The organism is Streptomyces sp. NPDC088254 (genome assembly GCF_044740925.1).
Classification (GTDB): domain Bacteria; phylum Actinomycetota; class Actinomycetes; order Streptomycetales; family Streptomycetaceae; genus Streptomyces.
The window spans coordinates 171,955-227,277 of sequence record NZ_JBIURQ010000006.1; the positions used below are offsets into that span (position 1 = coordinate 171,955).

Sequence of the window (55,323 nt, forward strand, 5' to 3'; positions counted from 1 at the left end):
TCAATCCGCTTCACAGGGTTTCATTCTCCCTATCGTGATCCTGCCTTGCGCCCCCGATCATGTCAACTAAAGTACACAGCAACGAACCCAGCCCCGACTGAGCGAGAGATCGATACGTGGTGGTGTGCAGTCTTCAGCCGGACAGCTCCCGGGCCCTGTCCGGCAACTCCGGCCTGTGCTGAGGCGCAACCGCCGTCCACTGGCGGAGAGACTCAGCGCCCTGATGGCCTCCCGCCGGGATGCCAAGGGCCGCGCGTTCTCGTCGCGCACCTTGTCTGCTGCCGTGGACGCACTGCCCGGCGATCACCCGTCGGTGTCACACGCTGCCATCGCCAAGCTGGCCAAGGGAGCCCAGGACAACCCGACCGTGGGAACCATCCTGGCGCTGTGCGAAGCTCTGGGCGGTGTTCCACCCGCGCACCTTCTGCCGCACGACAGCTACGGCGATCTCAAAGCCCTGGAGGCCTTCGAGGATCCTCTGCTACGCCGCGTACTGGCACTACTGAACGGCATTCCTCCTGACGAGGTGCAGAACGTCATCGCGGACCTGGAACGCCGCCGCGGTGACCTCGGCCTGGAGCCGGTGCCTGACGAGACGGCCCAGACGCCGGGCAGGCGCCAACGACGCCGGAGTATGGACGACGCCGCACGGTATGCGGCAGATTCACTGGAGGGGCTGTAAGTGGTCGACGGCATAGTCTTCGGAACGTGCACCGTAGCCGGATTGGTGGTCACGGTGCTCTGCACGCGGAGGGCCGTGGGCAATCCGCGGGTCTCCACCTGGGCGATCGCCCTCGCCTTCGGGGTGTGCACACTGGGCGTCCTGTGCGCCGTCCCCGCGGTGGCCGATGCGTTGCAGGACATCACGGGCGTGCACAACGTCGGCAAGCTGGTGGCTCACATTTGCGCGGTCCTGTGGTGCGCCTTCCTCCAGATCACGATGGTGGACCTGGCCTACCGACCCGAGTATCTGAAAGCCGCGATGTTCCAGCGCGGCTTCGCCGCCGCGGTAGAACTGATGATCCTGGTGCCGCTCTTCCTGGCGACGAACCGACCCGATGTCGAATTCACAACCGAGTACGTTGACGACCCGAAGGTCGCCGCCTACCTGCTGATCTACCTCTCCTACGTCCTGGTCACCTGCGCTGAACTCGCATTCATGTGCGGCAGGACGGCACGCCGTAACTGGGGCATCAGACCGTGGAGTGGCGTCGGCTTCGCCTTGTCCTCCGTGTCGGCGGCCCTCGGCCTGGCGTACGCGTTCTCCAAGGGCTCGTACATCATCTTCCATACCCTCGACAATCCCTGGCCGCTGAAAGCCGAGGAGGTCGTGAGCCCCACGCTGAGCGGACTGGCGGTGCTGTTCCTCTTCGGCGGCCTAACACTCCCCATGATCGGTGCCCTGCGTGAGCGCCTTCGCGACAAGAAGGCACTCGCCGGAGACTAGCTGCCCTGCCCTCGCCGGGAAGGGCAGCGGCGTCTTCAGCGAGTGGCCTGGTCAGGACGAGGCCTGGGTGCCTGCGTAGCGCACCGGCAGATCGAGAAGTCCGCGGGCACGCAGCGACGGCCGCCACCGAGGTTCCTTCTCGGTGAGTTCGAGATCCACGAACCGCTCCAGGAGCGCGGCCAGGGCGATCTCGGTCTCGGCTCGGGCCAGGGGTGCGCCCAGGCAGTAGTGGATGCCGTGGCCGAGCGCCAGGTGGCCGACGGCGTCGCGGCCGAGGTCCAGGCGGTCCGGGTCCGGGAAGCGGTCCGGGTCGCGGTTGGCTGCGGACAAGGACAGCAGGACCGTCTCGCCCGCCGGAATCCGGACGCCGCCGATCGTCACGTCCTCGATCGCGAAGCGCCGGATCGCAAGCAAGGCCGGGCCCTCGAATCGGGCGAACTCCTCGACGGCGGCAGTAATTCGGGACGGGTCCTGCCTCAGCAGCGCCATCTGGTCCGGATGCTGCAGCAGGGCCAGGATCGCGTTGCCGATCAGCTGGACGGTGTTCTCGTAGCCGGCGAAGAGGATGAGGAAGGCCAAGGACATCAGCTCGTCCTCGGTGAGCCGGTCGCCCTCCGCATCCCGTACGGCGATCAGGTCGCAAAGGAGATCGTCGGCCGGCTCGCGCCGCTTGTGAGCCATGAGCTCTGTAAAGAAGCCCAGCATGGCCACGATGGCTTCCTTGGCTTCGTGGGGGCGGGCCGGATCCGGGGCGATCAGCGCTGTCGTCCAGGAGCGGAAGTCCCTGCGGTGGCTTGCCGGGACGCCGAGGAGATCGCAGATCACGGTGATCGGCAGCGGGGCCGCATAGGCGGTGATCAGGTCTGCGGTGCCGTCTGCGCCCAGAGCGTCCAAGAGTTGGTCGGCGGTGGCGCGGATCGGCGCGCGCAGCTGCTCGACCCGACGCTGGGTAAACGCCCGTCCGACCAGGCGACGCAGACGCGTGTGGTCAGGAGGATCCATGTTCAGGAGATTGGCGTCCAGAGCCGGCGGCAGGGACAGACCGCGATAACTGCCCTCGCGGGCATGCGCCTTGTCCAACGACAGGAGCGGATCGGCAAGGGCGGCGCGAACGTCGTCGAACCGGGTGACGAGCCACGCAGGTTGTCCATCCGTTCCTGTGATCCGGTGCACCGGAGAGGTAGTCCGCAGCCTCTGGTAGACGTCGTATGGGCGGGTCATCAAATCGTCGGCAGCATCCATATGTCCACCCTAGGATGCTGTTCCCGCTCGGCTATTCCCGGCTCGGACCTGGTGGCCGGGCCGGTGTCCGAGACCCGCCTCGGGCGAGTTGGACGATGCCGTCCTCCATCGTGACTAGCAGCCCGGTAACGTCGGGCTGGGTGCGTCCGGGCATGGCAGGCAAGGGGTGCGGCGACCGGGGGTCAGGGCCTGCGGTCGAGGTTCACCGTCATCGTCGGCGTCCACTTCTCGATGGGGCGGCGTACAGCCCTCCGCTCCCTGACGGCCCCCTGCGCCAGGCGGTTGGCCTCCTGCGCGTCCGACGCGTCCACCTCGACCTCGGCACCGGCGTGAGCATGAAGAAAGACTTTGTACCGGGGCATGCGTTCCTCCAACTGGTCACAGACTGAGCGGGAATACGGCGCGTGGCCACAATCGGCGCGACAGTGATCTGTAACGGCGCTGTGCAGCACGGGACTTGCTGCTGCCCTGGCCGCCTGCCGCGCTGTGCCGCACTCAGAAAGCTACGGTCCTGCTCCCCCTGCTGGCAGAGCGGTGACCAGGCACAACACCGCCGCACCGCTGCGCGCTGGTGGCCGTGGCGGACCCGGCAGCCAGACCGCGGGAGTGTCGACGGTTCGGCTCGGGCTCGGCAACTGCGATTGGTGCGCCCGGACGGCTGGGCGGGCGGTGCCCGGAGACAGCAGCACATGGGGCCCGAACCCGGGTTGCCGGGTACGGGCCCCACCACGAACGCGTGGTTGCCGCTCAGCGGTCCCGGCTGCCGGGAGTGTCACCGGCGTCGGGGTGGGCTGGTGATCCGTTAGGCCGCCCACTTTCCGGACCGTTCGAACTCGCCGGTAGTGAGGTCCACGATCAGGTGATCGCCGGGCTGCGGCGGGGTGTCGGCGGCGATGTCTGTCAGCAGATCCCGGAACATGTCGTCCAGGTCGGCGTACAGCTCCTTCTCGTCACCGTCCTCGGTGAAGTCCTCGAACTCGTCCACCGACCCGTCCGGGTGGTGGAGGTAAACCCTCGACTCGTTCCAGAATACGCCGTTCTCCGCCGGGGAGTCGGTCACGAACTCGACCCGGGCGACGGGCTCGCCTGCGCTCGGGGGGATGTAGAACAGGGCGCGCAGCACGTCCACGAACATGGACTCGCGGCGCCGGATGCTGGCGGCCGTGAGGGCGCTGGCGGCTGCCGTGAGCTGTTCCAGCGGCCAGTGGGCGGTCGCCTGCTCAAGGGCAGCATGGTCGGCCAAGAACGAGGCGCTGAGACGGCCCACGCGCCCGGGCCGGGCCGAGGTGGCGGCCAGGTGCGCCGCATCGCCGGTGGTGACGAAGCCGTTCGGAGCCAACTCGGTGGTGCTGCCGTGCTGCTCCTCGTACAGCTTGATCAGGGTCGAGCAGACCTTGCAGTCCGTTGCCGGGAATTCCTCCAGCTCCGAGTGGATGCGGCAGTTGCCAGCCGCGTCGACCGGCCAGCCATGGCGGTGCTCCAGCCAGTCGTTGTAGTCCATGCCGGTCAGCCCGACGAACTCGTACTGCTCAGTCGGCTGCTTCTCCCACTGCTCGCGCAGCCTGTCCATGAACGCCTGACGATTCACTGAGCTGGTGTCCTGAGACACATGTTCTCCTCTCGTTTACTTGCGGACATCACGTCCGCATGGAGCCCTGGCCGGGAGGCGAGTCCGGCTGTGGTCGGTGTGTGGTGGCCCGGCCCCGGCCCGGCCCCGGTGGAGGGGGATTTGGGGGCCTGGGGGCCGGGCCGGGGTGGGCGCGGACGGGTCCTGGGGGCCGGTCCGTCCTGCCCTGGTCTGGGTGTCCCCGGGGCTCTGCGGCGCGGAGGCCGGGGCACGAGGGGCGCGGGACCGGAGCCCTGCGGGGGTGCCGGCCGGGCGGGGCCCGGTGCGCGCCGCCGGGGCCCGGGGTGGGCCCGGGGCGGGACGTGGGGCCCGGCGGGGTCAGTTCAGTACGCGGAACGTGCGCCAGTCGGCCCACTCGATCCAGGTCGGCCATTGCGGAACGGACCCGTCAAGGATGCGCGTGGCGCCGTTCTGCTGCTGGTAGTCGAGGAGTCGCACGCGTCGGGTGGCGGCGATGAGCACGGTTCGGGAGTCGACCATGACCGAATCGTCGACCTCGATCAGCTTTCCGATGTGCTCTGCCGACAGGTCGGCGAGAGTTGTGCCCATATCAGGTGCTGCTCCTTGGTGACGGGTGGAGGGGCTAGGCGGCCTTGTAGCTGTTCAGCTTCTCGGTCAGTTCGGCGCGGGTGAGCTTGAGGGCCTGGATCTTGCCGTTGATCTTGTCGATGGCATCCTGGACGGCTTCGGCGTGCTTGGTGTCGAGGAACTGGGCGCAGGCGGCCTCCCGCGCCGGGGTGGCTGTCGGCCTGGTAGGTGGTGACCAGCCCGGTGACAAGGTCCTGGACCTTCTCGAAGGTCCCCTTGCTCGCCCGCTCGGCGGAGGCATTGGTCGGGTAGGCCGCCGCCGAGCATGGTCCGGCAGAACTTGATCAGCGGCGCGGCCCCGTTGTCCGCCGCGGCGGTCAGGTCGGCCGGGTTGACCAGGTGGTGACCGACCACGTACGGCTGATTGCCGTCGCCCAGCATCGGGGCGTCGGTGCGCTCACGGCGGTCGATGCTGCCCTTGCCGAACTGGATGTTCCGCAGGCCCGCCACGGCCGGGGCCAGCTCGTAGTTCGGGTGGACCCCACGCAGCTGCCCCTTCCCGACACGGCGCAAGCGCGGGGTCGTCCGAGTCGACGCCGTTGGTGATGGCCATAACCCGATACGACTCATACAGCGGCACATCGGAGTGGACCAGCAACAAGTCCACTCCCCACATCCTGACCTTGAGGTTGTGGGCCACGGTTCGCGGCAGCACGGCGTAGGCGCCCTGCTCGTCGACATCGTCAACACCCCGGGGGTTCATCACTCGCCGGAGGGGCGGCTGACGAAGCTCACTGAACCGGGGCCTCATACCGTCGGAGCATGAAGAAGTAGACCGGCTCCGACAGCTCACCTGTCGAGGCCAGCCGGCTCACGGGTGACCACGCACACCTTGTCGTAGCAGAGCGGGTCTCGGCTGCCGTCCTCGAAGACGAGCGCGTAGCCGGTCACCGGTGAGTTCGGCACTACTGTGGCGAGCCGCTTGAAGGCGAAGTTGTACGTGTGCGCGGGCTGGAGAACTCCTCGGGCCTCGTCCACCCCGTGCGGGTCGTGGCGCCAGTACGCACGGCAGACCAGCTTGCCGATCAGTTCCCTGTTACGGCAGTACACCTCGTAAGAGGTGTTGATGTACTCGTACGCCCAGCCCTCGGCCGCCGCCTTCGCCTCGATCTCCGCGTGCCGCCTACGCACACGGTCGTAATGCCGATTGTCGCTGCACCGTCGGCAGCAGCTCTCCCCGTTCTCCGGGTCGGTGAAGACACCCGGCTCCTGGAAGGAGAACAGCTCGTCCGGCTTGTGTCCGCAGCCAAGTATCTGGTGGTGGTTGATGAGTTCCATGCCGCTCCTAGAACGTGACCCGGTTGCGGAGCATCTGCAGACCGTCGTTCGGGTCGACCGTCGACATCTGGTGGCTGTTCAGCAGCGGGGTTCGAGTCGTCGTGCTGGACGTCGCGCCGACCGCGAACGCCTCGGGGTCGACGTTGCGTTCGCGCCGTACTCGGCGAACCGGTCCGCACGGTCTTCCGCCTTCTCGTGCCGCTCGGCCTCCGCCTCCGCGAAGCTGTGCCGCGTGGCGTTGTCGATGACCCGGCATATCTTCAGGCCGAGTTCCGAGCGAAGGGCGAGGGTTCGGGTCGTTGGCGAAGCCGCCCCCGGCGGGCGCGATAGTCATGGTGGTCATGGCGAGGTCCGTTCTGGTGTCAGGCGCACCTGTTGCAGCTGGCGCAGGTGTCGGTGAGCAGGGGCAGCGAGGTCCGGGGGCAGCCAGCCAGCCTGGTTTCCTTGCGGGGCGGCTTGGAAAGGGCGTCCATGACGGACGCCTTCATGGCCTGGAACTCGGGGGTCTCGTCGGGGATGACCACGCCGCCCTTGGGCGCGCCGGGCTGGCGGGACAGGGCGATGAGTTCGTGCATGGAGATGTCGGGGCGGAAGGTGTCGCCGCGGACGGTCTCCACGTGGGCGATCAGCTCGGCGAGGCGCGGGCGGCGCTGTACGGAGATCAGCAGGTCCCGCTTGGAGCCGAGGATGCAGAAGGAGCAGGAGCAGCGGGAGGTACCTGCCCAGTTGCCTGCGCCGGGGTAGGAGTCGTACGTCCAGTGGTGCGGGAAGCCGGTCTCCGCGTGGAAGTCCTTGACCTGCTGCGTGGTCCAGTCCTTGGCCGGGCACCACTCGTCCAGGTGACGGACGCCGTTGGTCATGACGTTTCGGTAGGCGGGGCGGGCGGCGCGATCGCGAGATTCGTCGCTGCGGAGTCCGAGCGACTTCAGGCGGCGAACGCGCCGGGTCAACTTGACCGCGTTGGGCTTGGCCGCCAGACCCAGCTTCACCTTCAGGCCGTTGATGATCGGGGTGAACGAGGCATCCTCGACCTGCTCCTTGAAGGCCTTCGTGCAGTACCTGGTGCCCAACCGGGGAAAACAGCCGTACGCGGCGATGTACGTCAGCAGGTCGTACGGCTCCGGATCGTCGTCCAGAGTGAGCTTGGTGGCCTCGATGTGCCGCTCGGCTGGCACACCTGATGCTGCGCTCTGCTGGGCAGCGAGCTCGGACACGCTCGGGTAGTACTGGCCGCCGTACTCGATGCCGGGCCATTCCAGCGGGCCCAGGGTGGCGTGGAACGTCCACACGCGATCGGCGACACCAGCCGCACGGGCAGCGTCCATCAGGACGCTCTGCATCAGCCAGCTGTCCTTGCCGCCGGACAGGTTCCCAACGATCAGGTCGTAGTCCGCCAAATTCGGCAACTGGTCACGAGTGACTGTGTTGTCGGGCACGACCAGCGCGGTGGGCTCGATGTCGAACAGGGTGCTCACGGTGGGCCCTTCAGGCGTCGGGGTCGGTGATGGCGGCGGGGACCAGCTCGGTCGTCATGGCGAGCGCGTGCACCAGGACCGGGGTCCGGGAGTCGTCCCGGCGGGGCTCGGTGTGGGTGTGAAGGGTCCAGAGGGTGACGCCGTCGCCGGCCGCCTGGTGGGTGACGTGGCCGCCGAGTACACGCAGCCAGGCGAGCAGCTCGTGCATGTCGGCGAAGATGTACGCGGTGTCTTCGCGGGCAGCGAGGCGCCTGGTGGGGAGGCTGTGGAGGCCGGCGGTGACCAGGGCGGCCTCGTCCGCGTCGCTGCCCTCGGCGCTCTCGCCGGCTGCCTCCTCGGGGGGGAGCGACGGCATCGGCGGCCCGCTCGGAGTCAGCGGGGGAAACAGGGAACGGGCTTGCCGTCGGCGTGCGTCCTGACAATGTCGCGGATGTCGTCGGTAAACGGCTCGTCGTTGATCACGGACGGGTGGGCGATGCGCTCACCGTCGGGAGACACCACGATCCACGGCCATTCGCGGCCGTCCTCCTTCACGATCGTGTACACCTGCCCGCGCGTGGTCGCGTGCCACAGAAACCCCGTGATCCGCTTCACCGTGATACACCGCTTAGCCGCCATGTCCGTGTCTCCCTCCGTGTCGTTGTCGTGGTCCTGCCTTGTCCTGCTGTCGCCCGGAGGGAGGGCGGGGAAGTCCTCGATGCCTCGCGCTGCCAGTTCCCGGCACTCCCCGCACCGCCAGTCCAGCGGCCACACCCCCCGGCAGCACCGGCGCGGGGCGGTGCGCTCGGCCTCCCGTGCTGCCTTCTGGCGGGCCTCCCGGCGGTCCCGGATCCGCGCCCGCCGCCTCAGGGCCTCGATGCGCTTGCGGGTCTTCTCCGCCTCGACGGCCGCCCGCTCCGCGCCCTTGCGGGCGACGGCCAGGCGGCGGCGTTCCTCACCGCCCCCGGGGAGCACCGGCAAGGCGTGCGCGTCCTGCCCGGCGTGGCTGTCCCACTGGCGGGCGCGGCGGGTCTTGCGAACCGACGCCATGACGTCGGCCTCATCGCGCAGCACGCCCGGCCCGGCAGCCTCGGCGAGCCTGAGCGCCTCGTGTCCGTCCTCCGTCGCCACGACCAGGCCCGAGGCGTGACGCGCCAGGTATCCGCAGCGGGCGAGTAGCCTCACCCGCTCACCCTTGACCCGCCGCCCTGTACGACCGTCCGCGTCGACCGCGCGGAACCCGGAAGCGTCGGCTATCAGGCCACCGGCGACAGCCAGCCGCACCGTGTCCACGAACGCGGCGCACCAGCCGAGAGCGGCCATAATCCGGGCGGCGTCGCTATCCGGGCCCTGCGAGCCGGCCGTGACCTGGGGGCCAGCGACCAGCGCCAGCCGGGGGCTGGGGGCCGCCCCGAAGAGGGCGGCCGTCGTCTTGCTGCTCATCAGGCCACCTCCACACAACGCGAGCGGAGATCGTCAAGCGACGCCGTCAGTGCGTCGAACGGATCCGCCGACAGCAGCGGGCCTCAGCCGGGGGCGCCGGGGCAGGGACGACCGGGTCTCGTCGTACGGGACGGTGCGGTCGTCCTCGGTGACGAGGGGCGGGGCAACAGTGGTGTAGGTCATGGTCTGTTCTCCTGGGTCGCGGTGAGGCTACGGATAGCGCTCAGCCGTTGGTTGATGGTTTGTTCGAAGCCGTTGGCAGTCGGCGCGTAGTACTGCGTGCCGAGCGCTCGGTCAGGTAGGTACTGCTGGCTGACGACGCCGTGCTCGAAGTCGTGCGGGTACAGATATCCCTGGCCGTAGCCGAGGGCCCTCGCTCCCGGGAAGTGCGCATCGCGCAGATGCACCGGGACCTCCCCGGTGCGGCCACGCCGCACATCTGCGAGCGCCTGGTCGATACCGCGGACGATGGCCGGCGACTTGGGAGCCGTGGCGATCGCGACCGTCGCCTGGGCAAGGTTGATCCGGGCTTCGGGCATGCCGATCAGCTGGACCGCCTGCGCGGCGGCCACTGCGATGGCGAGCACCGACGGATCAGCCATGCCGACGTCCTCGCTGGCATGCACGATCAGCCGGCGAGCGATGAACCGCGGGTCCTCCCCCGCCTCGAGCATCCGGGCCAGCCAGTGCAGGGCAGCGTCGGGATCCGAGCCGCGAAGCGACTTGATGAACGCCGAGACGACGTCGTAGTACTGGTCGCGGTCGTAGCGCTGGAGTGCTGCGCCGGTGACGCGCTCGATGGTCCGGGCGGTGACCTCCGTCTCGCCGGCAGCCATAGCCGTGGCGGCAGCCGTCTCAAGGCGGCTGAGCGCCTGGCGCACGTCGCCGGCGGACAGGTTCGCGATCAGTTCGAGCACTTGAGACTCTGCGCTGACGTGGCCATCGAGGTCAGGGTCCTCATTGAGCGCGCGGGCGAGGAGCTTCACGATGTCGGCGGTGCTGATCGGCTTGAGCACCATGAGGATCGAACGCGACACCAGCGCAGCGTTCACGCTGAAGCTCGGGTTCTCGGTCGTCGCGCCGATCAGCGAGATGACGCCGTCCTCCACGGCAGGCAGGAGCACGTCCTGCTGAGCCTTGGAGAAGCGGTGGATCTCGTCGATGAACACGAGCGTCCGGGTGCCGTCGGCGTCGAGCTCCTTCTGGGCCGCGGCAAGCACCTTGCGCACCTCGGCGACGCCCGCCGAGGTGGCAGAGAGTTCGACGAAGCGGCGGCTCGCCTGGTGTGCGACGACGCTGGCGATGGTGGTCTTGCCGCATCCGGGCGGGCCGTACAGGAGTACTGAGGTCGCGCCGCGGCCGGACACGAGCAGTTCGAGCGGCGAGCCGGGGAAGACGAGGTGCGCCTGTCCGACGATCTGGTCGAGCGATGTCGGCCGCATGCGGGCGGCCAGGGGCTGATGGGTGGTGGTTGGCACTGGTCAGCCCTCTTTCTCGGGGTTGTCGCGTTTCTTTCGGGCGCGCCGCTCGGCGCCCCATTCGGGGGTGTTCGGGGCAGTATTGGCTGCCGTTCTGCTGGAATAATCAGCCGGACTTGATGTAGCCCCATGCACGTAGGGAGGTGAATCCGGGCATAGAAAACCCCCACCGAAAGGGGATTTCGACGGGGGTTTCAATACTTCGCCCAGAGTTATAGCGCGCCCTGCCTGCGGACGTATCAGACCAGAGGATCCTGCACTGCATCCACAGACCACGTCAGCAGGTAGGCCCGGAACGTCAGCCCCTCAGCCCGGGTGCTGGGTTCCTCGTTCGCCCACGCGGCCCGCTGGATTGCCTCCTGGGGTTCCGGAAACGTCCAGTACCCATCGAACCGCTTGGCGTCCGGGAACGGGCTGTAGCAGTTGGTCTTGGACCACACGTTGTGGCGTCTCTCGGTGCTCCAGACGAACACCCAGTCGTCCTCCTGGGGCGCGGGCGTGCTCTCGTCGGCGAGCATGCTCGTCCTCGTCACGCGGTACAGCGTCGTGCCGATGAGATCGGCTTCCTGGCGCTCCGCGTCTTCCCGGGCGGCGTGGACGTGTCCCGCGAGCCACTCGCCGTCATCGGCCTCACGGAGGTTCACCAGTCCCCATGCGAGGTCGAGTGAGGGCGCCCACACGTAGTGGATCAGCGTCTCCGGCGCTCTCATGTCATCACCTTGATCCCCGACAGCGAGCACTCCTTGCCGCGGACGAAGTGCCGCTCGATCTCGCCGCCGATGATGCTGACGATCTCTCCGCAGTCGACCGATGGGCACCGCACAGCCATAGGCGTGCCCTGGTCGTCTACGAGGGGGGCTTCTTCGGTGAACCCCATGGCCTCCTGCTCGCCAAGCTGACGCGCGGCAGCGACAAAGGTGATGGCGCCCGTTTCCTCCTGCTCTTTCATGCAGGAGGAGCAGACGGCGTGCCGGCGGGACCGCTTCATGGCCTCTGCGGTAGGCACCCTGGACGCGCCCGTTGTCGGGTCGATATTCGGCGGCAGACCTGTCTCCGGATCTATGAGGAGACTCTTCGCGGTGTGGCGCTCCAGTTGGTGCAGCAATACGGGGTTACCACAGCACGGGCATTGCATCAGGTAGTACATGTCTTAATCCGCCGCATCTCGACGACAGCATCGTCGTTTCCGTCAACGAGATCTTCGGTGGCGTCGGCCAGGCGTTCTTTGCAGGCCGTCGCAGGATAGGTGTCCCAGTCGCCCGTAGTGCCCTGCTGGCGCACGTTTCCGATGGAAGGATCTGGGCAGTTGCCGATAGGGCCGATGTCATGACAGTAGATGTGTTCGCTCACGACCTCATCTCCCTCACGAGCTGGGCGCTCGATCCGTCGCGGTAGACGGCCTCCCAGGTAAGCGACTCGTGATCGTACTCAACCCAGAACTGCTCGTCATTCTCATGGTCGCGGTCACAGTTGGAGCCGAGCACGTGTCCTATGTCCGGAGTATGAAGGATCGTCGGATTCTCGCCGGCTTTGTCGAGCTCATTGAGCACCGCGGCGAGCAGATTCCAGAGTGGCGCTGAACGCTCGGCCATCACTGTCGCCCCATCAGATTCGATATCAGCGTCGACTCGAAGACCAGATCACGCTCGACTGGCAGCTTCAGTGGGAGCGCGAGGACGGCGTCAAGCTCCTCCAGGCCGATATAGCCCCACTCGGGATGACCCTGACTGAGGTCCTGGAAGCCGTATGCCCGGTGCGACGGAGGATCCATTTCCGTGAGGTACCAGTCGCAGCCGCCGATGAGGTAGTGGACGTAGATCACCATGGCTTCGCCCCTGCCCTCCTGAGCGCCGATCGGGGGCGGGATGCCGCCCTTGATGTTCGGGTAGAACGCATGACTCTTGCCCCATGCGCGTCCGGGAATGGTGGCGTCGCAGCCATCTTGCGAGCAGTGTTCGACAGTTGATCGCCGGTTTTCGCGTCGACGGTCGACGGGCATGATTCCTCCTTGGTTCATGGTCTTGTGTAGTTCAGTAGTGCCGTAGCCCGGAGCCGAACCGGGCCGAGAAGCATCTAGGGCTGCTCTACTTGAGCCACGACAAGCCGTACAGAACACGCAGAGTCGGCCGGTTCACGTTGGTGTACATACCGGGCATATCGAGTTTCACCCAGTAACGCTCCTGAAGGACGGCAGCGCAGGACTCCAGCCCCTTACGCTGTGCATCCCGATCATCATCCGGGTCGAACGTGTGACAGATGATCCACGTCTCGCCTTCGCGATGCTCCGCATGCCAGACCTCGAAACCAGCGCGCTGCTCCTTCCAGGAATACCCCGGGATACCTGCACGCTTCAGGTGAGTGCCAAGGTTCTGCTGCATGTTCTTGAGGGTCTGAACCTCTACAGCAATAATCGGCATTTCTGTTTCCTCTTTTCAATCGAGTAAGGAACTAGATGACCTCACCTATGTAGTGGGTGGAGTAGCGGCCTCCGTAAGGAACGATATCCAGAGCAATGCGGCACGCCGCGGCCATAACGGAATCCTTGCTTTCTCCCCAAACGGTGTGCCGCAGCTCCTCAGGAAGTTTCACGTCGCAGTCAACGACAACGTCTGTGTCCTCGGATTTTTCCGCGCACCGCTTGTGTGCGTGATCTGCGGTTACCGTGACCTCGTGGACGCCTTCTGCTTCCGGGGTCCACCGAATGTAGGCCCAATGCATTTCGCGCCCTCCAGGGCTAATATCAGTAGACGTAAAGCTCTATGCCGTCGCCAGTGTTCTGGTTCGTAATCCAGACCTCATCATTGCTGACGGTCCAGACGTCGCCGAAGGCCCACATGCGTACCTGGTCAATGCGGGACTCGGGCGTCCTGTGGTCGTCGAGGACTGCGGCGAATATGTCGAGCCAGTCACCCTGCGAGCAGTCGCAGATCGTCTGGATGGCGACCGCGTACTTCTTCTCGGGCTGGAGATGGCGAGCCAACGGCCCGCCCTGCCTCATCGGCTCCCGGGGTTGTGGTCAACCCTCCTTGGTGTCTTCGTAGATGGGCTGAACGGTGTCCAGGTCGACGAGCTGGCCCACGCGGAGGGTGTTCAGCCCGCGGAGCATCGCGATCTCCTGCTTGTGATGGGGATCTTTGAAAACGGCCGGGGCCGCTCCTCACCCCACTTGCTTGGTCTTTGAACTGAGTGGGGAGGATGGGGATCGAAGAGCGGTCCTTGATCGCCAGAATGTAGGTTTTGGCCATGACTGGTGACTGGCGGATGGACCGGATCGGGACTGCGCTGAGGGGCGAGAACCCGACCGTCCTGCAGCGGCTGACGTCGGGGTTCGCGGTGATCGGGGACGTTCAGTTCCTGCCTGGCTACTCGGTTCTGCTTGTGGACGAGCCGGATGTGCAGCGGCTGTCGGACCTGCCGAGGGCGAAGCGGCTGTCGTTCCTGTCTGACATGGACCAGCTCGGCGAAGCGGTCGAGCGTGCCTGTCGGCGGCTGGACCCGGCTTTCCGCCGGGTCAATCTGGAGATCCTGGGGAATACGGACCCGTTTTTGCATGCGCATGTCTGGCCGCGGTTCGATTGGGAGCCGGCCGATGTGGTGGGCAAGCCAGTGTGGCTCTATCCGCGTGAACGGTGGAGTGACGACCAGTTCAGGCTCGGTCCGCAGCACGACGCGCTGCGGGATGCGATCAGCAGCGAACTGGACCAACTGCGCTCGGTAACGTGAGTGTTGCGGGCCCGCCGACCGTCAGGTCGGCGGGCCCGCAGATCGGTGACGGTCAGCCGAAGCTCACTGGAGGCGTCTGAGCGGGACGATGTCGGTGACGCGGTTGGTGATCGTGGGGCGGGCGGCTTCCTGGGTGGCGAGCAGGGCGACGATCGTGACGGGCTGGTCGCAGTGAGGACAGTTCCGGACTGCCGTCGGTGCCAGAGGGTCGATGGTCCCGGGGGCTGTCGGCTGCGGAGCGGGCGGAAGGGCTCGGGGATGTTCGCCGAGACGGCGTGCTCGTTCTTCGTCGCGGGTCCGGTTGCGTTGCCTTTCTGACTCGCGACGGCATTCGGGCGAGCAGTAGATCTGGCGGAGTCGGGGGTTGGCGGTGAAGATGCCGTCGCAGACCGGGCACGTGTGTGCGGCCAGGCTGGCGGGAGCGCGTCGGTGGGCGGCGCTCTTGCAGCGGGGAGAGCAGTAGATCTGTCTCGGGCTCGGCATGAACTCGCCTGCACAGACTGGGCAGTTGATCGGTCTGGGGGTGAGCTGTTCGTCGTTGTGGGTGGGGTCAGGAGACACGTGCGTTGACTCCCTTGCGCATGGCGTCGGCCTGGTTCTGGTGGCCGCGAAGCCGGTAGGAGGGTCCGTCGATGCCTGCGACGGCAGCTCGGTGCAGGAGCCGGTCGAGCATGGCGGCGGCGACGGTGGCGTCGCCGAAGGCTCCGGCCCAGTCGGCGATCCCGACGTTGGTCGTGAGGATCGTGCTGGACTTGAGATACCTCTGGTTGATCACCTGGAACAGGGCCGAGGCGCCGTCCTCGGGCAACGGCAGGTAGCCGAGCTCGTCGATGATCAAAAGCTTTGGACCTGCGAAGAAGCGCATGCAGGTCTTCCAGCGGCCTTCGAGGGCAGCCTTGTGGCACTTGGCTGCGAGTTCGGCGGCGGTTGTGAAGTAGACGCGGTGGCCGGCGTCGACGGCCGCTCGTCCGAGGGCGACGGACAGCATGGTCTTGCCCACTCCGGGAGGGCCGACGAACAGTACGTTGGAGGCGTCGTCGAGGAAGCGGAGGGTGGCCAGGTCGCGGATCAGCTTCTCGTCGACGCCGGGTTGGGCGGCGAAGTCGAAGTCGGCCAGGGTCCAGGGCTCGGGCAGGCAGGCGAACCGTTCCCGGGCGGCGAGCTTGCGGGCTTCGGTGGCTTCGACCTCGATCTCCAGGAGCCGTTCCAGGGCTGCGGTCAGTGACATCCGCTCGGTGCGGGCCTGGTCCAGGACCCGGTTCAATGCCTCAGCTGCGTCGTTGAGTTTGAGGTAGGACAGGTGGCCTCTGAGCTGCTGGAATCGGCGGGCTTCGCTCACCTGCATCGGTGACGTACTCACTCCGGACTCTCCTCCTGCTTCGGTGAGGGGACACTCCGCAGCCGGTCGGCCACGGCGGCATAGTGGGTCAGGTCGATCACGACCCGTTCGGCGGAACTGCCGGCGGTCGGCCCTTCGCGCAGCCGCTCGGCTTCAGCCAGGGCTGCGGCTGACGGCGGTTTGCGGATCTTGCTCTTGCAGGGAGCCCGGTCGGAGAACGAGGACAGCACCGCCCGCTCCAGCGCGATGACATGTCCGTCGTCCCGGACGGTCTGCCCGGCACCTCGCGGGGCCCGGCGGTGACAGGCGACGACGGCCCGGCCGGCGGTAACGATCCGCAGGTCGTCCTCGCCGAGCCGGTGCAGGACCTTGACCGTGACGCCGGGCAAGCCGGGCGGGACGGAGTAGAAGTTGCCGTCGAAGGCGACCAGGCTCTGCGGGCTGACGGTCCGCTCGACCTCCAGCTCGGCCGGGAACGGCCGCACCGGGATGTCGAGCAAGGGCTCGGCCGCGGCGAGCTCGCCGACGGTGGTGACCGCTCCGTCGATCCGCCGGCGCCGGTCGTCCATCCGGACCGAGAGCTTGTCGACCCCGGACTGGGCCTGCACGACCGTGAGCCCGTCGGGAACCGTGCGCCACCAGCGTTGCGCGGCCGAGTGGTTGGCCTTCTCAACCACTCCCTTGCGGTTGCCGCGGCGAGGTGGGCAGATGTCCACCCCGACCCCGTAGTACTTGGCGACGGCGGCGAACGCTGCAGTGACCTGGCCGCTTGAGGGGTAGCAGACGGTGGCCATCCGGTCGAAGCGCCACCGGCGGGCGGTTCCGCCCAGCTTGCGCACGACATCGTCCAGGGCCTGGACCAGGTGGGGGAAGTCCTCCGATTCCGCCAGCACCGCCCTCCATCGGCCCGAGTGCGCGAGGGCCCCGACCAGCAGATGCGCGTGCTCACCCGACCCCCACCCGTCGGGCGGATCGGGCAGCTCCAGCCAGTCGAACTGGATCTCCTCACCCGGCGGATGCGCGATCACCGCGACGTTGCGGCCGGTCGAGGCATGACAGGGCTCGCAGTGCGGCCGGACGCGATAGCGGCGAAGGGCGCGGGTGAACGTCGAGTACGCACCCTGATAGCCGAGCCCCACCACCTCGTCGAACAGCGTGGACGCCCACAGGTGCGGGTCGTCAGCAAGGCGCTGGCGGCAGTACGGAAGGAACGGCACGAACGCATCAGGCGGCTGACGCCGCTGGCCGGCGGTCCGTTCACCGTTCAGATAGGCCCGGATCGTCTTGCGGTCCCGGCCCAGATGCCGGGCGATCGCCGAGATCGTCCATCCCTGCCGACGCAGTGCATGAGCATCCACGTCTTCCTCCCGCGTGAGCATCCAGGCCCCCGGACAGGCCGAACTTGCGCACGCAGGCTTTCCGAACTAACCGTCAGATACGACGACACACCGGGCAAGATCACACGATGGGTGGGGAGATCAACAGAGCAGGTTTGCCCCACCCGTGAGTAGCAAGTGGGGAGATTCAAGAAGCGCCATCACTTGCGCTCCGCGATGCCGGCGGGGCTCAGCGGTCGGCCGTCCTGCCTGAAGTCGCCTTGCTCCAGAAACATTTCCAGTGTCATTTTCCATTCGTCGACCTGGTACTGCGTGATCCTCTGCGTGCGGGCCATGCGTCAGTCGCTCCTTGCAGGGCGTGATGGGGGTTGGATACTGCGCGTGATGGTGGAGTTAGGCGCGGGGGTTCAGTGCCATGTGCCGGCGCAGGCTCTGCCCTGCGCCGGCGAGGACGTCAGTGACCTCCTTGGGAAACGTCACGTAGACGAAGTCGAGGGACGTCACCTTGTCGAACAGAAGCATCACGGCCTCGTGGCGCGGGATGCCCCGGCTCATGAGGTAGAACAGCTCCTCTTCGTCGAGCACCGGCTGGCCTCCGAGCGAGTTGAGGGTCGCGTCGGGATCCGACGCGAGCTCCATGGGCCGCTCGGCCACAACGTACTCGTGGGGCCAGAGGTGCAGGTCGCCTCCAGGTGTGGCGATGACAGCCTGCTTCGGCGCGATGCTCGCGCCGTTCATCCTGATCGCCCCCGAGTTCAGCTCGTGGGGGCGGGCTTGCCACATGCTCAGGGGCGGGATCCGGAAGCGCGACATGAGCTCGGTGCACGGCTCTTCGACCACGATGATCCAAGCCCCCTCGTCGGGGATCTGCTTGCCGTCGTACTCGGGGAAGTACATCGACGGCTCGGAGCCCATGGAAGCGGCGATCTCCCAGCCGTCATCGACGGCGGCGCGCTGTCGCTCTGCGTCCCAGGCCAGCCATTCGGACGTGACCTCGGTGCGAGGGGCGTCGGCGTACTTCTTCGGAGGATGAGGGCGCATGGGCGGTGCTCTCCTTTGTCGGTGTCAGGGTTCGGGCGTGTACAGCCGGACGTCGACGTTCGAGAGCGTCGTTCCGAGGACGCGATGGATGCGCGGGCGCACGTCGTTCCAGTCGAGACCGCCGTTGCCGCAGCCGAGCGGCGGGACGGCGATCGAGCGGAGCCGCTCGTCGCGCACGAGCTGGACGAGCGACTGGAGCGCTTGGTCGATCCACTCGATCCGTGAGGGGTCACGCCAGTGGTCCTTGGTGGCGACGTTGACGATCAGCGGTGCGGTGTTTTGCTGGCCTGCCGGTCCTGCCTGCCAGGAGCGCACGCTCCCCGGTCGGAAGAGACCGCGTCGGCAGTGCTCCTGGTAGCTGGCGTACATCGCCGGCCAGCGGCGCTTGAAAGCCAGGGCGATGCCGTTGCCCATGACGCCGACGCAGTTGACTGTGTTGACGAGCGCGTCGGCGTCGTCGTCGAGCAGGTCGCCGTGCTTCTCCGTGATCATGGTCCTGGCCTTTCCTGTGGCGGATTCACGCCTTCTTGGGCGCGGCAATGAACGCGACGCCTTCCTCGTGCCGCCATTGGGTGACGATGTGCAGCAAGTGCGTCTTGAGGTGCGCACGGAGTGCGGCGATCTCGTCGACATCCTCGTCGAGCACAGCGCGGATCTCGTCGATGCGCTACTGGTCGATCTCCGTCGTCGGCTCAGCGCGAGAACCGGCAGCATGCTGCTGCACATGAGTGCGCTGGGCGGAGGTCCCCCTCTTCTTCGGTGGCACGCCGGCGTCCATCGAGATGGTGACGGCGCGTGCGGTGCCGCCGCTGCCGTCGGCCATGTCAGGGACCAGCTCACAGAAGTAGTGGCCGGCTTCGATGTCGAGCCCTTCGTCGAACTTCCATCCGGTGATGTATGCGGTTCCGTTGGAGTTGAGTCCACGGACTTCGTAGACGTGCTCGCCGGTCTCGTTGTCGGCGCAACGCTGCAGCATGAGCTTGCGGGCGTCCCGGTCCACAAGGACGATGAGCTTCATCGTTGGCATGTTGCCCGGCCAGCGAGCACCGGCGTCGCCGGGCGTGGGACAGAGCCAGTCCCGCGTGCCCGCGGACAGGGTGATCTGCGAGCGTCCGTTCTCGCTGTGGAGCACGGTGAGCTTCGCTGGTCGCTGCTTGCGCCGCGGCTGGCCCAGGTCAGGGCGATAGATCTCGAAGGGCATGATTGCGGTCCTTTCAGAGGCCGGTCAGGAGGGTGTGCCTGGGTCAGCCGGCGAGGTGGTGGCTCAGACGCGCGATGTAGTCGGCATAGCCCTGCGGGACGGCGGAGCCGCTCGTCTTGTCGCCAGCCGGTCTTCCCACGAGGGGTAGGTCTGGCGGGTGGTGCTGCTGTAGGCCTGCATCAGCGAGCCTCCTTGGTGTCTGGTTGGCGGCCAATGCGTGTCCCAGCTGGTGCACTGAGGGGCCTCATCGGTGTCTTGCCCGGGGCATCGGCGATCAGCGTCGCCCTCGCGTCTGGCCGGTGGCTGCAACGCGTCTTGCTCGGTGCATCACCGGGACTCGGAAATGCCGCTGCCGAGACGCCGACGTATCAACGGGGAACAGGCCGATGTACGAACACCCGGCCTGTTCCGGTGTCGATCCCGCACCCGGGTCGGCTATGCCGACCCAGACCCCCGAGGATCTTCTTCATGAAGGAGTCCTCTTCTCGATCATGCGTGTTCGGTGAGCGGTCGCCGCAGCGACGGCCCGGCTGTGGGATCACAACCGGGCCGTCGTCGGATGGGTGTGGGTTAGACCCGCTCGGAAGCCCATAGGTCGTTGAGGTCCTCGCGGATCTCTTCCTCCAGGGCGGCGAGAAGCGCCTGCTCGGCGTTGAAGTCCCCGGAGACGGCCTCGATGAGGTCGTCCTGGACCTGCTGCTTGCCAGCGAGCACCGAGGGCATCCGCTCGTCCTGCGTGCCCTTGGCGATGAGCCGGTGGATGGTCACCGGCTTCGTCTGGCCCGTGCGGAAGAGCCGGCCGTTGGTCTGCAGGTAGTGCTCGAGTGAGAACGGCAGCGTGTACCAGATCATCGTCGAGCCGCCGTGCTGCAGGTTCAGGCCGTGCCCCGCGGCGGCGGGGTGGAGCAGCATCACCGGGATCTGCTTGGCATTCCACCGGCGGACCATGTCGCGTGAGCCGTCGAAGGCCTGCGCGTCGATGCCGGCCTGCCGGAGCCGCGTGAGCAGCTGCTGCTTGTCGGACTTGAAGTGATAGGCGATGAGCACGGGCTCGCCGCCGTTGTTCCGCACCAGGTACTCGGTCATCTCGATCTTCTTGTCGTGGATGACCTCGTACCGGCCCTTCGTGGTCGGGTCGTCGGGGTCCGCGGTGTAGAGCGTTCCCGAGGCGAACTGCATGAGCTTGCTGGTGAGCACCCCCTGGTTCTCGGCGACGATCGACTCGACGCTCTGCGTGAGCTTCCCGTCGTCGTCGGTGTAGGTCTGCACGATGTCCAGTACCAGGTCGCGCTTGAAGTCCTTGTAGGCCTGGAGCAGGTCCGGCGGGAGCGTGACGTTGACGTCCTGGATGCTGAGCGCCGGGAGCTGCAGGCTCGTATTCTGTGCACTCATCACCAGATGCGAGATGGCCTGATGGATCTCGGCCTCGGCGTTTGCCGTGGGGATCCACTTCGCCGGCGTCGTCATGCCGGGCACCATTTTCGGCGTGAACCACCGGTTGCGGAACGCGGTGATGTTCTGCCCCAACGTCTGGCCCTGGTCGAGCAGGTAGACCTGGCTCCACAAGTCGTGCAATCCGTTCGGGCTCGGTGTTCCCGTCAGCTCGATGAGCCGGGTCATGGCCGGACGCACCGTCGCCAGGGCCTGGAAGCGCTGCGAGTCGTGCGACTTGAAACCCTGGGACTCATCGATGATGACCGTCTGGAACGGCCAGATGATGGTCCTTCGCCCGTTGATGTTCTGGATGGGCAACTGGTCGATCAGACCGAACCGGCATTCGGGGCAGCCGTCACCGGAACAGGTTCGGCAGCCATAGGCTTCCCACGTCGCCAGGGCCGATTTGAGCAACTCCTGAATCCAGGCGCGGATCTTGGCCTTGGCGGGGACCCGGTTGTTGGCGTTGCCGGTGCCCAGAGCACGGTACTCGTCGATCAGCTCGTCTCGGCCCAGTGGCCCCCGTGCCTGGAGCAGACCCAGGATCGCCGTCGCCTCCGGTGAGATGGTCGGGGCAGGCACTGCGCCTGGCACCGGCGTGATCAGCTTCGTCTCCTGGGACGGCTGAGTCAGCAGCTCCTGGTTGATGAAGTACATCGTCGGCGGATCGGTGGCGACCTCCTGGAAGCGCTTCAGGCGCTTGGCCTTGGGGAGCTTCCTGTCGTTCTCGTCGACGATGAGCGACTTCGTCCGGATGGGGAAGCCCCACTTCTCGATCTCGTCGATCCAGGTGGAGCGGGCGATCGCCACGGGCGCTATGACGAGGATGTGACCCATCGGGCGGACCGTCTGCAGGACGCTGAGGGTCGTGAGCGTCTTGCCGGCCCCGACGCCGAGCCACGCGCCGGCGAAGGGGTGGTCAACGAGGAAGTCGTGGATCTGCTGCTGATGTGGCATCAGCGAGATCGGGGACGGAGCAGTAGCCGTAGTCATGTCGCTGGTCATCCCTTCTCTTCGAGTGAGTGGTCAGGCATGGAATGCCTCTTGAATGAGGTCGAGTCGGGCATGGGCCTCGTCGGCTCTCTGTTTTTGCTGCGCGAGTTCGGTCTCCAACTCGGCGACCCTCGCTTCGAGCTGCGTGACGCGCGGGTTGGGTCCGAGGGCTTTTCGCACGCGTTGCAGCACTGCCACCGGGTCGGTCGTGCTTCGCCTTCTGCGGGGTCTCAGGAGTGATGTCGGGGCCGTCGCTGGCCGGAGGGGTGGAGGAGGCGTGATCGCGATGGACCCACCTCTGTGAGCCCAGAGCAGCCGCCAGGGTGAAGGGCCGTCGGCAGACCTCGTATCTGAAATCCCGCGCCTGGGGCGTGGATTCGGCCTCCGTCTCGGCTTCAGCCGCGCAATATGACCTCGAATAGCGGCTGACCGGACTCGTCGAAGGTCACCTTCAGCGGCGTATCCGCGGGAAGGCTGCCTTCTTGAGCGTCGAACCAGGCGGTGAAGGCTGTGCTGTGCCGGATGAACGCCTGGGCCACCGTGATCTCTTGGGCCCGTCTGGGTTCCTGAGCGGAGTCCGACGATGGAACTTCAGCATGGTGCTCGGCCATGAGCCGGCGCATGTCGGCCCTGGCTCGCCCAGACAGCCCCGGTGGGTGCTCAGCACCCCGGGGTCTCCGTCGGCCAGCAGTTCATCCAGCAGGCGGAGGCTCTGTGCGTCCAGTCGGTTCCGCAGACGGCGACCAGCCTGGAGCAGCGCCAGTTTCTGAACGGACTCCTGGATCTTTCCGCCGTACCTCACGACGCGCCCCCGATGCCGTAACGCTCCAGCGCCGCGTCCACGCCTCGCCGGAACGACTCCAGGTTCAACTGAATGTCCGCCGGGACGGGCACGCCCCGGTAGTGCGACTGCGGAACATCCCGGCTGCCGAACCCAGGGCCCCACTCCCCGGCCGGAGGGCGCTCGCCGTAGGGGTACGCCATCGGCAGCGGGCCGTCGTTGTGCGTGCCCCACATCTTGGCCGTGTGCATGGTCGGGATGAGGGTCCCGGTCAGGCCCCGGCAGCGGTTGCAGGGGTAGTTGACGTACCGGACGTCCGTGTTCGCCCGCTGTCCGTCGCAGGCGGAGCAGTTCCACGTGCCGCACCGGCGGCACGCGTAGCGAGGCTCGCTCACGACGCACCTATGTATCTGTGGGGCATGGTGCTGCTCTCTGTTGGTCGGATGAGGTCTGGAGGAGGTTCGCGATGAACGCGTCGACGCTCGGCTTGTCATCGACGACATGAACCTCGGCTCCGTGGCGGCGCAGCTTGGCGTGCGTGAGCTGTTGCAGCTTCCGCAGCTGGCCGCCGGGGCGCTTGACCTCGACGAACACGGTGCCGCCGGGGGCGACGACGACCCGGTCGGGCACTCCCCCGCGTGCCGGCGAGACGAATTTCAGGCACAGGAAGCCGTGCGCCCGGCACTGGCTGAGGAGGTAGTCCTCGATGGTGCTCTCGCGCGTGCGAGGCATCAGCGCCGTGCCGTCTCGTCCGAAGAGGCCGTCGGCGCACCGTACTTCAGCTCACCGGGCTCTACGAGCCGGAGGCCCGTGGAATGCCTGTGCATTCGGGAGACGCTGAGGGTGGAGTGCTTCGTGCCGTAGTGATCTCGGACTTGGGCCTCCCCGTCCGCAACGGACTCGATGACGACGCGGCGCTTGCTCTGCCGGGTGTCGAGGTCCTCCCAGATCTGGCCCCGGCGGACCAGGATGCCCTCGCGGGTCGTGTTCTTCTCCTGCTGGACCTGGGCGTCGTCGTCCTGGGTGGAGGTGTCGGTCGCGGCACTCACAACTCGTCGCCCCCCTCAACGGTGCGGACGGGAAGTGTGGTTTGGAACATGACGTCTCTCGATTCTCTTGCCATGGCGAGCCAGACTCGCCTTCATCTGAAATTCGAATCGGGCACCGAGCAGCCTCGTGTCGGCACGCCCCGGCACCCTGCGGTCCGATGGCGGAGCGGGGGAGCTGATCAGGCGCCGTTTCTCCAGTTCTTGGTGAACGTCTCGTCGAGCATCCGGGTGTAGATGTTGAGATCGAGCGCCCCGATGAGCTGCTCGACTCGGGCGGCCGGCAACGCGCGAAGGTCGTCGTTGACGACGATCACCGACCAGTGCGGGTCGATGCCGTTGATCCGGCGGATCACGACGTCCTGGTCATCGGGCAGCAGCGTGAGGCCGTCGGAGGTGCTGGCCTCGCTGCGGTTCTTCGCCCACCCGTGGTGGCGCAGGATCTCCAGCGCGATCGGGTCACGTCGCACCCCGGCGCTGCCGGACTCGCGCCGCTTGGCCTGGCTGGCCGGGTTCACCTTCCATGCGCCGGCGTTGTGCAGGCTCACGGCACCATCCGTGCCGTCGTGGACGATGAAGACCCGGTTGACCATCTGCAGGGCCCGCGGGTTCACCAGCTGCGCATCGGCGTCCTCGTTGTCGTCACGGTCGGGCCCGGCGCTGACCGGGTCGGCGGCGAACGGGTAGGTGATTGATCCACGCGAGGCGGCGAGGACGTTCTGGAACAGCAGCAGCGTCCGTACGGGATCGGCCGGGTCGATCGCCTCCTCGATCATCTTCCGGCCCAGCACGGGATCGAACGGCTCGGCGAGAGCCTCCTCTCCCCTGTTGGCAACGGTCTGCAGGTAGCGGGCCAGGGCGAAGTCGATCACGGCCGGGTGGGCCAGCGACTTCGTCGGGGTAGGACCCGCGTGGCAGGCCAGCGTCCCGCCGGAGGCGGTGATGATCGGGCTGTCGGCGACGCTCCGGTCCTCGCCGGGCGACTCCAGCTCGAGCCGGTTGTTCGAGTCCTTGCTGATGAGGAACATCAGCTCCGGTTCGATGTCGATGCCGATGGCGGCCTGCTGCTCGGCAAGCACCCGGTTGTTGGTGGCCTCGTCGAAGCCGTTCTCGCCGCCGACGACGGAGTAGAGGCCGTCGGTATTCGTCGAGATGATCCGCGCGCCGGCCAGCGTCTGGGCCTGCCCGATCCGCCAGCTGAACAGCTGGCCGATGATCCGCATCGAGATGGTGCGGTTGTTCATCCTGATCGGGGTCCGGTGCGCGGCGTCAGCAGCTCCAGAGGCCGAGTTGAGGATCAGCTTCGTGCCGTTGCGCAAGGTCGTGAGCCGAGCCTTCTCCTCGGCGGAGATCCCCGGCTTCTTCATCTCGAAGCCCAGGCGCTCCTTCTCGAAGAAGATCGTCGTGTAGCGGTCCTCGCCCAGCTCGGGGTTGTAGAACGCCCTCATGTTGCGCAGCAGGTTCGGGTAGTAGCTCGTGAAGTCCTCGTGGATGACGAGGCCGGCCGAGGTCCGTGCGAACTTCGGGTGCAGCTTGGTGGACTTGTCGGCCTTGGCGGTGAACAGCGCGGGCGCCTTCCTCGCCGGCTCATCGCGATAGACGGCATTGACCGCCGAGGTGACGGCCAGTACCACCTTGCCGTCGAGCACGGTCCCGTCGGCCAGGCGCACGTGCAGCGCCTCGGTGTCCGGGCGCTGAGTGTCCAGTAGCTGGGCCGGATCCGGCAGTTGGGCCTGCGCACGCGCGAGCTGCTCGGCCTGGTCCGGGTCGTCCTTCTTCGGCTTGCGGTACTTCACCTTTTTCGGGTCCGATCCCAGCAGCACGAGCCGCTTGTCGACGGCCGTACCGTCGGGCAGCGCGAGCAGGTTGTGCTGGCGCTTGGCCTCGGCGACGAAGTCCTTCGCGTCCGGGTAGAAGAGCTTGGCGAGGCCGATCATGGCTGCCTGTTCTCGGTACTCGAAGGAGTCGGCGTAGAAGACTGTCATGTCCGCTTCCGCGCCGTGGATGCCGCCTGTGCTGAACGTGGCGAAGCACGACGACGGGGAGGCGTCACGATGGAAGTAGGGCATGTTGTTCGGCGTCTTCGGTATTTCGCGCAAGGATTTGGCCGGGAGGTCGAACAGGTCGCGGTACTCCTCGGAGTCGTTGAAGTTCTGCCCCTCGATCGAGCGGTAATAGTTGACGACCTGCATGAACTGGCGGTGCGCCTTCGCCTGTGCCGGCGTCGCGGCTGGGTCCTTGGCAGGGTCGGGGGCTACGTTCTCCTCGAAGAAGCGCACGCACTCGTCGAGCACGTTGACCTGGGAGATGCCCTGCTCCTTGGCCACCTCCTTGGCCGGATAGAGGAACGACACGGCCTCGATGTCGTTCAGCGAGGTGTACGGCGCGAGGATGCGGCCGACGAACTTCGCCGAGGACGAGTCGATGGTCAGGCGGTCCCGGCGCACCGAGCCGTTCTTGGCGTAGACGGTCTCGGAGTACTGCGCCAGCAGGCCTGCCTTGAGGTCGAAGTTGCTGGCGTAGGCCGGGTGCTGGAAGAGCTGGGCCAGACCCAGGCAGTCGGAGACGTTGTAGGCCAGCAGCTCGTAGAGGTCCTCGATCGCGGCGATCGAGGTGTCGTGGCTGAGCTTTTCGGACTCCTTGATCTGGCGGCCGAGCATCCCGAGCAGGCGCTTGAGGCTCACCTTGGTCTGCAGTTCGTTGAGACGGGCGACGTCCAGGTGCCGGCCCGAGTGCATCATGGCGCGGCGGATCTTGGCGGCCGGGCCGTCCCAGCCGAGGTAGCCGGGCATGTACTCGATGTGCTCGTTGAACAGTTTGTCGTTGTGCTCGCGCATCTCGCGCGCGGTGGTCGGCTGGACAAGACGGCCGGAGTGCGGAGCCGGGAAGGTCTCCATCAGGTACAGCGCGAGCATGGTCGTGTCGTAGTGCAGCGAGTTGTACCCGGCCAGGAACGGGTGCTTCAGCGGGTCGTACTCGGGATCCGTGTCGCAGACCGGGCGCAGGCTCGCCGGATAGGACGAGACCTCGCTGCGGTCGTTGACCTGGTCGGCGTTCGAGAGGCCCATCAGCTCGGCGAGGCGGAGGTTGCCCAGCTCGCCTCTCAGGTTCCACAGCTGGACGCTCACCGCGGGCAGGCCCGGGTTGGAGCGCACCACGGCTTCATAGAGCGCCTGCGGGTCCACGGCGTCGGAGAGCTGCTGGTCGTCGGCGAGGAAGAAGATCTCCAGGTCGTCGACGGCTCTGTCGGGCCGCGGGGTGTAGGTGCACAGAGTGAAGACGTCCGACAACGACTCGATGTCGTAGAAGGTGAAGCGCGCCTTCGAGGCCGTGACGGGTGTTCGCCGTGTGGTCATGATGGGGATCTCTTTTCGTCGGTCCGACCATCACGGCCGGTGTCTGGGGAGGAGGCGCGCGTGGCCTCAGAAGGAGTCGAGAGGAGAGCGCCGGCGCGAGGTATCCATGCGCCGGGACGCCTCACTCATGAGCCGGGCCTTCTCCACGGGGTCTGCCGTGATCTGCGAGCGGACGATGAGGTTGGTGATCCGCTGCTCGCGCGCGACGTCGGACATCGCCGTGATCAGGCGGCCCTGGCCGCGGGCGAGTTCGAGTACGGCCTGGGTGAGTTCGCCGAGTGCGCCAGCAGTTTTAGCCATGGGTGCATCAGTCCTGTTCGCCAGTGGTTTCGTCGGTCGGGGCGGATGCGCCCGTCTGCCGAAGCAGTCCGCGGTAGCTGGCCTGCAGCGTCGGCTGGGATTTCTTCTTCGGGTCGCTGCCGGTGTAGCTCGGGTGCATCCACTTCTTCAGCTCGTACTCGGCGATGAGCACCTCGGGGTTGCTCATCATCTGACCGGGCCGGATCTTGCGGTTCTTGTCCGGGCAGTGCCACAAGGCATCCGGCCGGACGATCGCCACGAGGTCAGTGATGAACTGCTTGTTGCTCACCGGCGAGCCCGACGGCGAGACGTCGGCGAACCAGGCCTTGTACAGGTCGTAGAGAAATGTGAACGGTGCCAGGTCCCAGACCAGCCGCCCGCGGAACTCCTCCCAGAAGGCGCGCACGGGGTCGTTGACCTCCTTGTACTCGGCCAGGACTTCCTTGGTGGCCACCGGCTCTGAGAGCTGGTAGTAGTCACCCGGAGATGACGCGCCAGCGCGATTGATCGCGTACCAGAAGACGTACTCCAGGACCTCGCGGCGCTGGAGGTAGTCGTCCTTGATGTACTTCTTCTCGGCTCCGGTGAAGCTCTTGGTGAAGGGCACGAAGAGCTGCCGCCGGTAGAACGACTCGGACTTGTCCTTCACGCGCGGGAACTCGTTCAGGCACTGGACCATGAAGCCGAAGAACTGGTAGGCGATCGGCATCCGGTACTTGCGGTTGATCTGGATGACGTCGTTGGTCACGATCGCCTTCAGGTTGGCCGCCTTGTCGATGAAGGTGCCGACATCGTTCTCGTCGACGATGATCGCGTTGGCGCGCACCAGCGGTTCGAGCGCGAAGTCCTTGCCGAAGTCCGAGAGCGGAATCGAGGTGTGCGCGCCGCTGCCGACGAGGTTGCGCATGAGCGCGCAGAGCGTGCCCTTACCGTTGTTGCCCTGCTCGGAGTAGAACCAGGCGGTCTTGCCCCAGCGCACGTGCGGCCGGATGATCGCGCCGATGATCTCCCAGATCAGGTCGGCGAGGCCCTCGTCACCGGGCTGGTCGAAGAGCTCTGCGATCCAGGCGACGACTTCCCAATCTCCGTCCTCGGGGTGCGTGATGACCTGCTGCGGGGCGTCGTCCACGTAGTCGACGTCGTTCTTGGTCAGCAGCACGATGGCGGGGTCGAAGGGGTGGACCTGCTTGGGCTCGAAGTGGAAGTCCTTGCCGAAGACCGTGACGTCCAGCGGCTCGGTGCCGTAGAAGACGATGCCGTTGCGCGCGGCGATGAAGTCGCGGTTCGTGCTCTGGTGCCGACGCGGGCTGTCTTCGCGCAAAACGGCCAGGACCTCGGCGAACTCCTTGAGGGTCAGCTGGGTGTTGTACATGCGCGCCGTGGTGCGGATGTCGTCCTCGCTGGTGGTGTACGTCCCACGCGCGCGGCCTGCGGCCTGGTACATCGCCAGCAGGTCGTACTCGCGGTCGGTGTCCTTGGCGTTGGGCGCGATCCGGATGACGTGGTGCAGACGCAGGAGGATCTGCGCGACCTGCCAGTACGTCAGATATCTCGGCAGGGGGTACTTCTCGGCGGCCGCGGCCGCCTTGAAATTCTCGGCCTTGATGACGCCTCCCACGATCGCCAGCAGCTCCTTCTCCAGCACGCGAGGCGTCGGAGGATCGGTCGGGTCCATCTGGTCGAGGTAGGCGGCGGTGACGTAGGTGACGATCTCGTTCTGCGGAGCCATGTCGTCGCGGTTCGAGAAGTACCCCATGACGCTGGCCAGGACGTCGGCGACGGGGTTGGTGCGCGGTCCGGCGTTGGAACCGGCGGCAGGTACGGACATGAGGGCATCAGGAGGCGTCATGTTGCTGCTTTCTCGATCGTGATCGAGTTCCTGCCGGCGATGAGTGGGAAGCCGATTGGACTCGTAATCGAATGGAACGCGATCTTGACCCTACGTCATCCAAGTGCCCTTTTGCAACGATTGAGCTACCAGTCAACAAGGGAGTCGACTGACGAGCTGGATGACACCCAATGGAATGCCGAAAGGGCCACCGACAGGGACTGGAGAGAGCGCGCGACCGCCATGGCCATGCCACACACGTCGCGAGCCTGGGTGGGATGTGAGAGCCAGCGACTCCGTCGGTCACACGCCCCACGGAGTCACTGGCTTCTCGTGCTCGACCACACACCCGCGGGTGGCGTGAGCCGCCCGGCCTGCGGTCGAGGTTCGGAGGAGTTCTTCTGACCGGTCGAGCCAGCTGCCACCAGAGCATCGACTGGACGCTCTCCAGGAGGACCCCGAGAGCCGCATACCCCCCAGGGGTATGTGAGGCGTGTACCACTTGACGTGGTACACCTGTTTTCCCAGGTCATAGCAGGAATTTCGGGAGTTCAAGAGCAGGCTGTACCACGTGACATTTTCTACGTGGTACAGGTGTTTGCCCAGGTCAGGCGTGGTTTACATACCCTCCGTACCACTTGTACCAGGGGGTGGAGACTAGATACACGCGCAGGGGGGATAAGAGAGCAGACTGGCGAGCTGGGGCTGGAGCCGCCTGGATCGCTCCCGAACACGCCCCCTATGTAAACGGTCAAAAAGACGTGGTACTCGTGGTACATGGGCGGGAACCAGTGGTTGACCAGGCGAAAGGTCGTACCACGTCGGCGATCCCACGTGGTACACCCGATGCGGGAAAGAGCCTCGCGGTACAGATGTTTGCCCATTTCAGACGCGGTTTCAGGGATGTACCACGTCTCCTGGTACATCGATTCGCCCATCCCCCTGGCGACCAAGTCGAGGCGGACTTCCACGCCGAGCCGCCGTGCGGCTCCCCGGAGGCGCGGCCGAGCCTCAGCGGGACTGGAAGCCGCATGAAACATCCCTCGGCGTCCTGAGGCTCGCAGAAGGCTCCTGACGCGTCCTCCGAGCACGAGTCAGAGCTCCGTCCGAGCCGTTCGCCATGAGACTCCACTGGAAGCGAGAGGGCATTTGACTGACATTCGCTGCTCATTGCGAGTGATACACGACAGGTGCTATCGTTGACGCCAGGTGATCGATGTTGCACTGGAACGTGGAAACAGAGAGGCCGGAGAGCATCCCCGTGGGAAGGGAGCTCTCCGGCCTCTTTGCATGTGCTGACGAGTGCGAGGCGTGGATGGCGCGAATCACCCAGGGGTGACCAGCCTTCAGCCTCGCTGGCATCCCGCATTGGGGGACTCGGAACTGCGGCTACGGGATCGCTCGTCTGCTTCGACGACGTAGAGGATCTCGTAGGAAATCGTGGTGTTGAGGTTGAGCCGGTTCTTGCTCTGGCTCTTCTGCATCGTGATCTTGCGGAAGCCGCGCACGGCCTCAGCGCGATCGAAGAACCGACGCAGCCTCGAGTTCACGCGCTCACAGGCCTGTTCGGCCGTGACGCCCATGTCGGAGACAACGAAGACATGCGTGTGACCGCGATCGAAGGTGGGCTTCTCACCAGTGTCGAGGTCCAGACGGATCTTCGCACGGCTGATGTCGAGCGCGTCGGGACGGACGAGCTTTCCTCGTGAGTCGTACGTGCAGGTGCTGACGATAGCCATGATGAGATCCTCTCCTCTCCTGACGAGTATGACCGAATAGTTACTTTCAGTCACACCCCCGGTGACCGGATCACCCCGGTCACCACGAGCATGCCCTCCGCACGAGGGGCCGGCGGCTGAAAGGCCGCTGGATCCCGCAGGGAGGGCACCATCGCTTTTCAGAAGAGGCTGAGTACCTCGATCACTGCATCGCGGACTCGCCTCCCGCGCCCTGGACTGCGCCTGGCGCAGTCCCGCCAGCGACCCGCCGGTAGAGCCCCAAGGCACAACCAGCATAGGCCAGGCACAGGAACACCGCGGAGACGGGGTTCGCCAGAGCGCCGAGCGCCTGCGCCGGGACGAGGGCGGCAGCGAGGTTGAAGCCCAGGTGCAGGAGCACGCAGGGCCACAGCACGCGCGTGCGTTCGTAGACCAGGGCCAGGAGCACCGCCAGCGGCAGGGTCGAGGCGAACTGCACGGCGTTGCCGTGCAGCAGGCCGAACACCACGGCGGTGACCAGCGTGGAGGCGAGGATGCTCACCCGCTTGCGCAGCAACGGGTAGATCAGCCCTCGGAACAGGGCCTCCTCCCCCACGGGAGCCGCGACCAGGGTGAGCAACAGGGTCGCCAGGGCTCCAGCCGCGTGCCTGGTCTGGTTCGAGGCGTCGAAGCCAGCGGATCCGACCGTGACATAGATCCACAAGGCCAGCGACTGGCCGGCGAGGAAGGCCAGGACCGCGCAGCCGAGGACAGTCCACCCGAAGCGTGGGATCTCCGGCCTCGGCCGCGGCCCCGGCGCATGCGCGAGCCACCGGGGCCGCTGGATCCTCACCGAACCGACCAGGACGACGACGAGCATGCCCAGGACGGCGGTCGCAACGATCGGCTCTCCGATGAGGCGGACTGCGAAGGTGCCGAGGCTGAGGTAGACCGCGACGGCGGCGAACGGCACGAGGACGCACCACCCGATGCCGAGCAGACGCGAGGTGATCGGTGACGTCGTCAAGGTCTCCTCCTCTACGGGGCTCAAGCAGCCGTGGTGATCTGCTCGTTGATGACGGCCTGGACGCGGGTGTCGCCACGGAAGGTGTTCAGCTGCAGCGTCGCCGTGAAGCGCAGCGTCCCGAGTTCGGTGCGGCTGGCGCGCTGCACGAAGCCCCGGAGCATGTCGAACTTCTCCTCGGCGACGTTCCACCACAGGCAGGACAGGCCGGACCGGGTGACCAGACGCAGGTGCTGCGATTCGGATCCGATCCGGTCCACGCGCAGTCCCAGGGGCTCGATCGCGATCTCGACGACCGGCGCGGTGAAACCGTGCCCGAAGGGCTTGAGCCCCTCGGTCCGGCGCACCAGCTCGAACAACGGCTGCAGGTCCTCGAGGCCGGCGTCGCAGTCGGCGTCCGGGCCGAGCACGAGATCACCGTTCGGTCCGTCGGTGCTGACGGCGAGCAGGGCGACCTGGGTGGCCTCCTGCAGCACGGCGACGAGGTCGCCGAGCTTCTCAGCGTTCCCGACGCGGACGCCGCAGGCCTGCTGGTGCCCGATGGCGCTGAGACCGTCGTGCGGCTCCAGGCTGGTGATGATGTCGAACCACCCCGGCGAGCGACCGGAGCCGCTGACGAAATCGTCTGGGCCGGCGGGCCGGTTGACGACGACGACCGGGTGGCCGTTGAGCTCCATCATCCGGTTGGCCAGCAGCCCGTACATGCCCGGGTAGGCGTCCGAGAAGTACACCCACGGGGCCAACGGCTGGTCCCCGGTGGTGAGTTCTTCCATGTGTTCGATGACCATCTGCTTGCGCAGCTCATTGCTCTCGATCACCAGGTGGGCGACCTTGAGCTTGACGTCAGCACCGGCGGCCGTGAACACCGCGAAGCACGGCTCAAGCGAGGCCCCCGTGCGGCGCGGGCTGTTCATCGCCGGGGCGAGGTAGAAGCCGAAGAAGCCCTCGTCGAGGTCGTCGACGTCTCGGATCTTGCCGATCTGTGCGAAGGCCTTGAGCACGATCGCGAAGCCCTCGAAGGCCCGGAGGAAGACCGGGTGGTGCGGCTCGGTGCGCAGCATCTGCATCAGGATTGACTGCTCGATGTCGATGGCATCGGGATCAGCGTCGAACCCACCCCAGGGATTGGGGATCGTCTTCGGCGCGGCGACGCGCAGCAGGCGGGCAATCGAGATCGCATCACGCACCAGTTGACGGTTCTCGTACAGCACGGGCATGACGTCGGAGACGGTGCCCAGGCCGGCGAATAGGCGCAGCAGGTGGATCTCCCAGAGCTTCTCGGGCCGGTGCACGCGTGTGTAGGCCTCGATTACCTGGTAGAGCACGTGGGCACCGCAGATCCCAGTGTGGGCGTAGGTCTCGTCGATCCGGCACGGGTCGACGGTGATGTCCGCGGTCGAGCCCGGCGCGAGCTCTTCGTGGTGATCGGTCACCAGCGTCGTCCAGCCCAGGGCACGCGCGGCGGCGATACCGCGGTGGGAGTTCACTCCCCCGTCGCAGGTGAGCAGGACCCGCGTGTCGGGCCACTTCGCGTGGATCTCGGCGATGTCCTCGGGCGTGAGCTCGTGGCCGCGGCGGTAGTCGGGCAGGTGCAGCTCGACGTCGAAACCGAGCTCGGACAGGCCGGCGTAGCCGAGGACACCGGAGGAGATGCCGTCCATGTCGAAGTCGGGGGCGATGGTGATCTTCTTGTCCGTGGTCCGGGCGTCATGAAGGGCCTCGACCATCTCGGCCAGATCCAGGAGCTCGTCGTGCTCGGTGGACTCGATCTCCTTCAGGTACTGATCCGACCATCCCCTGCGCTGGCACAGCAGCTCGAAGAGGTCGGTGTCCTCGTCGGTGAGCGAATGGTCGTCGACGGTGTGGAGCGTGGACATGGTGGAGGCCTCTCGATCGGGGTCTTGGTCGGTGGGGAACGGGGTACGAGACCCCCTTGCGACACTGTGATTTTAGCAGGGACATTCATACCCTCTGCTCTTTTCGCAGTAATTCTGAGTCTTATTCGGGCCCTCAATGGCACACTTATCTCGAATGACCGCGACAGACTTTCCAAGGTCCTTGCGTATCGGCTACTCTCGCCGGTATGGCCATTCGAAGCATTGTCGAGTCGGATCTCAGCGGTAAGCCGGATGCGGCTACACAGATGTTCGGCTTGGGTGACACCTGGTACGAAATCGATCTCACAGCTGAGGAGCAGAAGAAGCTCGAGGAAGCGCTGAAGCCGTACCTGAAGGCCGGCCGGAAAGCCGGGAAGACAACGCCGGTCAAGAAGCGAGTCGTACCCGAGACGACTGCCGAGGAGCGCGACAAGATCCGCGAGTGGGCCAAGAAGGAGGGCTATGAGTTCGCGGAACGGGGACGCATCCCGAAGGCAGTCATGAAGGCCTATGACGAGGCACACGGCATCGATCGGAGCAAGTAGCGCTGAGCCTGGTGTTCGCCTCCCGGCCGACTCCTCCCATCCGTCCTTGAAGGGCCCTGCAGCACACTGCAGGGCCCTTCGTGCGTCATCAGAACCGCAACAGCGACGGATGGAGCACGGTGGCCGTCTCGATCCCCGCGGCTCGCGCGCGAGACCTGCAGTGGATCGTGCCGTGCGAGAAGTGCCCCGGCGTATGCGGCATGAGCTGCGCCTGGTCTCGCTGCGGGCATCCGGACTTCCGGCAGAGGTCGAGGAAGGCCGTGCACAGCACCTGAGCCCCGGCCTCGCGGAAGACCTGGGCGGTGTCGACCATCTCCTGGTTGCGCTGGAAGCCGGCCCGCTTCCCATGAGCCGACCAGGCGGCGGAGAAGGTGCGGACCTCGAAGCCGGCGGCCCGCCACAGGCGCTCGGCCATGGCGTCGGCACCCTCGGGGCAATGCCCCGAGATGAGTACCGGCCGGGTGACGTTCTCCGCTCCCCAGTCGCGCCAGGCGTCGTCGAACGCCGAGCGCATGCTCTGCTCGTCGTTCCAGCTGCGGGAACCGGTGACGAGGACGACGTGCGAGAACGATTCTGGAATCATTTCAGCAATCATTCGAGTCGCCTCTCCTTGTGACTCGGCGGTCTCCACAGCTGGAGTCGAGAGCTGTGGCCACGATGTCTGGACAGGCGCGGCGGCCTGCATGTCGCTGGCTCATACCGGCCGGCTGGTACTGGCGGCCAGGTCCTTCTCCCGGTGGAGCTCGACGCGGATCTGATCGTCATCACACATCGGCATGAGGTGGACGGTGTACATCCCGTCATCGCTGCGGGAGACGTGCACGGTGACGACCGTGCCGTTCTCGCCGTTGGTGAAGTCGACGTTGCCGATGCCCCCGGCTTCGCCGGAGCGCATCACCTCGGCGACGGCTTCGCTGTTCGGTTGCCACAACTTCGGCTCGTAGCGGGCTTCGGTGTCGTAGGGCGAGATTTCGGGCTGGGACTGCGTCATGGTGGCGCCTTCTCGCGGACTCGGGTGCGGGTGGCGACCATCGAGTGCGGACCTCGGTGGGGTCCGTGTGATCGCGATGTTCGACCCAGCTCCCGTGCCAGCTTTGCTGGCTGACGACTCGGAAGATCTTGCTGGTGTAATCCGCTCCCGGACGGATCGCGTGGCGAGACGTCGCACGGGTCGTCACTTCCCGCTGAGCCAGGCGCGCAGCGCCAGGCGATCCACCACTGCTGCACCCTTTGCTGCTGTCCACATCTGTGGACAACTGCAGCGGGGCAGTGGTGGGGTTTCCTCTCTCAAGCGCAGCGCTGGGCATCGCCGGAGGGAGCGCCAGCGACCGACGGGCCGGCGAGCGAAGCGAGCGGTGGAACCTGTCGGCTATGCCGACTAACACGTCCTCGGAGCGCAGCGGAGAGGCCGAGCGAAGCGAGGGTCCGCAGGACACGTGTTATCAGGTTCCCTTATGCCCTTTTGCTTCCTTGTCGTCGTCCTCGCTGTTCCACGGCTGGAGCGTTAGCGGAAGCCTGGAACATCAGGGGAAACGGTCCGTACCCTCTTGACCCGTACCCCTCCCCCTTTTCCGCGCAGCGGGGGTACGGGTCTGGCTGTTTCGCCTGGTCATCGCACCTATTGGGTGTACTGCTGTTTCGACGTCCGTGATACGGCCGTACCCCCCATGCTGATCCGTCCTCGTGAGGCACGAGCGAGGCCAGGGGTACGGGTCTGCTCCTGACGGGGCGCAGCCCCGGTTCATCGCCCTGCTGCCGCAGGCGGCACAGCCGTCGCCGCGCAGCGGATCCGTCCCCTCGCGACACCGTCGCTTCGGCTGTGGACAACGCTCTGCTCCACCGCTCGCTGCGGCGGCGCAGCCGGCCTCACTCCGTCGCGTTGTGCTGGCTGCACCGACGTGGATTTACCTCGCTCCGGTGCTGCCGCGGCAGCGTGCCAGCACTTTATGCACCGCGTCCAAGGCGGGCGTTCTGCACTGTGTCGACGACGCACGTTCCGGCCCCGGGCTGTGCTCCGTCTCGCGCTTGCGCGGCGAGCCCGGGGTGGTCCTTCGTGGACGCATCAGAAGAAGAGAGACCCGGCTGCTGCGACCAGCTGCCCATCGAGCACAGCGAGCAGCTCCAGCGTCATCGGGCCGTTGTCGTCTTCCTCCAAGGGCTGCTTCCGCGGCACATGCCTCTGCTGTTCCCCTACCCCACGGGCCTTCGCTGCGGAAGCAAGTCGTTCCTCGCACGATCGCTGTGTGCGGAGGACTGCTCCCCCATTGCTCCTTCTCCCTCTGCTCTCCTCTGCGCGACCATGACGGCCCGATGACGCCCCTGTACCGACCGTCGCACCAGCGCCGTGCCATCACGGCGCCGACGGCTCGCCGGCGGCTGCGCTGATCTCGCTCCGCCGGCGTTCCGTGGCTGCGCTGCCGTGCCCGCCGACGGGCTTCGAACAAGGGGGCGCAGACAGGCTTTTCGACCCCATGAAACAGCGTCTCCCTCGCGTCTGCGAGGTGACTCATCGGTGCACGAACGCGACTCGATGGGGACACCGATAAGACGCCGACTGATGCCGGTGTACCTCTTGGAGTTCTGCGCACGTCCTCACGGTGTCTCGGGCGAGCCCTGATAGTGGCGCACTGGCGTCGCGCACAGAGCCTTCGGAGGACTCACCTGTGCAGGGATGTCGGGTGGCGTCTCCCAGGAGACACGATCGGGACGCCAATGGGGCCTCATCCGTACTCCAATGCGGCTCCTCGGGATCAGTGCTGTGACCGCAGGTGTCTCGCAGGTGTCCCGCGTGAGCACTTGCCGCGTCGCAGGTGGGGCGCAAAGGCGCACGGTGCCGGCGGCCTGCGTGCGGTCGCCCCTGATGGAGGCGCGGGGCGTCTCACAAGTGTCCCTGCCGGTACTCGATAGGGACTCAGACAGCGTCCCGCTTGCGTATCGAATGGGGCTTGCATAGGACTCAATAGGGGCACTAGAGTGAGCTCGCGTTGATTCGCATTCGAGAGGAAACGCGAAGGGCGGTGAGTCCATATGGCAGAGCGAGAGGCATCCGGCGAACGACCGGATGAAGCGCAGGTGCGAGTGGCGTGGCGAGGTGAGTGCAATGGCGAATCAGTCGGGTGAACCTCGCAAGGTCCGCTGGACCGTGCCCGCCGCCGACACCTCGGTGATCGAGTGGCTCAATGTGCAGGCGGACATCTCGCAGTCGATTCGACTGCTCATTCGAGAGTCCATTCAGCGCGACGGATACATCGACGTCTTCTACAAGCCCGTCGATCAGCTGCCGCGTCGCGGCCGGCCGCCGCTGGAGAGCATCGAGCAGCGCGAGGACGACGAGGCGGTCACCGAGCGCCGTCCGGCCGCCACACCTGTTCAGCCGCAGCCCGCAGTCACCGACCAGGCCAGCATCGTCGTCGAGACCGCAGCACCAGCGCCGGAAACCCAGCCCGAGCCGGTTCCCGCACCGGTTGAGACGGCCGAGGAGCCCGCGGCAAGCGCCCCCAGCTCACCGCCGAAGCCGCCGAAGCAGGCATCCATCGACGAAATCATGGCGAGTACTCGGCGCTGAGTGACGCGGTGAATTTCATTTTCCAGGCAGACAACATAGACACCGAGGGATTGAATTCATGAGCACCAGCAGCAACGACATCATCACTCTCACCGGCGGCATCGACGTCGGCAACGGCTACGTCAAGGGCGTCATCCAGAACACGAAGCAGGGGACTTTCGACGAGATCGATCTGCCCAGTGCGGTCGTCTCGACTTCCCGCACCTCGCCGAAGGTGCCGCTCGCCGACGCGGATGCGGCCTCCGTGCTGGCCGGCGACTTCTACAACCAGATCGACTGCTCGCTCACCACTCCCCTGGTGGCGGCCAGCGACCGCCGCATCTTCGGCCGCGCGGCGCTCTCCGTGCGCGGCTCGAAGTTCACCGAGTTTGAGGTGCTGGGCAAGCACTCCAAGGCCGATCAGGAGCTGAGCAAGGTCCTGGTCCTAGGCGTCTTCGCCGCCAAGGCCCTGCGCGATTACGTCCGCGAGAACGGCATGCTGCCCGATCACGAGCTGCGGGTGCAGGTGCGCGCCGGCCTGGCGTTGCCGATCTCAGAGTTCGTCGCGCGCCGTCATGCCTACGCCGCCGAGTTCATCGGTCTGCTGGGCAGCGCGGATCCGACGGTGCACCTGGTGACGATCAAGAACTTCAGCACTCCCGTCTCGGTGCGTCTGCAGTTCGTCGACGTCCAGGTGATGGCCGAGGGTGCCTCCGCGCAGTTCGCCATCACCGACAAGGGCGAGCCGCTCGCACAGGCCCTGCTCGATGATCTGCGCGCCCGTGACGCGTCCATCGTGGAAGGTGTCTCTGCCTCCGATCTGGTGGCGGTGCAGAACACCATCGGCGTCGACGTCGGCGAGGGCACCGTGAACTTCCCGGTCTTCACCGACGGCCGGTTCAACCCCGAGGCGGCCGACACCCTCGAGGAGGGCTACGGCACCGCGCTGATGAATGCCATGGAGCGCATGATCGAGTCGGACGCCACACTGCAGTTCTCCTCGCGCAAGCAGCTGGCCGACTTCCTCCACGCGGAGCCGTCCGTGCTGGTGAGGAACCGTCACCAACGCGCCGCCGGCTTCGTCGAGGACGAGGCCACGTACCTGGTCGACGAGATCGTCTCCTCCTTCGGCGACGTCCTCTCCCAGGCCGGCGCGACGACCGAGGTCGTCTACGTCTACGGCGGCGGCTCGGGCCCGATCAAGCACCTGCTGCACCCGGCGCTGCTGAAGGCCGCCGGCGATGTGCCCGTGCTCTACCTCGACTCGAGCTACTCGCGGCACCTGAACCGCGAGGGCCTGTACATCGCGGCACGCCACGTCGAGCAGCAGGCCCTCGCTGCGAAGACCGCGGGCAAGCGCAGCAAGGAGGTGGCGTGATGTGTGAGGCACTGGAGGACTCCTACGGCCGACGGCCCGTCGTACGTGATGCCGGGACACGTCGGCCACGTCTACGGCCACGGTCAGGGCTCCGCCCCCGCGATGGCCTCGGCCAGTTCGGGTCTTCTCGCCCGCGGCCCGCGCCGGGGTCCCCTCGTCCCACACGGCACCGCATCGGACACGCCTCACGACCGTTCCGCTGACCGACTGCCCCTCCCCTTCAGCGATGCTGCGCCGCGTCGTCACCCCGCCGCCCCATCACCCGGCTCCGGAAGCGTCCACACCATGACCACCGACCGCCCGCACGTCACCTACCTGGCCCCTTCCGCCCCCGCCCGCCCCCAGCTCGGTCGGGCCAACGACGAGGAGGCCGACCGCTCGGAGAACGCGGTCCTGACCGCCTACCTCTTCCACCTGAGGGCCAAGGGACACCGTGTCCTGCGGCACCGCGTCGTCACAGATCCCGTCCTGGCATCCACCGACCTCTTCGACGCGACTGCCGGAGAAGTGGTGATGGCCTGTCACCGTTCCCACTACCCCGCGCTCATCGCCGCGTACGGAGTGATCAGCGACTGCGCGCGGCTCTTTTCCCCGTCCTGTCGCGCACTGCTGTTCACCGACGAGCCGGGCCCGGTCGCACGGGAGTTCCTGTCCCACCACAAGATCATCGCGATCTGGCCCGAGGGCGAGTCTTTCGTCCGCTCGGACCCGGCAGCCGAGACAGACGGGGCGTGAACCGCCAGAGCTTCGGGCCTCCGTCGAGGAGAGCCGAGGAATGCGCCTGGCGTGCGGCCGGTCTCCTCGTCGACGTCGCCGGGCGCGTACTGCCAGCCACGGTCCAGCCCTGCACCTTCTGCGACGGCGAGGACATCGGCGACACCTGCCCGGCGTCCCTGACCTGCCCCACGTGCAAAGCCGCGCCCCGGCAGCGGTGCCGCCGGCCGAGCGGCCACTCCGCTGAGCAGTGGCACCGCAGACGCGTCCGCGCCGCCGACCTGGAAGACCAGCGCCGCGAGGAAGACGGCGACACCACCCTGCCCGCCCGCTGGGCCGACACCCAGCCGACGCCGCCCCCATCACGAGGAACACGATGACCACCGATCATCCCCGCAACAGCGCCGCGGGCACGTCCCATTCGCCCGGCGCCCCGGACCGGCCGCGTCAGGCCGGAGCCTCCAGACTCCCCATCACCCCGCTCAGCACCGCGCCGTCCGCGCCGGGGCCAGGGACCCGATCGGGCTGCTGCCCAGGTCCGTAAACCTGCGGACCCTGGCGTCCCTGGCCGACGTTCGCTACGTCGGCCTGGACCAGAGCTACGCCGTGCTGCTTCTGCCATCCGTCCAGCACCCGCACACGCCGTTGGCCGGCGGCATGGGCGACCAGCGCGGCCAGTGCGCGCGAGCCCGCGATGAAGCCGACGTGCGCGAGGCCTGGTGGAAGAAGGCCGCCACCCTCCACGACCAGCACACCGCGCGGTGAACGCTCCCCGGGGGGCCGCCGGGCCCCACCAGAGCACCACTCTCCGCTACGAGTCCGTAGGAACGTCATGAACAATCCCTTCGCCCCGCCCATCGACCTCAGCCACCTGCCGAACTACCGGCAGACCGACGCGCGTCCCCGACGCGCGGTGTTCCTCGGCCGTGTCTCCACCAAGGACCGGCAGCTTCCCGCTTCGTCCATCCCGCGGCAGGTCGTCCTCGCCGCCGAACGCCTCGACCCGGGTGAAGAGTTCATTGCGCACTTCTGGGATGTCGAGTCCGGGATGTTGCCCGCGCATTTGAGGGGCCTGGGACCGCAGGAGATGTACGACGGACTCGGTGTTCCAACGCCCCGGGACGGCGGCCTCCAGGACCTCGTGGATCGCGCAGAGCAGATGGGCATCACGCATGTCCTGGCCGAGCGGTCCGACCGCGTGGCGCGTGCCATGCTGACCAGCCTCACCGTGGAGCACGAGCTGGAGCGCCTCGGGGCAGAGGTGGTGTACGCGAATGAACCGACGGGCGGTACCGAGTCCGGCCGGCTGCGTACCCGCAGGTACGGGCAGGCCGAGGCGGAGATCTACCGCGCGACGATGATCGAGATGTCGATGGGCGGCCAGTTCCAGCATGCAATCGGCGGATGGAACCACGGCTACCCTCCCTACCCCTATGTTGCGGTGGTCGACGAAGATGCCCCGGTTCGGGGGCAGGGCCGGTTCGGAGAGATGCGGCCGAAGAAGAAGCTCGTTCCGCACCCCGACGAGCGCCGGTTCGACGCCGCCCGGGAGCTGTGCCGCCTCCGGCGCGAAGAGCATTTGAAGGGCGCGGACATCGTCGCGATCCTCATGGCGGAGCCCGACCGATACCCGATCGAGGGCGAGTGGACCTACAACAGGGTTGAGGGGCTGCTCGCGAACCCGAAGCTGTCCGGCTATCAGGTGTACAACCGGCGGGCGAACCGCACCGGCCGCGCCGGGTTCTCGAGGCGCAACCCCATTTCCCAGTGGGTGTGGTCGCCGAAGGTCGTGCACAAGCCGGTGGTGAGCCTGGAGGAGTGGATGCAGGCCCAGGAGGTCACCGCGGGACTGCGCGCGGGCGTCGAAGGCGGCCCGCTGCTGCGGATCCGGGCCGCGGCTTCCCGGCTCGGGCTCACCGTCACCGCGGTCAGCAGCAGCGCCACGCACACGCTGTACCGGATCGGGAACCGGCAGATCGTCCTGCCCTCCCCGGTGCCGGACACCCTCGTCCAGCAGGTCATCGAGGACTTGGGGAGCGCGGCGTGAGCGAGACCGTCGAGGGCCAGGCCCACCGGCGCGGCCGGACCTGGGTGACGCACCTTGCCGAGTACGGGGTGTACGCACACGGGCGGACGCTACGGGCGACGGAGGCGAACGCCGTGGAGGGGCTCGAACTCGTCGGCATGAGCGCCGAGGTCACGCTCACCCCGGTGACACCGGAGCTGGAGACGCTCCGGGCCGCCGACGACGCCCGCGAACAGGCCCTGCGTGCCGCGGTGCACTCCCTGGCTCTGCGGCGTACCACGCGGCGCGACATCGCCCTGGCAACACGGGCACCGGCCTGGCAGGTGAAGCAGATCCTCGCCGAGCAGGCGAAGAAGGACGGCTCACCGCCTCCTGCGGAGTCAGCCACGACAGCCGAGAGCACCCTATGACTGACGGACGTCCGTACGGGTTCCTGCGGCCCGCCGCTCAGGGTTCCTGGAACCTGCGGGTCTTTCCTTTCGATCCGCTGGTCCATCGTGTCGTCCGGACCTCCGAGGCTCCGGCCATTGTGGTGCCGAGCGCATGAGCAGCTACCGGGAGATCATGAAGCTGCTGGCGGCGAACACCGGCGCGAAGCGGATGAGCGAGGTCTTCGACAACTTCGTCGAGATGGCGGCGCTGGCTCTGCGCAACGCCGTGGACGTCCGCGGGAGCGAGTCCTGGGAAGCGCGCGAAGCGCAGTACCTCCAGATCGCCGGCGGCTACAGCAGAACAGAGCTGGACCGCTTCGCGCACACCCTGGCGCTGGTGACCACGGAGATGGAGCGCGAGCCCTGCGACGTACTCGGCCGCCTCTACATGGAGTTGGAGCTCGGCAACGAGCGGCTCGGCCAGTACTACACGCCCTACGACATCGCCCAGCTGATGGCCGAGATGCAGATCGACTCGGTGGTCGATCAGGTGCAGAGGGACGGCTTCGCCAATGTGTATGAACCCAGCTGCGGCGCGGGCGCGTTCATGGTTGCTCTGTCGCAGGCGATGCTCGAGCACGGCCTCAACCCACAGACGCAGCTGCATGTGACGGCAGAGGACATAGCACCGCAGGCCGTACACATGATCTACGTCCATCTGACGCTGCTGCACATCCCCGCGGTGGTGCGCCGTCGCAACGTTCTCACGCTGGAGACCTTCGAGTCGTGGCCCACTCCCGCTCATGTCCTGGGCTGCTGGAGCCGGAAGCGCAGGCTGGCCCGGGCGGTCAATGGATCGCGGCAGCTGATCATCACCACGCCGCAGGAGACCACCGAAAAACCCGCTGCTGCTCTGGAGGTGCAGCGATGACGATCACGCAAGAACGAACCGATCTCTCTGACGTCGAGAGCGACGAAGCGCATGCACGTGCGTGCCAGCTGGCGGTGTCGGCGGCGCGGGGCAGGACGGCGGAGCAGACCACACTGTCCGACGTGTCCACCGGTGCGGTGAAACTCCTCACCCGGTACATCCAGCACCGACCGGGTGAGACCGCAGCCATCCTCGGCGACATCTGCCTCAAGACCCGCGTGCGCCTGGGTGTGCATCCTTCCAAGACCGGCGAAGTGCTCCGCCGGTCCTTCCACCTGGACAGCGGTCTCGACGGCCGGACCATCGACACCCTGCTCGACATGGCCCTGCCCTCGGCAGCACAGGTATACCCAAGACGGTAGGCAAGGCCCGTACAACCGGTAGCCGCGGCGGCGGCACCGCGTCCTGCGCCTGCGCGGACGAGTCTCCCTCGGCGCTGGCAGGCTGTGTCCGGCACCCGAACGTGGAGAGGCGACCGATGCCCGACAACGACCGTCGCCAGGAAGACATCAGCGTCATGGACCAGGCGCTGGAGCTGTACTCCAGTGCTTCGGTCCTTACACTGCTGCGTGCGGCTCTTGAGTCTCCAGGCTGTGCCCGCTTCCATGAGCACCTCCTGCTCATCTTCGCCCGCTCTCTGGCGGCCCCGGCCCGGGACGGGCGGGCCGCGACCGTACGGGACCTGCCCGTCCTCCTTCACGCGGCCCTCCAAGCCGCCCGCAGGGGCATCACAACGCACCGCTTTCCGAACAGCCCCGCCGATGCCGTGCGCTTCACGCTCAAGGGGCGCCGGTACCTCGTCCATCCCGGCGACCTCGACCATCCGCTCCCCGTTCTGCGAAGTCTGCGAGACACAGCCGACGCCGTGGACGACCACCTGATCCAGGTCCGTGGCTTCGGCATCGACGATGTCCTCGAACTCGCCCTGCGTCACACCGACCACACCGTCGGGTGCCTCGCCGCGGCCTGGCCGCCGGCAAACGAAGCCGAACCGATGCGCGGGCAGATCACGTGTGAGGTGAGCGGGGCCGAGATCACGGCAGCTGCCGGACTCGGCATCGACCATCTGACTGCCGCGGCCGCCGACGGTCCGGAGCGGACGACGGCCGCGCTCGCCTACCTCACCCGGAACCTCAACGAACTTCCCCTCCTCTACGACCCCGGACTGCCTCTTCTCGGCCCCACCCTGCTCATCTCGGACGGCGAGCGGACAGTCCCCGTGCCTGCCTCTACCGCCCTGGAGGCTGTCACCGCGGCGGCCTCCGATCTGCTGGACGCCCACCCGGCACCGCCCGAGGCCCTGATGCGGCTGCGGCGCCGCGCGGCCACTCGCGTGGCAGGCCTGCTCGGTCTGGATCACGCGCCGGCCGAGCCGGAGGAGGTGTGCCGGATCAGCTCGTTGTCCCACCGTCTGGAGATCGCGATCGTTGCCACCCTCGGCGATGACCTGGCGGTCCTGGTGGAGAAGGCACGCACCGAGCTGTCGAGTGCACCAGCTGGTATGGGGAGGCTCGTCATCTACGCCGGCCCGAGGTTCCTGGGCCGCGAGGTGATCACCGACACCCTCTACGTCCACGTCGAGGAGCTCACCGAGATCTTCTCCGCGGCCGGCGGCGACCTGACGAAGGTGGCGCTGTGGGTGCTGGAGCTCACCGAGCACCCCGGTTGCGACGCCGTGGCGTACTACGACGTCCTCGACGCATGGACGGCCTGGTCCATGAAGGCAACGCTTCTGCCGCCCGGCCCCGCCGGCGAGGGCGGCGTTGTCGTGGAGCCGTGCGGGTGGGACGTCTCCTGGGAGCGAGCGGCCCTGTGGGCGCGCACGGACGATCTGCTGGCCGCGACCGGACTGCCGCCCGCGATCGACTGGGCAGACTGCCGCCTTGCCCCTGCTTCCGAGGGCGATGGCCAGTGGGCCGACCTGCGCCAGAGGCTCGACGAAGGCATCGTGAAGGCCTACATCAGCACGCACCCGCCGCTCGTCATCGTCGCCACGCTCGACTGCGACGAGCGGGCCTTGCTGGACGAGGCCTCCTTCGCCGGACTTGCCGACGGTATCCGGGGCACCCTCGCCGCAGACCCCGGCCTCACCCAGCACTTCACCCTGCCCGACCGCAGGCCGGTCCTTCTGCATCTGACCGAGACCGTCCAGGCCCACCCTCCGGCCGCCGACCTGGCGCCGGAGGTTCCGGACGATGCTCTGGCACTGCAGTTCGGCCTGGACGAGGAAGCAGCCCGCATCGACCTTGTCCTCGACCCGCTATTCCTGGCCCGCTTCACTGAGGACGGCCACCGTGTCCTCGGCCTCGTCCTCAACCACACCATCGGCCGCCTCCGCACCGCCCACGGCGCCGAGAACGGGCTCAGCCAGGCGGACTTCAGCAACGCGTGGGACGCGGCGGTCCCCATCCTCACCTGGTACGCCGGCGCCCCCTACGCACCGCCGCCCGCCCCGCCCCACTACCTGCCGAGCAGCACGCCTCATGTGCGTGTCCGCGCGCTGCGCGTCGCCGCCGACGCGGTGCGCGCCGCAGGCCTGCCGGCCGGCACGTTCACCGGCCGAGAGGCTGTGGGCCGCGAAGGACACGCCAGCCAGCTCCTGACCGCCCTGGAAGACGGTCTCACCGGTCAGCTCCGCGCCCACCGTCCCGACCTGGTGCCCGCACTGGTCCGCCACCTCAACGCAGCGCTCGCCACCCGCACTCAGGGCCGTCGGGAATCCCTGACCGGTCTGGTTCACGCCGGAGGAAAACCCTGGCAGGAAGAGGCAGAGCGGCGGGAGTCCGACGGCGCCGCCACCACCACCGCCCTGCAACTGCTGATCCAGCAGGCCCTGATCACCTCGCCGACCGGCGACACACCCACCGACCTCATCGCCCTGGCCGAACTGACCGCGCTGGCCGAACTCCTCCTGCGCACCGCGCTGGTCGCCATCCCCGCCAGCCGCGGCCTGCACCCGGCCACCCTCACCGTCCATCCCAGCGGCATCTTCACCCTCGACGGCACCACCACAACGTCAGACGCCGACAGCCCAGAACATCTGGGACTCGACATCGCGGCCTACCGCAACGCCCAGGAACAGGCCTGGTTCGCACGTGCCCGCCAGAGCCATCCCCAACCCCTTGCCCCCGAGGAACTGTTCACCGCCCGCCGCGGCAGGCGCACTCCGATCGCCTTCACCCGCCTGAACCCACCACCGGGCAGCACCCTGGCCCAGGCCGACCGCGACCTCACCGCCTGCTGGGGCTGCGGCCTCGACGGGCTCGCCGCCGTACTCGCCACCGCAGCCGACTGGCCCACCCGCCCGGACGGAACCGCCTTCACCAGCCGCCAGGACCTCGCCCGCGAGGCCGCAGCCTGGTCCCAGCTGCCCGAAACCCAGACTCGGGCCGCCGTCGACCAGTTGGTCCTCGACCCGGCCAACGCGGCCGGCTCCCTCGACCACGCCTACGCAGAGGTCGAGCGCCGCATCCGCCCCACCACCCACCCACTGATCACCCACGACGACGGCATCATCATCGCGCCTTGGCTCGTCCATACCTCCCAGCAGCTGTACGCCGCCGGTCTCGCTGACGGACGCCTGCCGCGCCCAGACGCTCCCGCGAAGGTGACCGGCCTTCTGGAGCGCCATCGCCAGCAGCAGAACAACCAACTTGAGACCGACCTCGCCCAGGCCGCAGCCCGCGCTGGCCTGCCCCACCTCTCCCGCCTCGACCGCGGGCCGGCGGCCGCCGCCGGCATACCCGGCCTCCCCGGTGAGGTCGACCTCCTCGTCGCCGACCCCCGGGGCCGGCTGTGGGTGATCGAGGCGAAGAACCCCCAACGCGCCGTCGGCATCCACAAGGTCGCCCAGAACCTCGGACGGTTCACCGGCTACCGAAAAAAGCTGCTGGCCAAGGCCGAAGTGATCCGCGCCCATGCTGCGGCAGCAGCACGGGCGTGCGGCGTCCAGACAGCGCGGGACTGGACGGTCACACCCCTCTTCGTCACCCGGAACATCGATCCCGCCGCCTTCACCACCGATCCTCAGATCGCCTTCACCACCATCGACCACCTCGCCGTCCTGCTGGCCGACGGCACAGAACCCAAGGCCGGATGGAACCAAGCACCCGCCTGTCCCTGACCCGACACCGCCCCCTTCCATCCGCATGCCCGTCCCCGCCGGACACTCCCATTCCGGCCGGACTCCTTCGCCACCGAACTGGGGGCTCCGGACGGGCGGGCCGCCGCCGGGCGCCCGCCAGCGCGGCCCGGCGCGCGAAGGGCACGCACCAGTGCGAGCGTGGAGGAAGGAGCGATACCCCAGGCTTTGCGCTGGGTGCACAGGATGGAGCACGGTCATGGCTCGGGCGATATGGACAGGGGTGGTGACCTTCGGATTGGTGAGCTGTCCGGTAGGGCTGTACACGGCCACCGACGACCACACCCTCCACTTCCACCAGCTCCAGCGGGGCACCTCCGACCGGATTCGCAACCAGCGAGTGAACGAACGCACCGGCAAGGAGGTCGACACCGGCGACATCGTCAAGGGCTACGAGATCGACGAGGGCGAGTACGTCGTGGTCGAACCCGAGGAACTCGACGACATCGCGCCCGGCCGCTCCCAGACCATCAACATCAGCGACTTCGTCGACCTCGTTCAAATCGATCCGGTGTACTTCGACCGCACCTACTACATCGCCCCGCGCGGCAAGGAGTACACCAAAGTCTACGAGCTGCTGCGCGCCGCCCTGGCCGAGGCGAACAGGGCCGGGATCGCCACATTCGTGATGCGGGGCAAGCAGTACCTGACCGCCCTGCGCGCGGAGGCCAAGGTCCTGGTCCTGCAGACCTTGCACTGGGATGACGAGGTCCGCGACCCCGGCAAGGAACTGCCCGAGCTGCCCGCCGGGCGCGCCGGGCGCGGCAAGCAACTCGACATGGCACTTCAGCTGATCGACGCCCTCAGCACCGACTGGGACCCGACCCGCTACCACGACACCTACGAGGAGACGGTCCGCGAACTGGTGAAGGCCAAGGCCGAGGGCCAGGAGATCACCGTGGCGCAGGAGCCGCCGACCGCGACCAACGTCGTCGACCTCATGCAGGCCCTTCAAGACAGCCTCAGCACTGCCGGCGGCGGTGAACGCAAGCCGAAGGCCACACCCCGCAAAACCGCGCGCCCGGCGGCGAAGACGGCATCCAGAAAAGCCCCGCCGAAGCATGCGCACGCGTCGACCAGCCGCTCCCGCGCCACCGGCACGAGCAAGGCGGAACTACAGAAACTGAGCAAGACAGAGTTGTACGAGCGGGCGACCGAGCAGAGGGTCCCGGGGCGGTCCAAGATGAGTCGCGAGCAGCTCATCAGCTCACTTTCCGGTCCCCGACACCGACGCAGCAAGAGCCCTGCCTGAACGGCCGCGAGGGCTCGCCCCAGGGCACCAGCGGCGTCGCGGGGGGACCGTGCGGAAAGGACCAGTCAGTCGGTGCCTCTTCCGGGACCGCATCCCCCGGCTGACGCGTCTGGGAGGCATAGCAACGCTGGGCGCACTACCGTCGTACGCGCCTTGCCTTGAAACGACGGTGGGGCTTCGGGCGGCCCTCACCACGCGCCCTGGTCAAGGGCCGCCCTCCACCGCCCTCGACGGGACGTCGCCGACAGTCCCGTCGTCCAATCAGCGCATCGATGGACGTGGTCACCGATGCCGGGCTCCGTCTCACCTTCCGGTGCGGCACGCCAAAGGGCCTCAGCTTCCTGAGGCTGTCGGCGCGATCCGGATCTTCTCGGACGAGGGCGTCTCAGGAACCACGGCAGGCGCTGACCGCCCCGGACTGCGCGAGCTGGTGGCGGAGCTGCAGGCCGGCGACGAAGTCGTCGTCTGGCAGTACGACAGGCTCGGACGGACCCTCGAGGCGATACGGGTCGTCGTTGAGCTGATCACCGCGAAAGGTGCGACGCTGCGCAGTCTCACGGAGTCCTCCGCCGAAGGGCTGTTCTCGCTGAAGTTCATGATGGCCGTTGCCGAGTGCGAGCACGCCTGGAAGCTGGAGAAGCAGGAGCACCGTCGGCCGCCGGCGAGAAAAGAAAGATCCCCGCGGAGACGTGCGCTCCACGGGGATCTTCGGCGTTCAGAGTGGGTGTCAGGCACACCGTTCGATGCGCGTGGCCCCGGAGTCGTCCTGGAGCCCGGTGGCCAGGTCGTACCAGGAACCGCTGCCCAGCCGGACCAAGGTCTTTTCCTCCCGACCTCCCCAGCCGGGGATGGCGGGGACGTCGCGCCGGTCGAGAACCGCGGTCGTGCAGATGGTCTCCTCGGTGTTCTCGTCGAGGCTCTTGACGACGACCTTGTCGCCGGCCTGAAGGTTCGCAAGATCGTTCGTGCTGATGGTGCTGGTGCTCATGGCGCTGTATTTCTTTCGGATCGGATCTGGACTGCGATTTCAGTTCTGGGGTGCGCCCATGAGCGCCTTCTTCGCGCGGCGCTTCTCGGCAAGAGCCCGGAGGGTACGCAGGAGGATCCACCAGCACATGCCGCTGAAGGCGATGCTGACGATGATCGGCGTGTACTGGCCGGTCATGACGCAGAAGACTGCCGTCGGTGCGAGGACGATCACGTTCGTCGCGATCATGAGGGTGAGGAGCACCCGGCCGATCGTCTTGGCGGCGCGGTCGCGCAACGTCGAACCCGCGGTGATGGTGGTGGCGTTCATGCGCTGGGTCCTTCCTCGATGATGTAGATCTTCTCGGCGACGTAGGCGTCGTCCTGCTCCTCGGCTGCGCTCTCGACTTCATGGGAGATCTGGCTGATCACGGGGATCAGCGTCAGCCGGTCGATCGGGTAGGCCGTGCGGATGGTGATCACGGCGGTGGTGAGGCCGGCAGCAGACGGGAACGTCACGCCGTCGAGCTCCGCTTGTGCGCCACGGATGCTGTAGTTCGCCGCAATGGGCACCGTGTGCCGCGGCAGCTCCGGCATCTGTTCTGCGCGTGCGTGCAACGCGGCGCTCACTGCGCCATGAACATCAGCGAACTCGCTGGCGTGCAGGACCACCGGCGCAGCGTGCTCGTAGCCCGCCGCCACCTCGAAGGCGACCTTGGCGGCCTCGACGGCGCGCGTCGGACAGTGCGGTCCCGGGTAGACCTCGTCTCGCCCCGTCATCTCAGAGCACAGGCGGCAGTGCGCGGGCCCCAGGTCCGGAACGCAGTCGCAGCGCATGTGCTCCGTCTGTCGGGGATCAGTGGGTTCGAGGGGCTGGCTCATGGCTGTACTCCTGGCGCTGGACGTGATCTTTCGAAGACCAGACCGGATCAGCTCCGCTGATCAGACAAAGAGAGACCCCCGCCCAGCGAGCGTGATGCTCAGCAGGCGGGGGTTGTGCGGAGCTCAAGGAACCGGCAGCCGGCCGTTCGGGGCGGCCTGCACCGGGGGCGGGGTTCAGCGCAGGCCCATGCTGGCCTCGATCGCGTCGCCCTCCTCCTGCTGGTCCTGCCAGCAGGGCTCGCATGGGTCGCTCTCGGAGCACTCCGGGCGGGGCTGGCCGTTGGGGCACAACTCACCGGCGGCCCCGGCGGGCTGGGCGGGGGTTCCGCCGGTGCCGCACTCGCACGTGTGGGCGCAGCGCTCACAGTCCTCGCAGACCTGGTGCGGGCAGCAGCCGCAGGGCAGGAACCGGTTCGGCGGCAGGGTGCAGCGGTGCGTGGCCTCTGCGGCGGCCGCGGCCTCGGCCTCGTCGCGCTCCTCGCGCTTGCTGAGGAGTGCCTTCACGCAAGCCTGGCACGACACGTCGGTGCCGGGGGCCTCGAGGCTGCTCTCCCTGTCCTGCGGGAAGTACGTGCCGCACGCGCCGGTGTCGCCGATGCCGCCGTCCATCTGCCTGGTGGCGTGTACGGCGTACCCGCGGTTCGCCTTCTTCCGGCTCGGGTAGCCGTCGCGCCCGGCATCCCGCTCCAGCTTGGCCAGGGCCTGGCGTACGGCGTCGGCGTCGGCGTCGGTGCGGATCCCGACGGCGCGCAGCGACTTGCACGGCCACGGCACCTGACCGCCGATCGTGTGCTCGTTGCTCCGGCACTCCGGCCGGTGCGTCCCCTTGCAGACCTTCGGCGTCGCGCAGCACCCGTGCCGGGGGTTGGCCGTCTTCGGGTGCAGGGCGAGCATCGCGCCCTGGAGGCGGAGCGCGCCCACCGCGGCGGCGGCCCGGACCGCGTCCTCGTGGGCGTCGAGGAGCGCATTCGCCTCCTCGTGGAACATGGGCCCGCCGGCCTCGGGGGCGACGAGTTGGTTGAAGATGGGGCGCCGGGTCCCGTTCACAGTCGGATCCGGGGCCTGCCCGCCCAGCTCGTCGGCCTGGTCGTCCAGCCGCAGAGCGGAGATGAGGATGGCGTCGTGGGTCTTGGAGTCGGCCGTGTCCGGCAGGTTCAGTTCCGTGCGGCGCAGGAACTTCGCGGCCCGGCGCAAGGCGGGGATGTCCTTCGGGGTGAATTCGACGGTGGCCATCGGTGTCCTAACGTCTCAGTAGCCCTTGCGGGCCGCCGCGCGGGCCTGCACTTCGGCGTCACGGTCGGGGATGGTGGCGAGGAGTTCGCCGGGGCTCGCGGCCCTGGCGAGGGACTTGGTACGGGCCGGGTCGGCGTACAGGGTCCACACGTCGCCGCCCATGCGGGGCCAGTAGGAGAGCTGCCAAAACCGGCGGTTGGCGTAGCAGATCTGCCAGGAACGCGGGCCGGACGGGTGCGCGCTCACACCGGCCGGGAGGTCCGGCAGTTCCGGCGGGGGACCGTACGCGCGGTCTATGTAGGCGAGGTGTTCGGCGGTCGGCACGATGGCGACGCGCACCGTGTGCGGCCACCGGTGCCCCTCGGGCACCATCGGCGCCCACTCCTTCCACTGCACCTCGCTGCTCGCGCTGCCGGTGTACGGCGCCCAGGCCGCGCCGCGCGCGTAGTTGAAGCCAAGCCGCATCAGGTGCCATCCGGCGGCGGTCTTCAGTCCTTCCGTGTTCGCGCCGTCGGTGATGGTGTCCAGGTAGATCCCGGCCGGGTCGTTCTCCCGACCGGCTGGGCCGCGCTCCGTGAGCGGGATCATGTGGCGTTCCGCCGTGCTGCCCTCGGCGGTCATCAGCCGCAGCGTGGCGCCCCCACCGGCGAGCGGGTACGCCATCCGGATTTCCGCTACGGTCGGCAGGGCGGCGAGTTGGCCCGCACGCATCCGCTCCAGCCGCTCGTCCATGGTGGCCGCCACCTGGGTACGCTCGCTGCCCTCGGCGGCCATACGCCGCGCGGCGCCGTGTGCACGGGTGCCCTGGTCGCGAGTTGCCGGCGCGGATGTCACAGTTGCGGCCGTCTTCTCCCGCTCGTGGGCAACCGCGCCGACCGCCAGCGCGAGCGCGCCCTTACGGGTGGCGCTGTGGCTGCCGACCTGCCGCCGCTCGCCACCGACTTCGCGCACCATCCAAACCAACTCCGCGTTCCTGGTCACCTGGTACGCCGCATAGGTGCGCTGCGGGAACCGGCGGCCGTTGAGCGTCTCATCGGGAAGGTCGAACAGCCAGCCGTCTACGCCGTATTCGGCGCCCTCCGGCGCACGGCCGTTGGTCGGCGTGTACCGGCGGTACGAGCGGGTGACGATCTCCCGGACGGTGCTGCGGGCCTGCGTGGTCATGCTGGGGGATCCTCTCGGGTTGCTGCCGTGGTCGGGTTCGTGCTGAGTGCCCCCGGCCGGTCTCGAACCGGCCGACCCGCCCGCACTCGTCGCAGGGTCGGGGGCGCCATGAGGGTTAGAACGGGGGACAGCACAGGGGGCCGGTGCACTCGTGCGCGGCGGCCTGCGCCTGCGCGGCCTGGCGCTCGCGCTCGGCCTGATCGCTGCGCATGATGCGCCGGGCGACACACGGCGCGTTGTCGCACGTGGTGTGCCCCTTCAGGGCGTCGGTGGAGTCGTCGAAGACCTCGATCAACCCGTAGTCCTCGCACCAGCCGCACAGCGGCTCCGGGGCGTGCAGGCTCTCGCCGCTGACGCACTCGATCCAGCTGGACGAGTCGTACCAAGCGCCCTGCCCGTCGGCCTCGATCCACTCGATAGCACGTGCGCAGTGCAGACAGGTGTACTTCGGCTGCGGCAGCGTCAGCCCGAAGTGGTCGGCCACGGCGGCAGCGCACTGCCCGGCCTGCATGCCCGCGCTCGCCGTGGGCTTGTGCTCGTCACCAAACCCGTTGAACACGAACCGGGTTGACTCGTCGTCGGTGACCGCGGCGGCCACGGCCCACAGTGCGACCGTGGGCAGGTCGTAGTGATCGGCGAACCGGCGCCCCTCCGGGGTGCGGACAGACGGGTCGGCCACACAGTGAATCCACACCCGCGCACGCCCCGGCACGCTGCACACTACGTACTCCGTGGGCAGGCCGCGCCACGGCTTGTCGACGTGGTGCACGATCCCGAGTGCTTCGAGCGCGTCACGGAGCATGGCGCCGGTGTGGCTGTTGTACGCGGGGCGCGTCTTGGTGAGGCTGGGGCGTGCGGTGAACGTGGACATGCGGGATTCTCCTCGGGTTGGTTCGGGTTCCGTGGCCGTGGACGCCCCGCCCAGGTGCAGTGCGCCGTAAGGGGGTTGGGGTGTCAGGCGCCCTGGCCGGTCAGGCCGCGCGCGGTGCGATATGCGGGGATCAGGTCCCAGATGGAGCCGAGCCGGTACCACCAGAAGAGTTCAGGAGCTGGCGCCGGTGCGGTGTTCGCGGCGGGCGCGCAAGGTCGCGGCGTGCAGCTCGGCTGCGTAGCGACAGATCATCACCCACGTTGCCCGGTTTCCGTTGGCGAGTGTGTCGCGGAAGTGGTCGGCGGCAAGCCATGCCTGACGGTCCGCCCAGTCGGCTGCCGAGCCGTCGTCCCTTCGGGCGGCGAAGTCGAGGTGCCGGGCGGCGTTCATGACCGCCATGTGGCCTTCGGGGCACAGGTCGGGCAGGCTGGTTGCGGGGTCGCGGGCGAACATGTCCCCGGCGGGCGGGTTCGGGTCGAACGAGATGTCACGGTCGACGGCGTAGAAGCACGAGCGGATCTCGACGAGGTAGCGGGTGACGAGATCCCACGTGAGTTCGCTGCCGTCGCCGACGCGAGCCTTGAACGTGGCGGCGGCGTGGCGGGTGAGGTGCGCGGCTGGGGCGAGGTACTGCCGGTCCCGGTGGCGGCGGAAGTCCTCCAGCCGTACGGCCGCGTCGAAGAGCATCATGTGCCCGGAGTAGGCGTGATCCGACAGCGACGATCCCGGCCGTACCTGCGCCGGAGTCTGCGGCGGCTCCGGCAGCCCGGCGTCTTCCCCTTGACCGGCCGCGGGTGTCTCCTCGATGAGCGCCTCCGCCTTGGCAAGAGGGCTGCCAGGGCGCCAGGCGATCACACACAGGCCGGATTCGTAGCCGCCTTCGACCACCCACCCCGCTTCACGGAACCGGTCGGCGTGGATCTTCTTCTCCACCAGCCACGTGCCTTCCTGGATCTTTGCCGCGCCCTTGGTCAGGTGCGGGTAGCGGTGCGCCCAGCGGGTGTGCTTGCCGTTCAGGAGGGCGAAGATCTTCACCATGCCCGGGTACTCCCCGGGCACGACCCATGCGCCGCGGGCCTCGTTGGCGTCGTACGTAGGCGGCTCGTCCTCGTCGTACTCGTCACGCAGCAGCGCCAGCTTCAGCGACATGTGGTGGCGCTCAGTGCCCGCGAGCACCGCGAGGGCGGCCTTCACTTCCTCGTTTTCGGAGTCCTTGGGCAGGCTGCCTTTCGTGCCGTTCGCGAACCGGCCGACCACCACCCCGTCAACCGCTTCACGCCGGCGCCACACCTCGTCCTGCGCGGCCTGGTCGGTAGGGCGCAGGTGGGGCAGGACGTTCGCCTGTGGTGCCGGGACCGGCCGCACCTCGACGACGTCGGCCACGGCCGGCGCGGACCCGGGGGACGGCGTGAGCGGGGACGGCCCGGTGACGTCCGGGATACGCAATTCGGTGCCGCCCGTTCCGGAGTGCTCCCCGCCGCTGGTGTCGTCGTGCTGGTCGTTCGCGGCTTCGCGGTCGATGGCGTCCATCGCGGCGAAGGCGGACGTGTCGCGGCCGGTGGTGATGGTGCCCTCGATCTGCTTGTCGCTGTAGTAGTCGAACGACTGCCACCGGGTGGGGGTGATCCGGGAGACGCGGACCGAGCGTGTGACGGATTTCCCGTCGGCGTCGGTGTACTGGTGGCCGAAGACGTAGCCGTTGCGGTCTTTGCGGTACTTGGGCCGGATACGTCCGGTGCTCATGATCTTTTCTGGGTTCCTTGTCTGATCG

61 protein-coding genes and 1 pseudogene are annotated in these 55,323 nt (G+C 67.5%); 16 read left to right on the forward strand and 46 right to left on the reverse strand.

What is annotated here, in order from left to right; translation table 11 throughout:
- Window positions 1-223 precede the first annotated feature (223 nt).
- Together ACIOC0_RS19015 and ACIOC0_RS19020 are read left to right on the forward strand one after the other, a co-directional pair.
- Window positions 224-682: a hypothetical protein gene (locus tag ACIOC0_RS19015; protein WP_402156173.1), complete on the forward strand. Its 459-nt coding sequence runs from the start codon at window positions 224-226 to the stop codon at window positions 680-682.
- Window positions 683-757: 75 nt separating this feature from the next.
- Window positions 758-1,447, forward strand: a complete 690-nt coding sequence (locus ACIOC0_RS19020; protein WP_402156175.1) for a hypothetical protein — start codon at window positions 758-760, stop codon at window positions 1,445-1,447.
- A 51-nt stretch (window positions 1,448-1,498) separates the two neighbouring features.
- Here the strand turns inward: ACIOC0_RS19020 and ACIOC0_RS19025 are convergent, their stop codons facing one another.
- From ACIOC0_RS19025 to ACIOC0_RS19110, 18 genes are all read right to left on the reverse strand, one after another.
- On the reverse strand, window positions 1,499-2,689 hold the full coding sequence (locus tag ACIOC0_RS19025) for a cytochrome P450 (RefSeq protein WP_402156176.1): 1,191 nt from the start codon (window positions 2,687-2,689) through the stop codon (window positions 1,499-1,501).
- A gap of 182 nt (window positions 2,690-2,871) precedes the next feature.
- Window positions 2,872-3,051 carry a hypothetical protein gene (locus ACIOC0_RS19030; RefSeq protein WP_402156178.1) on the reverse strand — a complete coding sequence of 60 codons (180 nt, stop codon included), beginning with the start codon at window positions 3,049-3,051 and terminating at the stop codon, window positions 2,872-2,874.
- Between the two features lie 440 nt (window positions 3,052-3,491).
- A complete protein-coding gene (locus ACIOC0_RS19035) occupies window positions 3,492-4,298 on the reverse strand; it encodes a hypothetical protein (RefSeq protein WP_402156179.1) in 807 nt (268 codons plus the stop codon).
- Window positions 4,299-4,634: 336 nt separating this feature from the next.
- Window positions 4,635-4,865, reverse strand: coding sequence for a hypothetical protein (locus ACIOC0_RS19040; protein ID WP_340375811.1), 231 nt, complete (start codon window positions 4,863-4,865; stop codon window positions 4,635-4,637).
- 34 nt (window positions 4,866-4,899) lie between these two features.
- On the reverse strand, window positions 4,900-5,094 hold the full coding sequence (locus ACIOC0_RS19045) for a hypothetical protein (protein ID WP_402156180.1): 195 nt from the start codon (window positions 5,092-5,094) through the stop codon (window positions 4,900-4,902).
- Window positions 5,095-5,693: 599 nt separating this feature from the next.
- Entirely contained in the window at window positions 5,694-6,182 is a 489-nt protein-coding gene (locus ACIOC0_RS19050) for a hypothetical protein (protein WP_402156182.1), read from the reverse strand.
- A 362-nt stretch (window positions 6,183-6,544) separates the two neighbouring features.
- Window positions 6,545-7,657, reverse strand: coding sequence for a phosphoadenosine phosphosulfate reductase (locus ACIOC0_RS19055; protein ID WP_402156183.1), 1,113 nt, complete (start codon window positions 7,655-7,657; stop codon window positions 6,545-6,547).
- A 10-nt stretch (window positions 7,658-7,667) separates the two neighbouring features.
- Window positions 7,668-8,012, reverse strand: a complete 345-nt coding sequence (locus ACIOC0_RS19060) for a hypothetical protein (RefSeq protein WP_402156185.1) — start codon at window positions 8,010-8,012, stop codon at window positions 7,668-7,670.
- Between the two features lie 17 nt (window positions 8,013-8,029).
- Window positions 8,030-9,079 carry a hypothetical protein gene (locus tag ACIOC0_RS19065; protein WP_402156186.1) on the reverse strand — a complete coding sequence of 350 codons (1,050 nt, stop codon included), beginning with the start codon at window positions 9,077-9,079 and terminating at the stop codon, window positions 8,030-8,032.
- A 33-nt stretch (window positions 9,080-9,112) separates the two neighbouring features.
- Window positions 9,113-9,262 carry a hypothetical protein gene (locus ACIOC0_RS19070; protein ID WP_402156187.1) on the reverse strand — a complete coding sequence of 50 codons (150 nt, stop codon included), beginning with the start codon at window positions 9,260-9,262 and terminating at the stop codon, window positions 9,113-9,115.
- Window positions 9,259-10,557, reverse strand: a complete 1,299-nt coding sequence (locus ACIOC0_RS19075) for a replication-associated recombination protein A (RefSeq protein ID WP_402156188.1) — start codon at window positions 10,555-10,557, stop codon at window positions 9,259-9,261. The genes ACIOC0_RS19070 and ACIOC0_RS19075 overlap by 4 nt, the downstream gene beginning before the upstream one ends.
- 239 nt (window positions 10,558-10,796) lie before the next feature.
- Entirely contained in the window at window positions 10,797-11,267 is a 471-nt protein-coding gene (locus ACIOC0_RS19080) for a hypothetical protein (protein ID WP_402156189.1), read from the reverse strand.
- Entirely contained in the window at window positions 11,264-11,704 is a 441-nt protein-coding gene (locus ACIOC0_RS19085) for a hypothetical protein (protein ID WP_402156191.1), read from the reverse strand. The genes ACIOC0_RS19080 and ACIOC0_RS19085 overlap by 4 nt, the downstream gene beginning before the upstream one ends.
- Complete coding sequence (locus tag ACIOC0_RS19090; protein ID WP_402156192.1) at window positions 11,692-11,907, reverse strand: hypothetical protein; 216 nt, start codon at window positions 11,905-11,907, stop codon at window positions 11,692-11,694. Before ACIOC0_RS19090 ends, ACIOC0_RS19085 begins: the two co-directional genes overlap by 13 nt.
- A complete protein-coding gene (locus tag ACIOC0_RS19095) occupies window positions 11,904-12,149 on the reverse strand; it encodes a hypothetical protein (RefSeq protein WP_402156193.1) in 246 nt (81 codons plus the stop codon). The genes ACIOC0_RS19090 and ACIOC0_RS19095 overlap by 4 nt, the downstream gene beginning before the upstream one ends.
- Window positions 12,149-12,556, reverse strand: coding sequence for a DUF2958 domain-containing protein (locus tag ACIOC0_RS19100; RefSeq protein ID WP_402156194.1), 408 nt, complete (start codon window positions 12,554-12,556; stop codon window positions 12,149-12,151). Before ACIOC0_RS19100 ends, ACIOC0_RS19095 begins: the two co-directional genes overlap by 1 nt.
- A gap of 85 nt (window positions 12,557-12,641) precedes the next feature.
- Window positions 12,642-12,974 carry a hypothetical protein gene (locus ACIOC0_RS19105; RefSeq protein WP_402156196.1) on the reverse strand — a complete coding sequence of 111 codons (333 nt, stop codon included), beginning with the start codon at window positions 12,972-12,974 and terminating at the stop codon, window positions 12,642-12,644.
- Window positions 12,975-13,297: 323 nt separating this feature from the next.
- On the reverse strand, window positions 13,298-13,537 hold the full coding sequence (locus ACIOC0_RS19110) for a hypothetical protein (protein WP_402156197.1): 240 nt from the start codon (window positions 13,535-13,537) through the stop codon (window positions 13,298-13,300).
- 263 nt (window positions 13,538-13,800) lie between these two features.
- Between ACIOC0_RS19110 and ACIOC0_RS19115 the strand changes: the two genes are divergently transcribed.
- Window positions 13,801-14,280: a diadenosine tetraphosphate hydrolase gene (locus ACIOC0_RS19115; RefSeq protein WP_402156198.1), complete on the forward strand. Its 480-nt coding sequence runs from the start codon at window positions 13,801-13,803 to the stop codon at window positions 14,278-14,280.
- A gap of 550 nt (window positions 14,281-14,830) precedes the next feature.
- Here ACIOC0_RS19115 and istB read toward each other — a convergent pair.
- The 19 genes from istB to ACIOC0_RS19210 all read right to left on the reverse strand — a co-directional run bounded on the left by istB (window position 14,831) and on the right by ACIOC0_RS19210 (window position 33,534).
- Complete coding sequence (istB, locus tag ACIOC0_RS19120) at window positions 14,831-15,640, reverse strand: IS21-like element helper ATPase IstB (RefSeq protein ID WP_026244149.1); 810 nt, start codon at window positions 15,638-15,640, stop codon at window positions 14,831-14,833.
- Entirely contained in the window at window positions 15,637-16,977 is a 1,341-nt protein-coding gene (locus ACIOC0_RS19125; protein WP_402156199.1) for a Mu transposase domain-containing protein, read from the reverse strand. Before ACIOC0_RS19125 ends, istB begins: the two co-directional genes overlap by 4 nt.
- A gap of 179 nt (window positions 16,978-17,156) precedes the next feature.
- A complete protein-coding gene (locus tag ACIOC0_RS19130; protein WP_402156200.1) occupies window positions 17,157-17,291 on the reverse strand; it encodes a hypothetical protein in 135 nt (44 codons plus the stop codon).
- Between the two features lie 58 nt (window positions 17,292-17,349).
- Window positions 17,350-17,997 carry a hypothetical protein gene (locus ACIOC0_RS19135; protein WP_402156202.1) on the reverse strand — a complete coding sequence of 216 codons (648 nt, stop codon included), beginning with the start codon at window positions 17,995-17,997 and terminating at the stop codon, window positions 17,350-17,352.
- 24 nt (window positions 17,998-18,021) lie between these two features.
- Complete coding sequence (locus tag ACIOC0_RS19140) at window positions 18,022-18,489, reverse strand: macro domain-containing protein (protein WP_402156203.1); 468 nt, start codon at window positions 18,487-18,489, stop codon at window positions 18,022-18,024.
- Window positions 18,490-18,514: 25 nt separating this feature from the next.
- Window positions 18,515-18,643, reverse strand: coding sequence for a hypothetical protein (locus tag ACIOC0_RS19145; RefSeq protein WP_402156204.1), 129 nt, complete (start codon window positions 18,641-18,643; stop codon window positions 18,515-18,517).
- A 21-nt stretch (window positions 18,644-18,664) separates the two neighbouring features.
- Window positions 18,665-19,198, reverse strand: a complete 534-nt coding sequence (locus tag ACIOC0_RS19150) for a hypothetical protein (protein ID WP_402156206.1) — start codon at window positions 19,196-19,198, stop codon at window positions 18,665-18,667.
- 570 nt (window positions 19,199-19,768) lie between these two features.
- Window positions 19,769-21,637 (reverse strand): SNF2-related protein, encoded by a 1,869-nt coding sequence (locus tag ACIOC0_RS19155; protein WP_402156207.1) that lies wholly within the window; start codon window positions 21,635-21,637, stop codon window positions 19,769-19,771.
- Window positions 21,638-21,658: 21 nt separating this feature from the next.
- Window positions 21,659-21,823: a hypothetical protein gene (locus ACIOC0_RS19160; protein WP_402156209.1), complete on the reverse strand. Its 165-nt coding sequence runs from the start codon at window positions 21,821-21,823 to the stop codon at window positions 21,659-21,661.
- 197 nt (window positions 21,824-22,020) lie between these two features.
- Entirely contained in the window at window positions 22,021-22,236 is a 216-nt protein-coding gene (locus ACIOC0_RS19165; protein WP_402156210.1) for a hypothetical protein, read from the reverse strand.
- Window positions 22,237-22,423: 187 nt separating this feature from the next.
- Window positions 22,424-22,801, reverse strand: a complete 378-nt coding sequence (locus ACIOC0_RS19170; RefSeq protein WP_402156211.1) for a hypothetical protein — start codon at window positions 22,799-22,801, stop codon at window positions 22,424-22,426.
- 7 nt (window positions 22,802-22,808) lie between these two features.
- Complete coding sequence (locus ACIOC0_RS19175; protein ID WP_402156213.1) at window positions 22,809-23,138, reverse strand: VRR-NUC domain-containing protein; 330 nt, start codon at window positions 23,136-23,138, stop codon at window positions 22,809-22,811.
- The gene (locus tag ACIOC0_RS19180) at window positions 23,138-23,455 is read right to left on the reverse strand and encodes a hypothetical protein (protein WP_402156214.1); all 318 of its coding nucleotides are present in this window, start codon (window positions 23,453-23,455) and stop codon (window positions 23,138-23,140) included. Before ACIOC0_RS19180 ends, ACIOC0_RS19175 begins: the two co-directional genes overlap by 1 nt.
- 179 nt (window positions 23,456-23,634) lie before the next feature.
- Window positions 23,635-26,808 carry a hypothetical protein gene (locus ACIOC0_RS19185; protein WP_402156216.1) on the reverse strand — a complete coding sequence of 1,058 codons (3,174 nt, stop codon included), beginning with the start codon at window positions 26,806-26,808 and terminating at the stop codon, window positions 23,635-23,637.
- A gap of 66 nt (window positions 26,809-26,874) precedes the next feature.
- Window positions 26,875-27,108 carry a hypothetical protein gene (locus ACIOC0_RS19190; protein ID WP_402156217.1) on the reverse strand — a complete coding sequence of 78 codons (234 nt, stop codon included), beginning with the start codon at window positions 27,106-27,108 and terminating at the stop codon, window positions 26,875-26,877.
- A gap of 7 nt (window positions 27,109-27,115) precedes the next feature.
- Entirely contained in the window at window positions 27,116-28,936 is a 1,821-nt protein-coding gene (locus tag ACIOC0_RS19195; RefSeq protein ID WP_402156219.1) for a phage/plasmid primase, P4 family, read from the reverse strand.
- A gap of 1,346 nt (window positions 28,937-30,282) precedes the next feature.
- On the reverse strand, window positions 30,283-30,675 hold the full coding sequence (locus tag ACIOC0_RS19200; protein WP_402156221.1) for a hypothetical protein: 393 nt from the start codon (window positions 30,673-30,675) through the stop codon (window positions 30,283-30,285).
- 181 nt (window positions 30,676-30,856) lie between these two features.
- Window positions 30,857-31,660, reverse strand: coding sequence for a lysostaphin resistance A-like protein (locus tag ACIOC0_RS19205; RefSeq protein WP_402156223.1), 804 nt, complete (start codon window positions 31,658-31,660; stop codon window positions 30,857-30,859).
- Window positions 31,661-31,680: 20 nt separating this feature from the next.
- Window positions 31,681-33,534, reverse strand: coding sequence for a DHH family phosphoesterase (locus ACIOC0_RS19210; RefSeq protein ID WP_402156225.1), 1,854 nt, complete (start codon window positions 33,532-33,534; stop codon window positions 31,681-31,683).
- Between the two features lie 206 nt (window positions 33,535-33,740).
- Here ACIOC0_RS19210 and ACIOC0_RS19215 point away from each other — a divergent pair, with 206 nt between their 5' ends.
- Entirely contained in the window at window positions 33,741-34,079 is a 339-nt protein-coding gene (locus tag ACIOC0_RS19215) for an Lsr2 family protein (protein ID WP_402156226.1), read from the forward strand.
- Window positions 34,080-34,167: 88 nt separating this feature from the next.
- On the opposite strand, the gene ACIOC0_RS19220 is transcribed toward ACIOC0_RS19215, so the two are convergent.
- Both ACIOC0_RS19220 and ACIOC0_RS19225 read right to left on the reverse strand, forming a co-directional pair.
- Window positions 34,168-34,662 carry an SLOG family protein gene (locus ACIOC0_RS19220; protein WP_402156228.1) on the reverse strand — a complete coding sequence of 165 codons (495 nt, stop codon included), beginning with the start codon at window positions 34,660-34,662 and terminating at the stop codon, window positions 34,168-34,170.
- Between the two features lie 111 nt (window positions 34,663-34,773).
- Complete coding sequence (locus ACIOC0_RS19225; protein ID WP_402156229.1) at window positions 34,774-35,070, reverse strand: hypothetical protein; 297 nt, start codon at window positions 35,068-35,070, stop codon at window positions 34,774-34,776.
- A 2,109-nt stretch (window positions 35,071-37,179) separates the two neighbouring features.
- Here ACIOC0_RS19225 and ACIOC0_RS19230 point away from each other — a divergent pair.
- From ACIOC0_RS19230 to ACIOC0_RS19285, 12 genes and pseudogenes are all read left to right on the forward strand, one after another.
- On the forward strand, window positions 37,180-37,644 hold the full coding sequence (locus tag ACIOC0_RS19230; protein WP_402156231.1) for a hypothetical protein: 465 nt from the start codon (window positions 37,180-37,182) through the stop codon (window positions 37,642-37,644).
- Window positions 37,645-37,702: 58 nt separating this feature from the next.
- The gene (locus ACIOC0_RS19235; protein ID WP_402156232.1) at window positions 37,703-39,001 is read left to right on the forward strand and encodes a hypothetical protein; all 1,299 of its coding nucleotides are present in this window, start codon (window positions 37,703-37,705) and stop codon (window positions 38,999-39,001) included.
- Between the two features lie 285 nt (window positions 39,002-39,286).
- Window positions 39,287-39,736, forward strand: a complete 450-nt coding sequence (locus ACIOC0_RS19240) for a hypothetical protein (protein ID WP_402156233.1) — start codon at window positions 39,287-39,289, stop codon at window positions 39,734-39,736.
- A complete protein-coding gene (locus ACIOC0_RS19245) occupies window positions 39,733-40,095 on the forward strand; it encodes a hypothetical protein (RefSeq protein ID WP_402156234.1) in 363 nt (120 codons plus the stop codon). The genes ACIOC0_RS19240 and ACIOC0_RS19245 overlap by 4 nt, the downstream gene beginning before the upstream one ends.
- A gap of 226 nt (window positions 40,096-40,321) precedes the next feature.
- A complete protein-coding gene (locus ACIOC0_RS19250) occupies window positions 40,322-40,480 on the forward strand; it encodes a hypothetical protein (RefSeq protein WP_402156236.1) in 159 nt (52 codons plus the stop codon).
- A 67-nt stretch (window positions 40,481-40,547) separates the two neighbouring features.
- Window positions 40,548-41,762, forward strand: a complete 1,215-nt coding sequence (locus tag ACIOC0_RS19255) for a recombinase family protein (RefSeq protein WP_402156238.1) — start codon at window positions 40,548-40,550, stop codon at window positions 41,760-41,762.
- A complete protein-coding gene (locus tag ACIOC0_RS19260) occupies window positions 41,759-42,151 on the forward strand; it encodes a hypothetical protein (RefSeq protein ID WP_402156239.1) in 393 nt (130 codons plus the stop codon). The genes ACIOC0_RS19255 and ACIOC0_RS19260 overlap by 4 nt, the downstream gene beginning before the upstream one ends.
- A 133-nt stretch (window positions 42,152-42,284) precedes the next feature.
- Entirely contained in the window at window positions 42,285-43,043 is a 759-nt protein-coding gene (locus tag ACIOC0_RS19265; protein WP_402156241.1) for an N-6 DNA methylase, read from the forward strand.
- Window positions 43,040-43,405: a hypothetical protein gene (locus ACIOC0_RS19270; RefSeq protein ID WP_402156243.1), complete on the forward strand. Its 366-nt coding sequence runs from the start codon at window positions 43,040-43,042 to the stop codon at window positions 43,403-43,405. Before ACIOC0_RS19265 ends, ACIOC0_RS19270 begins: the two co-directional genes overlap by 4 nt.
- 116 nt (window positions 43,406-43,521) lie before the next feature.
- Window positions 43,522-47,166: a hypothetical protein gene (locus tag ACIOC0_RS19275; protein WP_402156244.1), complete on the forward strand. Its 3,645-nt coding sequence runs from the start codon at window positions 43,522-43,524 to the stop codon at window positions 47,164-47,166.
- Window positions 47,167-47,383: 217 nt separating this feature from the next.
- Window positions 47,384-48,436 carry a Ku protein gene (locus ACIOC0_RS19280; protein WP_402156246.1) on the forward strand — a complete coding sequence of 351 codons (1,053 nt, stop codon included), beginning with the start codon at window positions 47,384-47,386 and terminating at the stop codon, window positions 48,434-48,436.
- A gap of 313 nt (window positions 48,437-48,749) precedes the next feature.
- Window positions 48,750-49,076 (forward strand): annotated as a pseudogene (locus ACIOC0_RS19285) (recombinase family protein); the annotation flags it as partial.
- An 87-nt stretch (window positions 49,077-49,163) separates the two neighbouring features.
- Here ACIOC0_RS19285 and ACIOC0_RS19290 read toward each other — a convergent pair.
- The 7 genes from ACIOC0_RS19290 to ACIOC0_RS19320 all read right to left on the reverse strand — a co-directional run bounded on the left by ACIOC0_RS19290 (window position 49,164) and on the right by ACIOC0_RS19320 (window position 55,295).
- The gene (locus ACIOC0_RS19290) at window positions 49,164-49,424 is read right to left on the reverse strand and encodes a hypothetical protein (RefSeq protein ID WP_402156594.1); all 261 of its coding nucleotides are present in this window, start codon (window positions 49,422-49,424) and stop codon (window positions 49,164-49,166) included.
- Window positions 49,425-49,463: 39 nt separating this feature from the next.
- Complete coding sequence (locus ACIOC0_RS19295) at window positions 49,464-49,733, reverse strand: hypothetical protein (RefSeq protein WP_402156595.1); 270 nt, start codon at window positions 49,731-49,733, stop codon at window positions 49,464-49,466.
- Window positions 49,730-50,284 (reverse strand): hypothetical protein, encoded by a 555-nt coding sequence (locus tag ACIOC0_RS19300; RefSeq protein ID WP_402156248.1) that lies wholly within the window; start codon window positions 50,282-50,284, stop codon window positions 49,730-49,732. The genes ACIOC0_RS19295 and ACIOC0_RS19300 overlap by 4 nt, the downstream gene beginning before the upstream one ends.
- 174 nt (window positions 50,285-50,458) lie before the next feature.
- Window positions 50,459-51,517 (reverse strand): hypothetical protein, encoded by a 1,059-nt coding sequence (locus tag ACIOC0_RS19305; RefSeq protein WP_402156250.1) that lies wholly within the window; start codon window positions 51,515-51,517, stop codon window positions 50,459-50,461.
- Window positions 51,518-51,532: 15 nt separating this feature from the next.
- Entirely contained in the window at window positions 51,533-52,681 is a 1,149-nt protein-coding gene (locus ACIOC0_RS19310) for a hypothetical protein (RefSeq protein ID WP_402156251.1), read from the reverse strand.
- Between the two features lie 115 nt (window positions 52,682-52,796).
- Window positions 52,797-53,552: a hypothetical protein gene (locus ACIOC0_RS19315; RefSeq protein WP_402156253.1), complete on the reverse strand. Its 756-nt coding sequence runs from the start codon at window positions 53,550-53,552 to the stop codon at window positions 52,797-52,799.
- Between the two features lie 171 nt (window positions 53,553-53,723).
- Entirely contained in the window at window positions 53,724-55,295 is a 1,572-nt protein-coding gene (locus tag ACIOC0_RS19320) for a hypothetical protein (RefSeq protein WP_402156254.1), read from the reverse strand.
- Between the last annotated feature and the right edge of the window lie 28 nt (window positions 55,296-55,323).

Coding starts and splice junctions, on each gene's coding strand:
- ACIOC0_RS19015 (WP_402156173.1), top strand. CDS start 224: ATGGCCTCCCGCCGGGATGCCAAGGGCCGCGCGTTCTCGTCGCGCACC.
- ACIOC0_RS19025 (WP_402156176.1), bottom strand. CDS start 2,689: ATGGATGCTGCCGACGATTTGATGACCCGCCCATACGACGTCTACCAG.
- ACIOC0_RS19030 (WP_402156178.1), bottom strand. CDS start 3,051: ATGCCCCGGTACAAAGTCTTTCTTCATGCTCACGCCGGTGCCGAGGTC.
- ACIOC0_RS19040 (WP_340375811.1), bottom strand. CDS start 4,865: ATGGGCACAACTCTCGCCGACCTGTCGGCAGAGCACATCGGAAAGCTG.
- ACIOC0_RS19050 (WP_402156182.1), bottom strand. CDS start 6,182: ATGGAACTCATCAACCACCACCAGATACTTGGCTGCGGACACAAGCCG.
- ACIOC0_RS19060 (WP_402156185.1), bottom strand. CDS start 8,012: ATGCCGTCGCTCCCCCCCGAGGAGGCAGCCGGCGAGAGCGCCGAGGGC.
- ACIOC0_RS19065 (WP_402156186.1), bottom strand. CDS start 9,079: ATGAGCAGCAAGACGACGGCCGCCCTCTTCGGGGCGGCCCCCAGCCCC.
- ACIOC0_RS19070 (WP_402156187.1), bottom strand. CDS start 9,262: ATGACCTACACCACTGTTGCCCCGCCCCTCGTCACCGAGGACGACCGC.
- ACIOC0_RS19080 (WP_402156189.1), bottom strand. CDS start 11,267: ATGAGAGCGCCGGAGACGCTGATCCACTACGTGTGGGCGCCCTCACTC.
- ACIOC0_RS19085 (WP_402156191.1), bottom strand. CDS start 11,704: ATGTACTACCTGATGCAATGCCCGTGCTGTGGTAACCCCGTATTGCTG.
- ACIOC0_RS19095 (WP_402156193.1), bottom strand. CDS start 12,149: ATGGCCGAGCGTTCAGCGCCACTCTGGAATCTGCTCGCCGCGGTGCTC.
- ACIOC0_RS19100 (WP_402156194.1), bottom strand. CDS start 12,556: ATGCCCGTCGACCGTCGACGCGAAAACCGGCGATCAACTGTCGAACAC.
- ACIOC0_RS19105 (WP_402156196.1), bottom strand. CDS start 12,974: ATGCCGATTATTGCTGTAGAGGTTCAGACCCTCAAGAACATGCAGCAG.
- ACIOC0_RS19115 (WP_402156198.1), top strand. CDS start 13,801: ATGACTGGTGACTGGCGGATGGACCGGATCGGGACTGCGCTGAGGGGC.
- ACIOC0_RS19130 (WP_402156200.1), bottom strand. CDS start 17,291: ATGGCCCGCACGCAGAGGATCACGCAGTACCAGGTCGACGAATGGAAA.
- ACIOC0_RS19135 (WP_402156202.1), bottom strand. CDS start 17,997: ATGCGCCCTCATCCTCCGAAGAAGTACGCCGACGCCCCTCGCACCGAG.
- ACIOC0_RS19140 (WP_402156203.1), bottom strand. CDS start 18,489: ATGATCACGGAGAAGCACGGCGACCTGCTCGACGACGACGCCGACGCG.
- ACIOC0_RS19150 (WP_402156206.1), bottom strand. CDS start 19,198: ATGCCCTTCGAGATCTATCGCCCTGACCTGGGCCAGCCGCGGCGCAAG.
- ACIOC0_RS19155 (WP_402156207.1), bottom strand. CDS start 21,637: ATGACCAGCGACATGACTACGGCTACTGCTCCGTCCCCGATCTCGCTG.
- ACIOC0_RS19165 (WP_402156210.1), bottom strand. CDS start 22,236: ATGGCCGAGCACCATGCTGAAGTTCCATCGTCGGACTCCGCTCAGGAA.
- ACIOC0_RS19175 (WP_402156213.1), bottom strand. CDS start 23,138: ATGCCTCGCACGCGCGAGAGCACCATCGAGGACTACCTCCTCAGCCAG.
- ACIOC0_RS19185 (WP_402156216.1), bottom strand. CDS start 26,808: ATGACCACACGGCGAACACCCGTCACGGCCTCGAAGGCGCGCTTCACC.
- ACIOC0_RS19190 (WP_402156217.1), bottom strand. CDS start 27,108: ATGGCTAAAACTGCTGGCGCACTCGGCGAACTCACCCAGGCCGTACTC.
- ACIOC0_RS19195 (WP_402156219.1), bottom strand. CDS start 28,936: ATGTCCGTACCTGCCGCCGGTTCCAACGCCGGACCGCGCACCAACCCC.
- ACIOC0_RS19200 (WP_402156221.1), bottom strand. CDS start 30,675: ATGGCTATCGTCAGCACCTGCACGTACGACTCACGAGGAAAGCTCGTC.
- ACIOC0_RS19210 (WP_402156225.1), bottom strand. CDS start 33,534: ATGTCCACGCTCCACACCGTCGACGACCATTCGCTCACCGACGAGGAC.
- ACIOC0_RS19215 (WP_402156226.1), top strand. CDS start 33,741: ATGGCCATTCGAAGCATTGTCGAGTCGGATCTCAGCGGTAAGCCGGAT.
- ACIOC0_RS19220 (WP_402156228.1), bottom strand. CDS start 34,662: ATGATTCCAGAATCGTTCTCGCACGTCGTCCTCGTCACCGGTTCCCGC.
- ACIOC0_RS19225 (WP_402156229.1), bottom strand. CDS start 35,070: ATGACGCAGTCCCAGCCCGAAATCTCGCCCTACGACACCGAAGCCCGC.
- ACIOC0_RS19230 (WP_402156231.1), top strand. CDS start 37,180: ATGGCGAATCAGTCGGGTGAACCTCGCAAGGTCCGCTGGACCGTGCCC.
- ACIOC0_RS19235 (WP_402156232.1), top strand. CDS start 37,703: ATGAGCACCAGCAGCAACGACATCATCACTCTCACCGGCGGCATCGAC.
- ACIOC0_RS19240 (WP_402156233.1), top strand. CDS start 39,287: ATGACCACCGACCGCCCGCACGTCACCTACCTGGCCCCTTCCGCCCCC.
- ACIOC0_RS19255 (WP_402156238.1), top strand. CDS start 40,548: ATGAACAATCCCTTCGCCCCGCCCATCGACCTCAGCCACCTGCCGAAC.
- ACIOC0_RS19265 (WP_402156241.1), top strand. CDS start 42,285: ATGAGCAGCTACCGGGAGATCATGAAGCTGCTGGCGGCGAACACCGGC.
- ACIOC0_RS19270 (WP_402156243.1), top strand. CDS start 43,040: ATGACGATCACGCAAGAACGAACCGATCTCTCTGACGTCGAGAGCGAC.
- ACIOC0_RS19275 (WP_402156244.1), top strand. CDS start 43,522: ATGCCCGACAACGACCGTCGCCAGGAAGACATCAGCGTCATGGACCAG.
- ACIOC0_RS19280 (WP_402156246.1), top strand. CDS start 47,384: ATGGCTCGGGCGATATGGACAGGGGTGGTGACCTTCGGATTGGTGAGC.
- ACIOC0_RS19290 (WP_402156594.1), bottom strand. CDS start 49,424: ATGAGCACCAGCACCATCAGCACGAACGATCTTGCGAACCTTCAGGCC.
- ACIOC0_RS19295 (WP_402156595.1), bottom strand. CDS start 49,733: ATGAACGCCACCACCATCACCGCGGGTTCGACGTTGCGCGACCGCGCC.
- ACIOC0_RS19300 (WP_402156248.1), bottom strand. CDS start 50,284: ATGAGCCAGCCCCTCGAACCCACTGATCCCCGACAGACGGAGCACATG.
- ACIOC0_RS19305 (WP_402156250.1), bottom strand. CDS start 51,517: ATGGCCACCGTCGAATTCACCCCGAAGGACATCCCCGCCTTGCGCCGG.
- ACIOC0_RS19310 (WP_402156251.1), bottom strand. CDS start 52,681: ATGACCACGCAGGCCCGCAGCACCGTCCGGGAGATCGTCACCCGCTCG.
- ACIOC0_RS19315 (WP_402156253.1), bottom strand. CDS start 53,552: ATGTCCACGTTCACCGCACGCCCCAGCCTCACCAAGACGCGCCCCGCG.
- ACIOC0_RS19320 (WP_402156254.1), bottom strand. CDS start 55,295: ATGAGCACCGGACGTATCCGGCCCAAGTACCGCAAAGACCGCAACGGC.